This window comes from Simiduia agarivorans SA1 = DSM 21679 (assembly GCF_000305785.2).
Lineage (GTDB): Bacteria > Pseudomonadota > Gammaproteobacteria > Pseudomonadales > Cellvibrionaceae > Simiduia > Simiduia agarivorans.
Window position 1 is genome coordinate 3,225,915 of sequence record NC_018868.3, and the last position, 57,671, is coordinate 3,283,585.

The window sequence follows — 57,671 nt, forward strand, 5'->3', positions numbered from 1 at the left end:
AGGCCCAATAGCCGGGCCATACGGCACTTCGCATTTTGGGGTGCCACTAAGCAAGTACAAAGCTGGGTCAAGTACGGTATTCTTGCCCCATTGGTGGTCTTAAGCCGTTAAACGTACTCTGTAGGTTGGGTGGTGCAAAAGGCCAATAACAAGTAAAGGCAAACCGACGCGCAAACAGCGCGCGCGGTTGCTTTAGGCGTTATTGAGCCTTTATTAATTTAGGTTCAATCAAGAAAGGATTGGATTCAAATGCGTGCCATTGTTCGGCGCGCCAGCATTAGGAATCGTGCTGTCATAAGTATCGCAGTTTCGTTCTTTGTGCCAGTAGGTAAATCCAATAGCCGGGCCGTACAGCACCTTGGATTGTGGCGTGCCCTTAAGTAAGTACAATGCTGGGTCAAGTACGGTATTCTTGTCCCATTGGTGGCCTTAAGCCGTTAAACGAACGCTGTAGGTTGTGCAGTGTAAAAGGCCAATAACAAGTGCAAGCAGCCGACTCGCTACGCTCTCGGCTGTTACAGGCGTTACGTTGCAAGGTAAGGTATGAAGCAAGCATCACGGTTTATGCCCAAGTACGAACCCAAAAAGGCAAGCAAGCCCGTGGTATTTGCTTTTTTTGCGATAGCGGTTGCAATCGTTATTTATCAGCCTTGGTATCTGCTAGTGATTGCAGGAATAGCCTTGGTAGTAATTGTTTGGAGTGCAATTGACCAGCCTAATGTAGAGCGCCATTTCCAGAATTTGTGCAAGGAGCGTAGCGGTTCATCTATCTGTGAATTTGCCAGAGAATTTGATTCAAAGGTAGTAGATACTTGGATTATCCGAGCAGTCTATGAGCAGCTGCAAGCTGCGCTTCCAACAAAGCAAAGTGTTCCTATAAAGGCCTCTGATGGCCTCTTCGACACATTGATGCTTGACGAAGATGATCTCGACCTGGAATTAATTGAGGAAATAGCGCAGCGAACTGGCCGAAGTGTTGAGGGCTACGAAAGTAATCCCTATTACGGCAAGGTGACAACGGCAGGAAACTTGGTGTTATTTTTCAATCATCAGGCCCGTGCCAATGCAACGTAACAAGTCAAAGCAGCAAGGGCCTGCGGCCGGGACGCGCTAACGCGCGCCCCTGTTTGAGGCGTTAAGTTCTAGGGGAAGCATGAAGCTCAAAAAGCTACTGTCGCTGGATTTTATGCAAGGTTTTCAAACTCTATTGGAGACAGACTTTGAGAACCGATTGTTTGTGGCCAGTTTAAGAAATTATGCGTCACATGGTAATCCACTGAGATTTCACAACTTCGCGTTCTCGATGAGAGAGTTGGTGCTCCATGTAATACAAAGAAAAGCTCCGCCTAAGAAAGTAAAAAATGTTACTTGGTATGAGCGCGAGAGTGATGAGCATGAAGTTACAAGGAGGCAGCAGCTAAAATATTGCGCACAATCAAATATATCAGATGCTTATCTCGGTGAGGCTGTTCTAGAGCATCTGAATGAATGCATTTCAGAGTTCCTTGATGAATTTCGCTTCTTCAATAAGTACACACACATTACCGAGAAGTATTTTGATGTATCGCCAAAATCCTTTTTTCAGGATGCTAAGGCAGTTATTGAAATAGCGAAAGATTCTTTAAATCAACTAGAAGATATTGAAGGGATAGTTATAGATGCTCTTGAAGAAAAGGTAAGAGATGCTGTTATCTCAACGGCTGTAAGTGCAATACCCGATAGCTTGTCTATTCTCGCAAATCACGTATACATCGAGTACACAGAAGTGGAAGAGATCGAGTGCACTGGAATAGATGATCAGTTTATTTATGTGACAGCTCAAGGAAATGTATACGTCACGCAGGAATATGGTCCCAAGAATGACTTATGTGAAATTAGCGAATGCTACCCTTTTACTTTGAGCATGAAATCTCATGTAGAAAACCCAGAAGACTTTACCGTCGAGGCCGAAGAGCTGGATGTGGATACATCATCATGGTACGAATAGAACTTAACAAGAGCCTGCAACGGACAAAATACAAGTGGCGGCTTTTTCGCGCTGCGCGGCAAAAAAGCCGCCACTTGTATTTTGCGCGTTGAGGCTGGCGTTAGATTTATGGAGACATATTGAAACTACTATTGATTTTGCTTCTTGTATTTCCAAGTATCGCTATCGCTTGTGGTCTAAATGTACCAGTAGAGTCAATGTTTGAGTTTGGAAAAAAGCCAACGGATAGTAATGAAGGATATCTATTAATCCTTGCGCCTTTAAAGTATGAAGGGTGGAGTATTAATAGTCTTCAATATGCCAAAGGGAAGAATTCCATTTCAGTAATGCAATATATTGATGAGTCTAGGTTCCCTGGTAAGGCTGCATTTCAGATTACAGGCACCTCGGACTTCTTTGACGGGGCAAAACTTACGGTCTCATATACTCCTGATCCAGTAGTAAATGAAGATGGGACGGTATCTGGTCTGCAATGTATCCATACGCAGGAAGTAATCATTGAAATCTAACAAACGCAGGCACACTGGCCTATCGGCCTCGACTCGCTCCGCTCGCGTGTGCTGCGGACGTTAGATGAAACCAAGGGACACCATGTTACCAAGACATGCCGCAGGCTCTTTTGAGTTGAAAGAGGGAACTGGACCCATCACAGGAATGCAATCATGTGGTGAATTTCTTGAAATTTATAAGGTTGATAAAACTTTTCGAGTCAAATCCCCCGAAAGTATCGACCCAGAAGAAACCAATCCAAATGCTATGTGGGTAACATCACCAACTGATGACGTTGGGACAGGGAACCCTATTGTTGCAAGGGCATTTCTACAAAATTGCCAAATGCTGAATTCAGCTATATTCGACCAAGAAATTGACAAAGATGAAGTCATAATGACTTTGCATAGCTGCAAGGAAGCTCTAATCACATGCGACAAAATATGCAGGAAGGTGACTAAATCTGTCTTGGATATCTGCAAGGTTATAGAAGGCAGTGGAGTTGAAAGAGATAATCGTGGCAGAGGTCTCAATCCTTTTCCTCAAGTCGAGCAGCTCGATACTGATTGCGGCACCTTTTTGGTTCAAGCTAATCGAGTCATAAAGATGTTAAGCGGCTTGCCTAGCCTTCTTTTACCCCTTTCAAAGGAAGATAGTAACTTTGATTATTTAGCAAAAAGAATTGAAAGTGAGGCTGTCGATGCACCAAGACTTTTAGAATTCATAAAAGATAATGCAAAAGGCGTAAAGTATTTGGCTGAGCTTAGGAATTTCCATGAGCATCCAAAGAAAATTAGGACAATTATCAATAACTTTACCCTGACTCCAAATTCTTCGATTGAGATTCCAACCTGGCATCTCTCAGGAGAAGCAAAAAGTCCTATCCATGAAGAAATGAGGGCGGCTACAAATTTTCTACTGGAGCTAATAGAAATAACATTTATTCATACGCTCATGGCTTCGTTATCAAAAAGCTATCCTTTTATAATACAAAAGGAAAAGAAAATCGATGAAGCAAACCCAATACAGTATCGTCTTACTATCGATGTTGGTCAGTTTAATGTCGAGCAAATCATCTAACAAGGCCAGCCAGAGGGACACAAAAACCGCCGCTTCGCTCTGGTTTTCGTGCCCCTGCTGGCGGACTCGCTACGCTCGCCTTTGTCGCGGGCGTTATGCGTAAATCATGATTGAAGATGTAATCAGAGAAATATTGAATCGCCCTGATCTTAGAGCAAGTGATGGAGATGATTTGTTGGGCATGGACTACGATGTTTTCCATGCTTTTGAATCAAGCGAAACATTTGAGGTGCAAGAGATAGTTCAGACTTTGGACTAGTCCTGCATGTTCGATATCAAGTTGTTAGCTTCTCCATCAGTAAAAGAGCTGCTTGATATAAAGCGGGCCCTTAAAGAAGCCTGGTACTTTTTACAATACCCATATTTTGAGGCATCAAATTTTCAAGTGTCTCGCAAGTATTTGATTTTTAGGTTTGTAACTCTAATTGGCGAAAATCAGTTTTACGTTACAGGAAAGGTAACAGTTTCTGGTATTGTATATGAGCAGCTTGCAAAGAGCGCATAACAAACGCAACCAACCCGGCCTATCGGCCTTGACTCGCTACGCTCGCGTGTGCTGCGGGCGTTATGCATAAATCACTATGACCTATATCTATGTCATCTTGGGGATAATCGTATTTATAGTAGTACTTACAGCTATTAATCGTCGGCGTATGAAGGTCCTGGCATTGGAAAGGGGTGAACCGAATATATGCTCTTATGCACGTTCGTTCGATTTCCGCAATGTGGACACTAAGATAATGCGAGAAGTCTACAACCTTGTTCAAGAGTGGGCAGGTAAGTATGAAGACATTCCATTTCCAGTTCAGGCAGATGATACTTTTGATGGTATATATCGCATGGACCCCGATGATCTGGATGACATTTACTTTGAAGTCGCAGAAAAACTTGGCATTAGCAAAGAGAATTCAGAGGCTAACCCTTACTATGACAAAGTTGAAACAGTAAAGGATTTAGTGCTATTTCTAAATGATCAGCCAAGAGTCAACAATGAATAACAAAGTGGTCAAGTACACTCCGGCCGTAAAATTCGCGGCCTGCGCGGGACAGCCTACGCGTTGCTTCGGCTGCCCCAAACAACGGCGTTAAAACTCAGAAAAGCAATGAGGATAATTCATAAAGTTGGTGTCTATTTAGTGATGCTCGTGGTTGCAGTATTTGTTGCTGCTATTTATGGGGTGATTCAGGGCCAATTTAGCTATACGTTATCTACAGAGTATTTTAGTCAGTATAGATTTAAGCAGTTGAACATTCTCTGGGCGTATGACTATCCAAGGCTAGGAGTCGCCTTGGTTGGTGCGGTGACTAGCTGGTGGGTAGGAGCCGTGTTGTCAATTGTCGTTGGCTTGTTTGGTTTTATGTTTTCCTCGCCATCGTTAATGGCTAAATATCTCACTCGAACACTTTGTTTGGTAATCGGTGTGGTATTTTCTGCAAGCGTTCTTGGTCTGGGATATGGATACTACAGTATTGATCATGAGGCCGTAGTTCAGATAATGCCTTGGATGTATCCGGGCGTAAGCGACCCTATTCAATTTATGCGTGTGGGCTTTATGTACAACGGAAGTTTCATTGGTGGATTTTTAGGGCTTATTTTCGGCGTTTTATATATTATCTATAGTAAATTTCGGTATAACAATCCACTGCAGCCGATCGCAAAAAGCGCGGTGGCTGACTGAGGCGTTAGGGGTGCAAGAGATTAACCAGAATCATGGAGTCGATTTGGAAAAAAGACCAAATTGATGAAAAGTGCCAGTAACTATTTTAGTGTTTGACGGCCTATCCCTAGAAAGCACAGCCACTAAAGCCCCTTCGGGGCTGGGCCTCCGCTCCGGCGCTTCGCACCCTCCGCTCCGGCGCTTCGCACCCTCCGTACCGCTGGTGTTGTGGGTGCTATGCAAAGCCAGTTCGAATAACCGTTGTAGGAGGCGAAAATGGATCAGAGTGATATGGCACTAGAATTGTTTCGGCAAATTGCGCTTAGCGCAGCGTTGTAAGGGGGGTTCGCTATGACGTTCTTGAGTGTGCTTTTAACAGCGCTGGATGGCACGGAAAAGGTTGTTGTGAGAGCTGTGGGTATTATGGCTATCGCTGCAGTGTTACTGGTCGTTGCTACTCTTGGAGCAACACTTCTCGTAATTGGCGTGCAACAGCTGGGGCTGTCTTTTAATTTTAATGGTTGGCCTTCTAGCTTGCTGAGAACTAAATGGATAACAGAGTTTTCATTCTTTGTTGGCATTCTATCCCTTTTTGGTGGCATCGGAATTAGTGGGTTTTGTAAAAATCGTACACTTGGATTTGTTACATCTATACCAGCTTTATTCGGTTTATCTTTGCTATTGCTCATTTTTATTCCAACATTCAATTGAACAGTAGCATGTGGCCCTACCGGAAAAAGCCCGCAGCTGATTCCAATCGCCAGCTACGCCATCAATCGGTGTCGGCGTTCTGTATGAAATATGAAAATTTACAGTGTTCTATATAAAATATTCGCTGCAGTTATATCAATTCCAATATTGTGGCTTTCGTTTATTGGGGGCGTTGGGCATAACTACGGCCAATTAATGATTGCTTTCATTCTGCTTGTTGTCGTGTGGGTCGGTGCGATATTTGCGGGGAAAAGAAGCCAAAAATTCGTCATAACGTCTGTTTTTATTGCGGCAATCATTAGTCTTCCTCTGTTTTATCGCTTGGCAGAAAGGGTTCTGTTTGTGCTAGAGAACGATGGGTTGGAGGGTCCCGATGGTTATGGTTCTCCAATGGCATTTCTGATAAGCGGTTTTATTGAGCTACTTTTATTCTTTCCATTTTTCACTATATTCGTGTTTGGGTCTGTGCTTTGCGTTAGGTATAAAAAAGGCGCACACGAATAAACTGCAGTCAGTGATAAAACGTGCTTATGGGTGGTTTCTATCTTGCTTCAATAGGCCTGCACAAAGACGATATGCAATATGGGGTAAATTAGTAAGGAGGTGCTACTCAATGGCGGCAGGTTTCTACATGATGTTTGCTGTATCCATAATCCTATATCGTGTTGCTATCGCAGACAGGAAAAAGGGTTGGATATGGTTTGGCGTCAACCTTTGCGTTTCTATGCTTATGGCGAAATTATTTGGATCGAGTATTCCGATAGCCATATTGGCCGGCGTTGTCACTTATATCGGTATGTTTATTGTTAACATCGTTTCACCCATGAGGTTTAAGTAGTCCGCGTTTGCGCATCGTGGCCTTCGCTCTTTTTGTTATCAAAACCACGTCGCAACGTTGTAGTCATGCAGCAGAGGTGTCAGAGCGCTGAAGAATTGAAAACCAGGAAGTTTCGCATATGCAGGAAGTGTCCATTATTAACCATATTGTCGTGCCCGCGGGAATGCAGTCAGTCGCGGAATCTATCCGGGACCAATATATCGCTTATTTCAAAACACAGGATGGTTTCGTCAGTTCCACGTTTTATCGGTCGTTAGATACCGAAGCAGACGGATCGATAAAATACGTGAATACCGTAGTCTGGCAGTCATTCCAGCACTATCAGGCGGTCGTCAATAAAGGATTTTCCAACCCCGATGGGTTGAACAACGATGGCTATAAAGTGTTGGGGAAAGGTTTCCCCGAACCTATCCGGGTCTCACCGGGTCGATACATTATTGTGGCTGACAACCAAGCGTAGGTATTACGCAAGCGCAGCGTCCTGATTCAGTACGCTTGGTAAAATGTCGATCTGAATGGCATCCATTGAGCCAGATGCGGATAGCCGCTGGCGGATTCTGTCTGTGCCTTACAGATCAGCCAGAGCTTGCCCGTGTATCTCACTATTGCCGCTTCAGCCGGGCCGGATAACTTCCCGCCATGTTCCATTAATGCACAAATAGGCCGGATATCTAGTCTATTCAGGTCAATTGGTGCGAATTAGAAGTAAAAATGGCAATAATCTGCCTATATTTGCCTAAAAGCCGACGCATATCGGTGAAATTCACCCCATTTGCTGCTCTATACTGGTAGATTCCCGCGCTACCCGCGCTTAGTGTTGATTATAAGGAGTGACCGGATGGCAGATTTATTCGAAAACCCCATGGGCCTCGACGGCTTTGAGTTCATTGAATTCGCGTCTAAAGAGAAAGGTATTCTGGAGCCAGTCATTGAGATGCTGGGCTTTACCCATGTGGCCAACCACCGCTCCAAAGACGTGACCTTGTGGCGTCAAGGCGACATTAACTTCATCATTAACTACGAGAAGAAGCACCCGGCCGGTTTTTACACGGAAGAGCACGGACCAGGCGCTTGTGGCATGGCTTTCCGGGTGAAAAATGCCGCCAAAGCCTACAAGCTGGCGTTGGAAAAAGGTGCACAGCCTATCGAAGTGCCTACCGGCCCTATGGAGCTGAAGCTGCCTGCGATCAAAGGAATCGGTGGCGCGATTCTGTACCTGGTAGATCGTTACGATGACGAGCTATCCATTTACGACATCGACTTCGAGTTCCTCGAGGGTGTGGATCGTCATCCTGAAGGATGTGGTTTCAAGCTGATCGACCATCTGACACACAATGTTTACCGCGGTCGCATGGCTTACTGGGCCGCCTATTATGAGAAGCTGTTTAACTTCCGTGAAATCCGGTTCTTCGATATCAAGGGCGAATACACCGGTCTCACGTCCAAGGCGATGACCGCGCCGGACGGCAAGATCCGTATTCCGTTGAATGAAGAAGCGGGCGGCAATGGTCAGATTGAAGAGTACCTGATGGCCTACAATGGTGAAGGTATTCAGCACGTGGCCTTCTCCTGTGATGACCTGCCCAAGGCCTGGGACAAGCTCAAGGCACGCGGCATGCGCTTCATGACACCACCGCCAGACACCTACTACGAAATGCTTGAAGAGCGTCTGCCAGGTCACGGTGAGCCGGTAGACGAGCTCAAAAAGCGTGGTATTCTGCTCGACGGTTCTACCGAAGCGGGCGACCCCCGTTTGCTGCTGCAGATTTTCTCAGAGAACCTGGTAGGTCCTATTTTCTTTGAGTTTATCCAGCGCAAAAAGGACGAAGGTTTCGGTGAAGGTAACTTCAAGGCACTGTTTGAATCCATGGAGCGCGACCAGATCCGTCGCGGCGTGCTTAAAACAGAAGAAGCCTGATAGCGCCAATGCGTTGATTGAAAGCGGGGCCTGGCCCCGCTTTTTTATGATGAAGAGGAAAGCATGAAAACATTGATTATTGCAGGCAGCCAGCGCGCCGAGTCTCAGTCGGCCCGTTTGGCCGGTGAAATGAATCGCCGTTTTTTTGATGGCGAAGCCGAGTTATTGAACCTGGCGGATAAACCGTTGCCAGAATGGGATGGCACCGGGTTTGACCGCGACGATGTGAAATCGGTAAAAGCCAAAGTGGCCGCGGCCGATGCCTTGGTACTGTTGGTGCCGGAATGGAATGGTATGGCGCCTTCCAGCGTGAAAAATTTCTTTCTGTGGTGCGGTGCGGCCGAACTGGCCCATAAGCCAGCGCTATTGGTCGCGGTGTCGGCTGGAACCGGCGGTGCCTACATTATCAACGAAATGCGTACCAGCAGTTACAAAAACTGCCGTTTGCTCTACTTGCCCGAACATTTGATTTACCGCGATGCGGCCAATCTGTGGACTGCAGATGCGCCCACCAAGTCAGATGATTACCTGCAGAATCGCACGGCGTTTGTCGTGGGCTTGCTGCGTGCCTATGCGCACGCGTTAAAACCCGTGCAACAATTGGCGCGTGACACGCAGGGCGATTTTGCCAACGGCATGTCCTGATCAATGGGAGAGGGCGTGACTCTGCTTGCGGTACTGGCTCGGAGTCACGCCTTCTGTTCGTTTGAATACGCCATTAAATGTGGCTTTGGAATTGAAGCCGGCGGCGTACATAATATCCAGCACTGTAGTGCTGCGCTTTTCAATCAGTAGACGCTTCGCTTCTTTTAGCCGGTGTCGGTTAATATATTCTGCAAAACTACAGCCATAGTAGCCATTGATCACTGAAGATAGCGTGCGAGTGGAAATCTGCATTTGGCGGGCCAGTGATTCCAGCGACAAGCCTGGGTCGGTGAACTGTTTCTGCCGCTCCATAAGTTCTTCCAGTTTGGCAACATAAGCTGGATTAATGTTCTGGTTCACATCTTTCTGTTGGCTGAATTCAATCGCCACCAGCGGGCGCAGTAACAATGCGTCGCGCACGTAGTAAAACAGCGCACAGCTGAGCCCCAGCAATGCCAGATAATTTTGCGATAACCCTGTAGCGCCAACGGGCAACGCCAGTTGCCATTCTGTGTGGGCCAGTAACATGGCTGCGACCAGCATGCCGATAAACGAAAAACTCACCCAATAACATGCTATGGCAAGTGGCCAGCGTGCAGGCCGACTGGCACTGGTGCGTTGCCACCATTGCAATACCAGATACGCGGCCATCAGGGCGAGTGTCAGCCGGAATATTTCTCTGGCCAGTTGTACGAAAAACCATGAAGTTGATACATCGGCGAGGGCGGTACTTTGTTGCAGATGGATTTTCGTTTCCACCGGCAGGCTGTGATAAAGCACCAACTGATGGAGGCTGTGGAGCAAGAAGGGACAAAATAGCAGCCAATAGACCGGTTTAAACTTGAATTGAGCATCCAGCAGGCTGGCAATCATCAAGAAGCCAAAGGGCGCTTGTAACCAGGCACCAAATTCAAACAGGTAAATTAATCCGGGCGCTTGTGCAACTACGAAGGGGTGAAAGGCTGAGCCAAAGTTAATCAGTGTGTCTAGCGCTATGGCGCCGCTACTGAGAAAAAACCCTACAGCGGACAGGGTGAAAGCCTTTTGTCGGCACTTTCCCGGTACCACACACGCTGCACAGAAGGCCGCGACGAACATGGTGGTGAGGAGCACGAGATCGTGTCCATTGAATAACACTGTTGCCATGATAAAACCCCGAGTACTTCATTTATTATTTCTTGTTTCCTTTGGGAAACTTGTGCTTTTCAGCCTCGAAGCAGCACTCGCGTGCCATCAAAAGGTCAAAAAGACAATATGACAATTTTCCATGATTCGCAAGTTGCTTGCCGGTAATTGGTCTCATAGATTTGAGGGGACTGTTCACAAAAGTTACAGAGAATTGTGACTGGAAACGCGTTTTGCAACGTTCAGAAAAACGAAGAAAGGTTCAGCTTGGCGTGATTGTGTACGTGTTTGCGCAAATATAAACGTATGATTTTTTGCAGCGCAGGGAGTGAGACGCCAATGGCGTAAGTGCTTGTTACTTTGTGCGCAGGTAATTGGTGGAAACTGATCAGACCAATTATCTGTGAATAACACGAATAACAGGAGCATAAAAAGTGAAGAGAAAAATATTAGGTATGGCGATGGCTGGCCTGTTTGCCACTTTCGCTGAGGCCGCTCAGGTTTCAATGTCTGCGTCCGGCGACTGGGGCAGCGCGTTTCAGGGTGACACCAAAATCACCAATGATGAAGCGGGCGCCGTTAACGGTTGGACCATTACATTTGGTGCCAGTTTTACTATCGATCAGATTTGGAACGCGCGTATCATATCCAAGACCGGGAATACCTATGTGATCGGTAATCTCGATTACAACGGTGCAATCAATCCGGGCGAGAGTGTCAATTTCGGTTTTATCGGGTCGCCGGGCAATGCGATGATGCCAGTGGATATCGTTTTTAACGGAGGTGCTGCGCCAACCCCAACCCCGACACCAACCCCGACACCAACCCCGACACCAACACCTACGCCCACACCGACCCCAACGCCTACACCAACCCCAACCCCTGGAAATGGTTTGCCCGGTGACGACTGGTTGAGCGTGTCCGGAAATACCATTGTCAATAAATCTGGTCAGCCGGTCTGGCTTACCGGCGCCAATTGGTTTGGCTTTAATACCACCGAGCGTGTCTTCCATGGGCTGTGGAGCGTTAATCTCGACGCGACAGTTAAAGCTATGGCCGACAGAGGTATAAATCTGGTGCGCGTGCCATTCTCGACCGAATTGGTTAAGGAGTGGATGGCGGGTCAGTTCAAGGCGATTAACATCAACACCCATGCCAACCCTGAGCTGACAGGCATGAACAGCCTGCAGGTATTTGATGCGTTTCTGGCCGCGTGCAAAAAGTATGGCGTAAAGGTCCTGCTGGATGCGCATTCAGCCGAAGCCGATAACTCGGGTCACGTTCAGCCCCTGTGGACCAAGGGCAATATCACCGAGGCTGACTTTATAAACACTTGGGTATGGTTGGCCGAACGTTATAAAAACGACGACACCATTGTCGCGTTTGACCTGGAAAACGAGCCGCATGGCAAGGCGCATAGCGATACAGTATTTGCCAAGTGGGATGGTTCAACCGATGCCAATAACTGGAAGCATGTGTCGGAAAAAACGGCAAAGGCGGTGCTGGCAGCGAATCCCGAAATACTGATCATGATCGAGGGCATTGAGGTGTACCCGATAGACGGCCTGAGTTGGGATTCGAAAAATGAGAAGTCGTACCATTTCAACTGGTGGGGCGGTAATTTGCGCGGTGTTGCCGATCATCCAGTGTTAGTGCCCGGCCACCAGAATAAAATCATGTATTCGCCACATGACTATGGCCCGCTGGTATTTGCGCAGGATTGGTTTTATCCCGGTTTTTCGAAGGAAACGCTGATCAATGACGTATGGCAGGACAACTGGCTTTACATTCATACCCAGGGTATTTCTCCACTGCTGATGGGTGAGTGGGGCGGCTTCCTTGATGGTGGCGACAACGAAAAATGGATGCTGGCCCTCAGGGAGTTGATGAATGACTACAAAATCCATCACACCTTCTGGTGCCTTAACCCTAACTCGGGTGACACCGGCGGATTGCTCACTGGCGATTGGACCAACTGGGATGAGGCCAAATACAAGGTGCTTGAACCGGTACTCTGGCAAAACGCAGCCGGCGCTTATATCGGCCTTGATCACGAAGTGCCATTGGGCGCCAACGGCATAACGGTGAAACAACATTACCTGAACGGTGGGGCTCGGCCAATCGGTCTGTAATCCACTGCAACCTGACCTATTTAATCAATGAAATCCGATCCGCCGCATTCTGCGGCGGGTGCGGGGAGATTCTGTCTATGAAAAAGCAATATTTGAAAAAAGCCTTGTTCAGCGCAGTGGCATTTGCTGCCTCTGCCGGTGTGCAAGCAGCAACACCCAACTATGGTGAAGCGCTGCAAAAATCCATCTACTTTTACGAGGCGCAGCAAGCAGGCAAGCTGCCTGCCTGGAACCGCAACGAATGGCGTGGCGATTCTGTATTGCAGGATGGTAGCGATGTGGGTGTGGATCTGTCCGGCGGCTGGTTTGACGCGGGTGACCACGTGAAGTTCGGCTTTCCGATGGCGGCCTCTGCGACCCTCCTCGCATGGGGTGTCTTGGAGTATCCAGAGGCCTATACCCAAGCCGGCCAGATGGTTCATATTAAAAACAACCTCCGTTTTGTGGCTGACTATTTTGTCAGTGCGCATACCGCACCTAACGAACTTTACGGCCAGGTGGGCAGTGGCAGTGCCGATCATGCCTGGTGGGGTTCGCCAGAAGTAATTCACCTGACCGATCGCGCCGCGAGCACGCGCCCCTCCTATAAAATTGATGCAAGCTGCCCGGGTTCAGACCTGGCGGGTGAAACGGCCGCCGCGCTGGCAGCGATCAGTATGGTGTTTAAAGCGGACGACCCGGCTTACGCCGCTACGTTGCTCAGTCATGCACGCGAGCTCTATACCTTTGCGCATACCTACAAAGGTAAGTACAGCGATTGTATTACCGATGCCAAAAGCTTTTATAACTCCTGGAGCGGCTACAACGACGAGCTGGTGTGGTCTGCTATCTGGTTACACAAAGCCACCGGTGAAGCGGGCTATTTGAATTCGGCGAAAGTCGCATACGCCAATCTCAACACGGAGCAGCAATCCACCGTTAAATCCTACAAGTGGACCCATGCCTGGGATGACAAAGGCTATGGCTCCTATGTATTGATGGCAAAGCTCACGGGCGATGCGCAATACGAGGCGGATGCGGAGCGTTGGTTAGACTATTGGACTACAGGCTATAACGCCGCCCGCGTAAAATACACCGCCGGCGGTCTGGCCCAGCTGGATACCTGGGGCGCGACCCGGTACGCGGCAAACACGTCGTTTATTGCATTGATCTATTCCGATTACCTGAAGAGTAAAAACCCCGCCAACCCGCGCGTTTCCACCTACTACAATTTTGCCAAAGGCCAGCTGGAATACATTCTGGGCGACAACCCCATGGGTATTCCTTACCAGATAGGCATGGCCGCCAATGGCCCCAAAAATCCGCATCACCGCGGCGCACACGGCACCTGGGCTGACAGCCTGCAAAACCCGACAGATTCGCGACACTTGCTGGTGGGTGCGCTGGTGGGTGGACCGGGTACCGGTGATGCCTATGTGGACGACCGGGGTGACTACATTGCCAACGAAGTGGCGACCGATTACAACTCGGGTTTTACCGGCGCCCTGGCGCGTTTGTATTTGGATTTTGGCGGTAATCCGATTGCTGAAAGCCAGTTTCCTGCCAAAGAAGTACGCGACCTGGAATATTTTGTGGAGGCTAAAAGCAATGCCACCGGTCCACGTCACATTGAGATCGCGGCCAAGGTGTATAACCGTTCCGCGTGGCCGGCGGCCAATGGCGATAAGCTGAAGTTCCGATACTTTGTCGACCTTTCCGCGGAGATGGCAAAGGGCTATACGGCGGCCGATGTTACTGTCAGCACGGCCTATTCGCAGGCCACCAGCGTTTCCCAGTTGAAGGTCTGGGGAGATCCATCGAAAAATATTTACTACACCGAAGTGGACTTCACCGGCGTCAACATTTTTCCCGGTGGCCAGTCCGATCATAAAAAAGAAGTGCAGTTCCGCTTGAGTTTACCCACCACCGGCAATTCACCTGACTGGGTGAACGAAGGCGATCCGTCATGGGACAGCTACGGCGCGGCCGACAAAAAAGCCCCGAAAATTGCGCTTTACAGTGGCAATACGTTGATCTGGGGCGCTGAACCCACACCGGCCTGCGGCGCGGGTACCAGTATCAACTGCGCGCCGGTGGCGGACAATGTAACGGTGACTACTGCGGCGGACACGCCGGTTGCTGTCATCCTGAAAGGCTCAGACAGCGACGGCACTGTCGCAAGCTATCAGGTCGCTGCTCCTGCGCATGGTGTTCTGTCCGGCACCGGCGCCAATCGCACCTATACACCCAACAACGGTTTCTTTGGCGTAGACAGCTTTACTTACACAGTCACCGACAATCTGGGCGCAGTATCTGCTCCGGCCACAGTGAGCGTGAGTGTGAGCGAGCCGGTTGTGCCTTCGGTTGCCATCTCAAGCCCTGCCAATGGGACAACTGTTTACACCTCAGGCTCATTTACCCTGCACTACGCACTGGCCAACGCCGCCAGCGTGCGCATTCTGGTTAATGGTGGTCAAGTGGCTAGCGGTGTTACCGGTGGTACCGCACAACTGGTAGCGCCCGCGACGGTGGGTAATTTCCTGGTGGAGGTTATCGCGCAGGATTCTGCGGGTAATGACCTGAGTGCCACTTCATCGGTCACGCTCAGTGCGGTAACGCCACCGGCCAATACGCCGCCAGTGGCGAGCTTCACTCTGACCAGTGCGGGTCTCACCGCTACGGCTAACGCATCAGCGTCGTCCGATGCCGATGGTGATCCGTTGACCTACAGCTGGAGCTTCGATGGCGTGACGAAAACCGGCGTCAACGCCAACCACACCTTCGCAACGGCAGGTACCTACAGTGTGGCATTAACCGTCAGTGATGGTATCGATACCGATACCTTGATCCAATCGGTCACTGTCACGCCACCGGTTGCTGGCGTGCAGTGTGACTTTGTGGTGTCGAATGAGTGGAACACCGGCTTTGTTGCGGTGATCCGCTTGACCAACAACGGTTCCGCAGCGGTGAACGGGTGGAATGTAAGCTGGCTCTTTCCCGAAGGTGTGACACGCACCAGCGGTTGGAACGCCACAGTCACCGGCAACAATCCTTATTCGGCAACAGGGCTGAGTTGGAACAGCGTGATCCAGCCGGGCCAGACGGTGGAATTTGGAATGCAAGGCAGCAAACCCGACGGAACTGCTGCGCCTGTACCCACTGTCACCGGGGACGTGTGTATCTGATTCCCAGAGCATGGCCCGGCCTCCGGTCGGGCCTTTTTTTGCCAAACCTGTTTTGGCGCAATTACCGAGGAGAAGGACATCATGAAATGTTTAAGTAACACGCATTGCCCATCGAAGTGGCTCGCTGTATTGCCGCTGGCAATTGCAGCGGCTGGCGTGAGTGCACATGGGTTGATGGTAGATCCGCCCGCCCGCAATGCGGTGTGTGGATTGAATGAAAAGCCGGACCAGGCGAGTACCCAGGCGTGTGTGGATGCATTCGCAAACGACCCGCAGGGCGGTTATTCCTTTATGAGTGTACTGACCCACGATGTAGGGCGCGCTGGCGTAACGCCATTGCCCTCAAATGTCTGCGGATTTGACAGCGAGGTTTGGAATGGCGGTGCCACGCCGTGGGATGTGGCAACCCAATGGCCAACACAACCTGCGACCGCGGGCCCGGTCGACATCACCTGGAATATTTCCTGGGGCCCGCATTTTGATGACACTGAAGAATTCCGCTACTGGATTACCAAACCCGAGTTTGTGTTTGACCCAGCCAAACCGCTCACCTGGGCCGACTTTGAAGAGACGGCGTTTTGTGTACTGAATTACGATGACAAAAACCCGTCAGCTAACCCGGCGGTCATCGCCGATAAAGCGGCGCAAACGTTTACCACCCAATGCGATCTGCCGGCGCGCTCCGGACACCACGTGGTTTACGGTGAATGGGGACGAAATTACTTTACCTATGAGCGTTTTCACGGCTGCATTGACATGGCCTTCGGCAATGGCCCGACGCCGCCTGTTGCGAATGCGCAAGCACTGACCACCAACGCCAACCAAACGTTGGCGATCACGCTGAGCGGCCAGGATGCCGATGGTCAGGTAGTGGATTTCAATGTGGTGAGCGCGCCGGCCTCGGGCAGTCTATCGGGCGCCGGCGCGGATCGGGTATATTCCCCCGCGGTGGATTTTGCGGGCACAGACAGCTTTGCGTTTGTTGCCATCGATAACGACGGGCAATCTTCTGCGCCGGCCACCGTTGCCATTACGGTGAAAGGCAGTAATCAGGCACCCGTTGCCGTCATCGGTGCTGACATCAACGGTTTGAATGTGATGTTGCATGCCCACGACTCAACCGACCCAGACAATGATGCGCTAACGTTTGATTGGGATCTGGGTGATGGCAACCTGGCGAGCGGTCCGCACGTGAATCATACCTATGCCGTGGCCGGCAGTTACCCGGTGGTGTTAACAGCGTCCGATGGCACGGCCAGTTCAACGGCCACGCAAACCATCAGTGTCAGCTCGGCACCGCCTGCCAATGGAGTGACCTGTGAGCATGTGATCAATAATGAATGGAACACTGGATTTGTGGCATCGGTTCGCTTAACCAATCACGGTTCGGCGCCGGTCAGTGATTGGTCTGTGAACTGGGCCTACCCCGCCGGCATCAGCCGAACCAGCGGTTGGAACGCGACGGTGACCGGCACCAATCCTTATACGGCAACCAGTGTGGGATGGAACAATAGCGTACCGCCGGGACAAACCGTGGAGTTTGGCATTCAGGCCAGCAAACCCGCAGGCGCCAGCGTGCCCGCGGTAGTGGTGTCGGGGGCAGTGTGTGAATAAACTTGTTTGAAACTGCACCTATTTTCTCGTTAACGCTGTCTCAGCGTGTTGATGCCCGGCCGTGAGCCGGGCTTTTTAGCGTCCGGTCTCAAAAAGGTGCCAGCACCTAAGTCTGATTTTGCGTTTCTGTTCTAATAGCGCGGTTGCTGTGCTCTCCACGTTAACAGTTGATGCATTAGCGACAAATTGCCCACATTTTATAATGATTAATGGCGCCTTGTTGAACATAAAAAGTATGAGTGTCGGGCATCACAATCCTACCCGGTTCATACGCGCCATCGTCGGAATTTTTCTATAATTCAGTCCCCGATAAACCTATGGATGGGTTTGCTATGTCGCTGGCTGTGTATCCCATGGTTGTGCCGGGTGTGGCTGAAAGTCACCGGGCGCAATGTCTTGAAAGTTTGCAACAGGCGGGAGTGAGCGTTTGCACTCAGCCATTTCCCTTGAGTCCCTGTCTGGTGGTGGCTTCGGAGTCGTGCAGCGATGAGCCCGACGTCATTCCGCCGGGTGTTGGCTTAAATTGTCTATTGTGGTTTGGCGCGCCAACCGAAAAATTCTGGCGCCTTGCTTGCCGGTGTAGCTTGTGGCTATTGTGGGACGAGCGGCAGGCCTCGCCCGTGCACCCATTAAGAGAAAAGTTGCAAGCGTTGACATCAGCGCAAGCCAATATCGAGCGTGCGCTCGACGCCCAGGGGCTGGTGGCTCAATCGGCCAGTATGCGACAGGTGCTGTTCCACCTGTACACGGCTGCCCGGCGGGGGGTGGATGTGTTGCTGCAGGGCGAAAGCGGTACCGGCAAGGAGCAGTTGGCCCGGCTGTATCACCAATTCCGTCGATGCGACGGTGATCTTGCGACGCTGGATTGTACCACCCTGGATGAAGGGCTGGCCGGCAGCGAACTCTTTGGCCATGAACGCGGCGCATTCACCAGTGCCCACCGCAGCCGCGACGGCGTGATTGCCGATGCAGACAATGGCACCTTGTTCCTGGATGAAATTGGCGATCTGCCGCTGGCGATTCAACCCAAATTATTGCGCACAATCCAGGAGCGGCAATACCGTCGGGTGGGCGGCAATCAATGGATGACCTCAACCTTTGGTCTTGTGTGTGCGAGCCACGTGGCATTGGAAAGCGCGGTAGATGCCGGCAATTTCCGATTGGATCTGTATCACCGCATTGCGGCTTGTGTGATTATGGTGCCGCCGCTGCGCGAACGGGTGGAAGATATTGTGCCGTTGGCGGAGCATTATTTTGCCAGTCGATGCGGCGATGGCGTGTCGCTCAGTGGGCCCCTGCGGCAATGGTTGTGTCAATATCATTACCCCGGCAACGTGCGTGAACTCTATCAGCGCTTACGTTTGATTCAGCCTGAAGCCGGTGCCGCGCAGGCGTGTCTTTCCGATATGGTTATGCCCTGTAGCATTCCGGAGCGCAGCGCAACCGGCGATAACTGGATTCATCAGAGTGTCAGTGCCGGGCTTGGGCTGGACGCAATTAAAGAGCGTGCTACGCGCGAGGCCAAAGCCAGCGCCCTGCGATTGTGTGATGACAGCTGCAAGCAGGCGGCACAATTATTGGGTGTGAGTGAACGCACGCTGCAGTTGTATAAATCAGAATTATCTGGCTGAAAATCATGCATAAAAAGGCTGTATAAAACAGGTGGTAAGAAAAAGCCTGCGCACAGCGCAGGCTGGTAAAGATACGAACAGGCGATCAGGCCGCCTGATTCTGAATGCGCGATTTAAGCAGTTTGGCGGGCGCTGTACTGTTCACCTGACCACCCTCCGGCACCGAGGCCAGATTGACACCAGTGGCGGCCCGATAGGCGTGCAGGTAGCGTTGGATTTTTGTGCGCCAGTGGTTGGCCCAGTTGGCCGCGTTGGCATCCACCACGGTATCGGTATCGGACCAATTGCCAAAGCGGATGCTCAGCAACAGCTGCTCGCCGGTCACCGCCAGCTCGCGGAAGTGATTGGTAGACAGGTCGCCCCAACCCTGCAATTTACGCATCACATCCACGCGATCCATCCAGGGTTCGGGTTGCGGCACCATCGGGCGGGTATTCAGAAATTCGCGCATTTCCGGCCGCGCTAACAGCCATTGGCAAATCAGCATTTCCTTGCGCAAGGTCCGTGGCAGATCACCGTATTGGTTGTGCATGCCTTCTGCCAGCAACATGTGGACTTCGCGCAATGCATGCAGCACGGGGAAGGCATCCGCCACATAACGTTGGTCGTCTACCTGCAAGAAGTAGCGCGAGCAGGTCCACAGCAATTGATGGAAGGCCTGCAAAAAACGCGAACGACTGTCAGCCGAATGCAGGGGCGGCACGGCTTTGCCTTCGATACTGAAACCGTAGTGGTGATCGTATTCGTAGGCGCGGCGCGCAAGCCCCAGGCGTGAGCCTTCTTTCTGAATAAAGCCCCACATCAGATTGTTGAGTCGACGCAGCGGATCAAGATTCAGGTTGGCCAGTGGGTCTGCCGTTTTCAATGCGCGGTTCTGAAACCTGAGCGCAATGGCGTTGATGGATTGCATCAGGCCCGACTCTTCTACCCAGTAACTCCAGATCAGTTCGCAGGGCGTGATATAGCGCACCGCATCCAGTGCGATCGTCACTTCAGTGTCGGTCAGGCACGGGTTGGTTTCAATGGCGGTATCCTGCATGCGGCGCAATACCCGTTCCATGTAGGGCAACACTTTGTAATCCTGATGCTCCACCATGTACTGCCGGTACGCAGAGCCTTTGGCATCGTCGAATTGCGACCAGTCCACTTTGCCTTTGGCCAGGTTGGCAATATAGCACTCAATGGTTTTGTCGATGATTTCATAACTCTGGGTGCCGCGACCACACAAGTCATCTACCAGTGCCGGGCAACGTTCCACAATTTCGTCGTCGTGGCAGAGGGACTCCAGGTGTTTGGCCACCTTGTTGTATTGCAATTGATCACTCACGTGTTCGATGTATTTCCATAGCACCTGATCGGTGGTTTGGGGGATTTCCGGGGTGCCACCGTAAACCGGTCTGGGGCTGGTGATGGGCGCTTGCGTCATCGCGTCGGCGGCTGCCAGTGTCAGCTCCAGTGTGCTGCCGCCTTTCAGGCTGACACTTTCTCGTCGGGCCAGCTCGCGGAAATCCGAACCGCGGATCGATACGCTGAGCACGCCATCTCCCGATTTCGGGGCGTGTTGCTTAATCAGTTCATCGGCGTTGAATTCAAACTCTGCCCGGCCTTTTTTGGCGTCGCAGGTTTCAACCACCAGATCGTCGTCGTCGGTTATCAAGTGCAGATCGAGCGGGACTTTATCGGTAAAGAGTCCGCCATCCTGGCGCTTGAGGTGTACCGTTAGCTTGGTTGAGTTGGCTTTGCTCATCGTTCACCTCCTGTTGGTGATGGATGCATTGAGGGAAGAAAAATACCCGCAGGGGACTTGGCGCCCGCCAGGTAAGTGAGGGGGTGATTGGAAAAACCGGCAAACTGATCCGTGTGCTTGGGTGAGCTGGCCCAGTAGTTCAGTGCCTGGTCCAATAGCATGGCTTCGCGCTCGGCCGACACGGCATTTTCCAGCCGTGCTAAACCAAGCAATGCAAATACCCGGGTTGGCCGCCAGTGGCGGATGATGCGCGGATAGCGTAAAAACTGTTGCAAGGGCGCGCGTAACCGCACGGGGTTGACCTGCCCGGTATCAAACAAACTGAGCCACGGCTGGCCGTTTACCTGCAGCGTTTGCAGTTGTTCAATAAACCAGGGCATGGCGGCCAACAATTGCTCGGCGTTTTTGCGCGAAATCGCCGTGGCGTCGTCCAGCGGATAAACCCGCAGCCAGTGTTGCTCAAGGCGCTTGAAGTGATCGCTGCCAAACAATGCGTAGCCTAAACGACAACTGAGCATCACCCGCAACCAGGGCCAGGGGTGCGGATCGTCGAGACCGGTCATTTTAAGTACGAAGGGTTTGGGCAGGCTCATCACTGAAATCAGACCGGTGGTGGCAGCACAGCCGAGCTTTGCCAGGGCCCAGACATCGGCAATGATCTCCGAGCGCCAGCGCGTCCAGTGATCCTTGGTGGGATGCTGACCCCGGCTTAATTGTTCGCCGAACAACTGCACCAGGTTCAGCAAGGCCGCGCCCTGGTGGCCGACTTCGTGGTAAAGCGACGCCGCGATACCGGCACCCACCATCCGTTCGCGCGGAATGCGGATGATCGACACCGGATTCTCTTCACCACTGGGCAGGCGCGTGCGCACCCGTCGGATAGCCGCACCATGGCCGCGATCGAGATAGCAAATCATCGCTGGCAATGCCAGGGTTGCGTTGGCTAGTTGAAGAGCATCCTTGGCGGCTACATCGAGCCCACCCAGCCAGGCACCGTAAGTGGCTTCTGAGCGCTGGTTAAGGGCATCGGCAAAAATGTCCAGCTCCGACAGCACCAGGTTGTACTTCACTTTCAGCGTGCTGTATTCGCGCATCAGTTGATCCGGCGAAAACAGATCGCTATTGGCGCGCCGGATAAACAGCTCAAGCGCTTGCGCAACGCGTTTCAGGCCCTGGCCGATATGGTGATCCAGGCGTTGAACCACCCAGGCTCCCGGGCTGGCAGCGGTACTCATGGGCATGGCGTGGCCGAGTTTCACCACTTTCCGTGCCCGGTGCAGTAGCCCTTGAGCATCCTCGGCCAGCAGTTGATGGCTGCTCGTGCTCATGGTCAGACTCCGCTGATAATCAGGTGCCTGCCTGCGCGCCGGACCTGACCGCCGGTGGTTGGAGCCGCCGACAAAAACACCTTGCGGGCCAACGCCGGCGTAATGGTTTGTCCGCGCGCTTTGGCGTTGACCAGCGCACGTGTGCCCTTGTGCATGGCATTGGCCAGTCGGTTCGCGGTCTCATAATCCAACTCGAGTTCGCGGCTGCTGAAATAGCGGTGGCCGGCACGGGTTGCGGTGTTGACGGCGGCACCGATGGCGGGTGTCAGTAAATCCGAGGCGCCGAGTTTTTTGGCTAACAAGCTTGCGCCCAGTCCGAGTGCCGAACCCAGGTCGCTGCCCACCCGGCTGTCACGCCAGCCGCCTTTATAGCGCGACTTGAGTGCGTTTTTCGCCATGGAAAGTAACTTGAATTCGAGTTCCTCTTCGCTGGTGGCTTGCATGAGTGCCTGCGCCGGGTCGTCATGTTCGAATTCAGTATCCGTTTCGAATTCGAATTCATCGTCGAACTCGTCCATTTCAAACTCGGAGAATGGGTGGTTATCAACGCGAGTGCGGTTAATGGCGTGCATGGTAATCTCCTGGTCCTTGGGTTGTGTCTGGTGTGTATAACGCGCTTTGGTGTAGCAATTGTGCGAGTTGTGATAACAACGGCGTGGGCTTATCGGCACGCTTGCGCGCGAGGACGCGCGCAAGTTTTTTCGACCATTCCAGCGCAGTCGGTTCGATTGCCGGGCTTTCGCCCAGCAATCTGAGCCGGATCAGTTGCGCGGCTGTTACCAGTGCCGGTTCATCAAGCTGACTGCTGCCCTGGCGCACCTGTTGATGCAGTTCAATCAGGACCGGCGCAATCTCTGCTAAGGACTGATTGAACGACTGCCGGTTGAGCCAGTGGGCAAAGTCATCGGTAACGGGCTCGCTCGCTGGTGCGGAAACAGGTGCGGATTCCGGCACTCCCGCGTTAGTCAGGTCGACGTCGTGCATGGTGTTACCCGCCATAAACGTTCTGCAAAATGATGCGGTTGCCCTTGCGGTACCAACGACCGGACTGGCCGCCAGCGCCACCACCTCGGCGGTTGATTTGTGCCAGGGCCATCTTCACGCTTTGCTTGGCTGCCTGTGGTGCCGGTGCTGAACGCTGCAACTGCTCGGCATTTTTGGCGGCGACTTTCGCCAACTGCACAATTTTCTTGGCGGTTTCAAGTTCGGCATCTTCCGGGCTCAGACCTTCCAGTTCCATCTCAAACAGACTGGACGCAAAGCTGCCCAGTTTGCCGCCAATAGCGCCGCCTATGCCCGGTGCCACCATATTGCCGACGGCGGCGCCCACTGTGGGCAAGGCTTTTTTTGCAATGCCCTTGAGTGCGCCTGTGACCATGCGACCGGTTTTGGACTTCAGGAATTTGCCCGCACGTTTCACCAGCTTGCCAAAAAAGTAATCCAGCTCTTGTTCGGAGCCGGCGCTCAGGAGTTCGTAGGCAAGTTCCAGTTCGTCGGCAGATTCAAAATCCTGCTCGTCGTCCCAGCCGCCTTCGTAATCCATTTCAAAATCCAGTTCGTCATCGAGTTCCCACATTGCATTTATCTCCTTGGGTGTAATAGGGTGAAGGGGATAAATCACAATGTGTGCCAACTTGTATGTATTTGATTTTGTTGGATTTACTGATTTTATAGCGTGCGCGCGCGCGAAGATGGTTTCGGCGACGGGTAAAAAAACGAACCAGACTTCGCTTGGCGCTGCACGCTATAGATGGGCTTGGCGCTGCGCGCTATGGATGGGATGAACAGGAAGAGGCAGAATGGGCTTACCAAAAGGGTTGCAGTTTTTTTTGTTAGCGCTGCTGGCGATGCCAATGGTCGGGACTCAAGCACAGACTGCGGTAACGGCGGAGCACTGGGTAGATAGCTGCGCAGACTGGGACGCGTGGGATAAACCGGGTCCGCCGTTCCGGGTATTGGGTAACACTTACTACGTAGGTACCTGCGGCATTGCTGCCATATTGATTACCGGCGATGCCGGGCATGTGCTGATCGACAGCGGTACTGACCGGGGCGCCGTGATTGTGCGCGACAATATTGCCCGGCTCGGATTTTCGCTGTCGGATGTGAAAATCCTATTGCACAGCCATGAGCATATTGACCATGTAGGCGGTATGGCCAGCTTGCAATCGCTTTCGGGTGCAACGCTCTATGCGTCGCCTGCTGCCGCCGCAGTAATGCGCAATGGTACCGCAGGCGAGGACGACCCGCAGGCGGGCGCGCTGGCGTCTTTCCCGGTGGCGCGCGTTGGCGGTCTGGTGAACGACGGCGATCAGATTGCGCTGGGCAATCTGCGTTTAACGGCCTACGCCACACCGGGCCACACGCCCGGAGCCTTGAGTTGGCAATGGCGCGCGTGCGAAGAGGACCGGTGTACGACGCTGGTGTACGCCGACAGTCTTTCGCCGGTCAGCGCCGAGGGGTATCGCTTCAATGCACACCCTGAATACCTGCAAGCCTACCGGCTTGGGTTGGCAACACTTGCCGACCTCGAATGCGATTTGTTGTTAACGCCGCATCCCTCCGCCAGTCAAATGCGGCAGAGACTGAGTGAGCGGCAATCTTTGGCAGTGCCCGACGCTTGCCGGCAGTATGCCACTGGCATCAGCGCCCGGCTCGCGCAGCGGCTGGCTAGCGAAGCTGACTGATGGCACTTGTAACCGCGTGCCGGATTGGACGCCAGCTACCTTGCCAAGGCTGCAGCAGCCCGCGGGCTTGATCGACGATCTAACCGGCCTGCGTTGCAGGTTTGGCTGGCACAGGCGTGCCACTCGGGCGGCCGCCAGCCTTGTCATCTTTTTGCACATTGTTGCGTTTTAGTTCCACAAATTGAACTTTCTTAACCCATCTTGACTCTTACTGTGGCTATAGTCAGGCGCCCATGATGGGCCGGGTAAAATTTAAAAGTGGAACAACTATGTTGGCAGAAAAATCTATTAAGGGTGCGTTGAAGGCACTGACATTTATTTCGGTGTTGAGTTTGTTGGTCGGTTGTCTGAACGATGACGACGATGACAGTAGCGACTCGACCAGCTATGGCACGGTTCAGTTTTACAATGCCAGTAGCAATTCTTCCTCGACGCGTTTTTTAATCGATGCCAGTCTCAAGTCTGTAGTGAGTTTTGGTGATGCCTCATCCCGCATTTCTCTGGAGCCAGAAACCTATGAGATCTCCATTGAAAGAACCAATGTGGATAATGCCAGTGACTATGTGGAATTGTTGTCCCAGGAAGTGACCATTGCCAATGGCACAAACCGGTTGTTTGTTATGTCGGGTGAGTTTTCAGCACCCACATTAACAGAGTACTCATTTGACCCCGAAGATGATTTGGAATCGGATGAATTGGCCTTGATGGGATTTAATCTCACCAGTGAATACGCCCAGCTTGAAATTTATTATGGACCAACCGATGGCGATCAGACATCGGCGACTTTGTTGGCCACTCTGGGCAATCAGGCGCAGTCTGAATTTGTCGCGCTGGACGCTGATGATTACTTGTTTTATGTGGTGGACGCCGACAGTGGCGATACCCTTTTAACAACCAAGTCTGTGCCCTTTACCGGTGGTTACAACTATTTTGTCATCGTGCGCGATGATGTGGTTAACGGCGGTATCTCATTGGATCAGATGTCCAGCTCTACGTTCGTTTACAACTATCCCAATCCGGAGGCGAATGCCCAGGTCCGGGCTTACCAGTCCATCGACAATCTGAATGCGGTGGATTTGACGCTGGCGGGAGCAGGCGAGGATTTTGCTGAAAACGCGCTGGCGATCGACACCCTGTCTGAATTTATTACCCTGCCGTATGGGGATTATCTGATGCGCCTCTCGGCCGCGGGCAATCCCGATGAAACCCATTTGCAGAATAAACTGGTGTCACTCCAGCCGGGCGCCGCAAAAAACGTCCTGTTTTATCGCAACAGCAACGCTGCGGTCGCAGCCCTGGTGTATAGCCAGGACATGCGCGCAAGGGTGTATGAGCACGATATCAATCTGGTCAGCCTGTCGGACATACGGGATGCAGACGGCGATCGGTATCTGTTGCGAGCCTATTTTGTGAACGAAGAGAAGGGTGAAACCAAAGAAACGGCTTCTCAGGTGGTCACGGGCATCGAGTTTGCCAGCGTTGAAAACTTTACCCTGGTCACGGGTAATTATGCGGTTTATCTGATGTACACCGATGAGGATAACCAGGAACACCTGGCGGCCGAGAAAACCCAGTTAAACCTGGAAGCCAGCACCAACTACCAATTGATACTGGAGCCGGACGAGACTGTCTACACGGGTTATCGCCTGTCGGTCTTGCACTGATCCGGTGGCGCCTACCGGCGCCGGCTGCGCCCGGCGCCTGTTGGCAGGGTGTAGGTCAGGGCGGACCTTGCCCTTTTCCGACCGGCAGGTCATGGCCGTTTCGGCCTGAAAGCCCGGTTTGCCGCACCTGCGAGCCGATTAGGCTCGACTTGCCAGTTGAAGCCATTACAATGGCCCATTCCGCCGATTGGCGTGTCAGTAATGATTGGGATAGATGATGAGTTGGTTAAAAAACAGGCTGCTTGCCTTGGGAACGCTGGCTGTGGCGACGGCCATGGTGTTGTCGGGGTGTTTGGGTGATGACAACAATAACCGGAATTCCAGCTCGGGTGTTTTTGGCCGCGTGCAGTTCTATAACGCGGTGGCGGATAGCCCAAAGGTCATGTTTGAGTTGCCCGATGGCCGGTTAGTCGGCAATGGTCAGCGCGAGGACTGGAATGTGGTTGCCGGTTATGGCCGGGGCAGTCAGCGTTTGGCGATTACGCCGAATGAGTACAGTCTGAATGTATACCGGCTCGGAGCTGTTTCAGGCGAATACGATCAACTTTTGTTGAACCAGCCACTGACCGTAGTGGATGGCGTGCATCAGTTTATTGTAATGACTGGCGATTTCAGTGCACCTGCCCTGAAGACATTTACCTATTCGACCAACACTGACCGCGATGCGTTGAATTTTGATTTACGGGTGCTCAATTTTACCTCGGACTATGCCCAAATCGAGGTGTTATACGGGGCGGAAGGTGGCGCGCTGGAAGATGCGACCTTGCACGCCACTATCAGTCAAACGGAGGCCTCCGAGTTTGAAGAGCTGGGTGAAGGTCGCTACACCCTGTATGTGGTGGATGCAGACACCGGTAATCTGCTGCTGACCACGGAGCCCATGTCTTTTGTCCGCAATAATACCTATTTTGTCAGTGTGCGCGATGATCTTGCGACAGGTGGTGTGATTGTCGATCAGCTCAATGCCAGCGGGTTTGTGTACAGCTACGGCGTGCCCCAAACCCAGGGGCAGGTGCGGATCTATCACTCTCTGGAAGATATTGGCTCGGTTGATGTGGCGTTGGTGGGCGATCAGGATGAAGCCACAATCCCCAATGCAGCCGCAGATCAGTTTTCTCCTGCTGTTGCACTGGAGGCGGGGACTTATTCGTTGACCATCACTGCCAGCGGCGCCAGCGACAGCATCATCGAAGATGTAAACGTGGCGGTTCCAGCGGGTCAAGGGCGTGATCTGGCGACGCTTCGCTATGATGGCGAAGTGAAAGTGTTGAGCTATGTGCGTGAATTGCTGACCAATGCCTACGAGAGTCAGGTCAATATCATGAACCTGGCCGATGTGCGGGATGACGAGGATGAACCCGAGCTTCTGAAATTTTATCTGGTGCCTTCGGACAGCTATACCGGCGATCCTGCAGTGGATAAGCCATTGGGTATTGGCTTAACAAAAATGTCCACCGGCACCGTGGTGAATGCCACGCTGACACCGGATGACTACTACGTTTATGTGGCTTATGAAGTTACTGAAACCGTGGGTGATACTACCACCACCGTCGATGTCGATTTGATCGACGGGCAAATGATCAGCATTGTGTCGGGGGTTAATAATCAATTAATTTTTGAGCCCGATTCTACCCAGCCAAGCGGATATCGATTAACGCTTTACTGAGTAGAATAAAATGGGGCCAAAGGCCCCATTTTTTTGCCAGGTTATATGGGCGAGCCCGGTGGCATGGCCGCTTTTTTCAGTTTGTCATTGGTCGGCATTTGTGAGGCCGCTTTTTCTGCCCAGCGTTTAAGGTATTGATGCCTTGGCTCCTTGCGCCACTGGGTGTTATCCAGCGTGTGCTGTGCAAACCCTTTAAGCGCGGCAAATACCTCAGGTGCCAGGACATCATCGGTCATCATGTGACTGAGGTGCGTGAACAATGCGAGTTGATTGCGCCACTGCAGAGTGCTTGCTTCAGTATTGGTTGCGGGCTGATTCAATGTCAGCCAGATCTGATTCAGCAGCGCGCCGGTTGTCAGGGGATGTTGGTCATGGGTCGCCTGCCATTCCAGTCGGGCCAGTCGCTCGGGGGCCAATAATATAGCGTAAGTGTGTCGGACACTGGCTTCTGCCATGCTGACGGGGTCGAGTAATGCGCCGGTAAAGCCCTGAGTGCTTTCCCGGGTTTTTTCGTGGCCGTAGGCTTTGGGTGGGATATGTTTGATCACCTGGTCAGGCAGTTGCAGAAAGGCCGGGCTCAGGGTGGCCAGTAATTGATTCAGTGCGCGCGACTGGTCGGCCGCGGCGACCGGGGTAAACTGCAGCTCGCCGGCCTGGCCTTTTACCCCATAGTTGTAGTGGTAGCCGCCCAGCCATTTACCGGCCGCTTCGGCCTGGTAGCGATGGAAGTAATACACCGGCACCAGAATTTCTTCCAGATCGGAATAGGCCCGCCCGCTGGCCAGCGATTGTGCGCCAAAGTTTGCCAGCGCATGGGCGCGCAGTGCCATAACGTCGGACAGTGCGACGGCGGCGTCGGCGCCATTGTCCCAGAGACTCGCCGTGGCGTGGAAATCAGACGCCGCGCGGCTGTCGGGGTCGGAAATAAAATCAAAGCCCAGGGCACGCGATTGGTCGATAAAGGCCAACCGGGCCCGATCATCGGCAAAATCGCCATAGCCGTATTGGATGACGCGCTTGTCCCACTCGCCTATACCCTCGGCGTAGGCGTGAGTCAGTGATACCTGATTATTTTCCAGCGCGAGCAACGGGTGCGGGTAATCCATGACCGAAGCCCGGTCTTTTGGGCTGGCGGCAAAGTTATGGGCGATGCCCAGTGTGTGGCCGATTTCGTGCGCCGACAATTGCCGGATGCGTGCCAGCGCCATGGCAGAGAGTGGCGCGGTGTCGGCATTGTCATCGTTAAACGGCGAGGTCATGCCCTGTGCGATCAGATAGTCCTGGCGGACGCGCAAGGAACCCAGGGTTACGTGGCCCTTGATGATTTCACCGGTGCGGGGGTCGGTCAGCCCGTAGCCATAGGACCAGCCGCGGGTGGCGCGGTGCACCCACTGGATGACGTTGTAGCGCACATCCAGAGGATCGGCATCGGCCGGCAGTACCCGGATCTGAAACGCGTCTTTGTAACCGGCCGCTTCAAACGCCTGGTTCCACCAGCGCCCGCCTTCCAGCAGTGCGGTGCGCACGGGCTCGGGCGTGCCCGGATCAAGATAATAAATGATGGGCTCAACAGCTTCGCTGAGGGCGGCACCCGGGTCTTTTTTCTGCAACCGGTGCCGGGGAATGTAGCGTCGGGTCATGTCCTGTTCGATGGCGACGCCGTAATCCTTGAAATCAAACGCCCAAAAACCGCTCTGCGGATGAAACGCGCGTGGGCTGAAATCACTGTCGGGCAAGGCCACAAAACTGTGGTGCATGCGCAAGCTGATGGCGTGCGGATCGGCGGCGACCTGGCGCACAAACTCGCCCGGGTTGTCACCGGTAAAGGTGACCGTGGCTTCAATTTCTGTGTTGCGTGGGAAGGCTTTGGTGCGGGCCGGGTAGATGGCTGAACGGCTGGCGTCGAGGCTGTAATCGCCCTGTTTGGTTTGCTGCAGGCGCCGGCTCACGCCGTGGCTGTCGCGGGTGGCAAATCCGGTGGCATCCACGAGTACCCGGTCAGACTCGCGGGCCACCACGGGAAAGCCCCACAGCACCGCATCGGCGAAGGCTTCGGACACCGAGCGCTGTTCCAGCTGGTTTTCCGTTTCTGCGCGATAGTGGGTATTGCGCTGGCGCAGCAGGACCTTGTCGCCGGCGTCGTCAAACCGCACCAGCTTGGTGTTCAGCCCCATCAATTGGCCGCGATCCAGCCCGACATCGTTGGACCCCAGGCCTTGTGGCAAGCTGAAATAGTAAATGTATTCCTGCTGATCCAGCGGGATGGTGAGGTAGAGCTTGCCGGTATCCGGCGCATAATCTAATGGCAACAAACCTGCCTGATGCTGCATGCCTTGTGTGAAGCTGCGGATATCGGTGCCGGTGGCGCCTGGCTGGCAGGCGCCGAGTAACAGACCTGCCAGCAGGCAGGCGCAGAGTGCGATACGGCGAGACAACATGGTGCGAGGTCCTTTGTTGGGATTGTATACAGTTCTCTATATAGACCGCTGAGTCGACCCAGCCCTCAATGGCTTGATCTGGGTCATATGCCCGGGGCTGCGCCGGTTGCACAATGGCATGCTCAATGGGAGACCCGGAACATGATCAATAATTTCAGCGATTTGCTGGCCATTGCCGCCACACAGCCCGATGCACAGCGGCTGTTGCTATTGTTTGCCAATGCCGAAGTGGAAGACCACGATAACGCGGAAATCCGCGGCACGCTTTCGCCGGTGATGTGTGTGGATAAGCTGCCCGCGCAGCTGACGGATTTCAGTACCCTGGTTAAGGAAGCGGATGGCGTTTCCACCGGCTGGAATATGGTGTTTGTGGCGGGACTGGCCGGCAAGGGCAAGGTGCCGCCCACCGAAAAAGACGCCGAGCCCTACCTCAATCAGATGACCAGTGATTTGCGCACCGGTCAGGACCTGTCGCGTTATCTGGTGTTTGACCGGGACGAGCAGCTGGTGAGCTTTGGCTGATACGTAAAGTTTATCGACAAACCCGTCTGCGCACTGCATGGCAACGGCGCACGCGCTCGGGCGGAGCGGGTGATTCTGTCGGATATTCTTACACAGTCGTGCAAAGGCTTTACTTAACCTATTGATTCTCATGGCTTATTTATATTGGCGCGGAAATTGCCCTCAGTAGTTGCTGAATAGTGGCAAAGGCAGTGATTGCCGAAATCCGTTTAAAGGGAATCAATTGAATATGTTTACGCATTGTCTGCGGTTGTTAGTGGCCGGTTTCAGTTTGGTGCTGGCGGCTCAGGCTGGTGCTTATCAGATTACCACCGATCAGGGCGCTGTGGATGTGGGCGGTCTGGATATCCTGAAAGGGCAGATGCAAAAGTCAGGCAATGCCAACCCGGCGACCGAAGAAGCCTGGGCTGAGGGCGTTCTGGGGCTGGATCTGGATTTCGGCAATGTGAAAACCGAAACGGTCGACTATTACATGACCGATGCCAATAACATTATTGCCTTTGCACTGGCGAGCGACCCGGGTTTCTACATCATCAAAAACGCCAAATGGTTTGCCTTGTTCGAGAACACGGCGTCGCTGGGATGGGGTGTCGTTGATATTGGTGCCTTAAGCGCAGGCTTCAACCTGAAATACAACTGCGACAACTGCTCCTACACCATCAGTCATGTGACCGAATTCAACAGCTGGCAAACCAGTGTGTCGGAGCCGGGCAGCGCCTTGTTGATGCTCTTGGGTGTCATCGGGCTGTGGGCAGGCCGGCGGCAACAGCGCGCCTGAACGCCATAATCTGAGTTTTGAAAAGCCGGCCCAGTGCCGGCTTTTTTTGTTTGGGTGTCCGCTGATCCTGGCGTGATGTTCATGAGATTTTCGGCGAGCAAAAGCCTTGTATTTGGGGCCCTCGGCCTTGACCATGTGGGCTTTACCAAACTGTATTCAGGAAGCTCAGGTGCATGTAACTGGTTGGTTTGACTCCCACTGCCATCTCGATCTCGACCCGCTGGCGGCCGGTGCCAGCGGCTATTGGCAGCAGGCAAGGGCTGCGGGCGTGATGCGTGTGCTGATCCCGAGCGTGGCGCCGGATCATTGGCGTGCAACCCAAGCGCTCGCGCAGCAATTGCCCGGTGCGCGTTATGCGTTGGGCATTCATCCCTGGTGGTTGGATGGGCTGGAGGGCCCGCCGGAACGTTGGGCTGCGCCTTTGGCTGAGGCTTTGTCTGACGGGGCCGTCGCGTTGGGTGAATGCGGACTGGACGGCGCGCGGGCGATGCCGCTTTCGCAACAGCTGCCATGGCTGGAGATGCAATTGGCCGTAGCGGAGCAGCGTAAACTGCCCGTTGTCCTGCATGCGCACAAGGCCCATAACGAATTAATCCGCGCGCTCAATGGTTACCCTGGCGTGCGCGGGCTGGTGCATGGTTTCAGTGGCAGTCGCGCACAGGCCGACGACTTTTTATCGCGTGGTTTTTTATTGGGTATTGGCGGCGTGGTGACCTACGAGCGCGCGCGCAAAACCCGGGCAACGGTCAAAACCTTACCGGCAGGTAGTTTTTTATTGGAAACAGATGCGCCTTCCATGCCGCTGGCGGGTTTTCAGGGCGAGCCGAATAAACCGGCGCAGTTGGTGCGGGTCGCCGATTGTGTGGCTCAATTGCGGGGCGAGTCACTGGCCGCGCTTCACGCCGCGGTGATCGCGGCGGAAGTCAGCTTGTTCGGTAGCCATCAGGCCGGTGCACAGGTCCCGGCGTAAAGACTTACTTGCGGATACCTTCCACATTCAGCCACAGCTTAACGGTTTCGCTGGCCGGGCCGAGGTTGTAGGTGTAGCCCCATTCGCTCGGTTTGATGGTGATTTCGCCGGAAAAACCCACCCGGTAGCCACCCCATGGGTCTTTGCCTTCGCCCACTTTGGTCACCGCAATGGTGATGGGCTTGGTGGCGCCATTCATGGTCAGGTTACCGTTGAGATCGAAGCCACCGTCTTTTGTCACGTTGGTGATGCCGGTGCTTTCAAACACGGCCTGCTTGTTCTTGTCGGTATTCAGGAAGTCGCTCGAGCGGATGTGTTTGTCGCGTTCGGCGTGATTGGAATCAATGCTGGCCATGTCGATGGTGACGTTGATTTTGGATGCTTCGGGCTTGGCGGCATCGTAGGAAAAGTCGCCGGAAAACGTGTTGAAGCGGCCGGTGAGCCAACTGTATCCCAGGTGCTGGATCGCAAAGTTCACGCTGGCGTGGGCACCTTTGGTGTCGATGACATAGTCAGCCGCCTGCGCGGGCAGGGTAGCTAAGGCCAGAGCCGCAGTGCAGGAGAGTCCGAGGGCAATTTTTTTAACGGCGTTCATTGTGTTCTCCGGTTTGAGTGAAAGGTAACATGCGGGCCAAGGTTAAATCCCGCGCGATAAAATGGTGGTACAGGGCCGCCAGACCATGGCCTGCGGCCAGTAAGATCAAACCCCAGGCAGCCCATTCGTGCAGCTCGCCCAGTAAGTCCACGCTGTCGCTGCCAAGCGTCAACAAAGATGGCAGGGTGGCGAGCTCAAAAAAATCCGCGCCACTGCCATCGGCGCCGGTAATCAGGTAACCGCTGACTGCCATAAACAACAACAGCAGGTAGAGCATAATTTTGCTGGCGCTGGCACCGGCGCGTGTGACCCGGCTGCCTTCCAGCGGGGGTGATCCGTTTTGTACGGCGCGCCAGAGCATCCGGATGACAGTCAGCGCCGCCAATACCAGACCAAAGCTGATATGCAGGGCCGGCGCGTCATGGTACCAGTCGTCATAGTAGCCCAGTTCCACCATCCAGAGCCCCAAGCCGAATAAGCCGATCACCAGCACGGCGCTCAGCCAGTGCAGGGTCTGGGTCAGTGTGCCATAGCGTTGGGTTGAATCGGAAAGCTTCATCGTGGGTGCCTTACGTTACAATAGCGCGTTAACAGTAGCTGAAGGTTGAGTGGCATTGAAAGCCTGGAATTATCAAGAAGAGTTCAGCCCGGCCTCGTTTCAGGCTTTGCAAGCGGCGGGTCATTGGCAGGCAAAATACCGTTTATTGCTGCAGTGGGGCAAGGCGGTGGACGCCAAACTGTGGTTGCGACAGGATGAATTTCTGGTGCGGGGTTGTGAAACGTCGCTTTGGTTGCAGGCCGAGCAGCGCGACGGTCATTGGTTTTTTGCGTTGGATGGCGATTCGCGCATTGTCAAAGGCCTGGCAGTTTTGGTGTTGGGTGAGCTCAACGGGACGCAATGCAATCCGGCCTGTATGTCGCGCCTGTTGCCTGCGTTGACCGATGCCGGTGTCAGTCAGCACCTGTCGCCTTCGCGCAATAACGGGCTCAGGGCGTTGCTGGTGCGTCTGCAGGCGCTTTGCGCTGAATGAGTTTTTCCACGGCGCGGCTGGCCATCACCATGCCGAAACTGGCGGTCACCATGGTGATGGCGCCCAGACCGCCGCTGCAGTCGAGTTTCACACTCTCGCCCAGTGCCGATTTGTTTTCACACACGCCGCCTTCCGGTGTGGGAAATTTTAATTGCTCGGTGGAGTAGACGGCTTCCACGGAAAAGTTACGCTTGGGGTTGCGGCTGAAGTGATAGAGCCGCCGCAGATTATTGCGGGTTTTGGCCAGCAAAGGGTCATTGGTGGTCTTGGCCAGATCCAATGTGCTGATCTGGCGCGGATCGGTTTTGCCGCCCGAGGAACCGGCCGTGATCACCGGAATTTTTTGGCGCTTGCAATGGCCGATAATGGCCGCCTTCACAAACGCCGAGTCGATGCAATCCAGCACGCAGTGGTGGGCTTTGGTCAGTCGCAGTGCCACATTTTCCGGTTCGACAAAATCATCGATGACGTGCAGGGTGATCTCCGGATTGATACCCCGCAATCGCTCGGCCATGACCTCGCCTTTGCTGGCGCCAATGGTGGTGGTCAGCGTGTGCAGTTGGCGGTTGGTGTTGGTGACGCAGATCTCATCCATGTCAATCAGGGTGATTTCACCCACCCCCGAACGCGCCAGCGCTTCCGCCGCCCAGGATCCCACGCCGCCAATGCCGATGACCACGCAGTGGGCTGACGCCAGCGCTTCCAGTGCCCGCTGGCCGTAGAGGCGGCCAATGCCGGCAAAGCGCTGTTGGTAGCTTTCGGTGAGGTGGGGTAGGGACATAGCCGGTGCGTGCTGGTTTAACAGGGGCGCCATTATAGGTGCAGGATGCAGCCGGGCAAAGGTTTGCAGTCGCGGCTGGCGGCCCCCACAGTCCCTCGCTCTTGCCTCAGGACGCCAGCATGTCCTTTTCCTGTACTTCAATCAGCAGCGGCTTGTCTGCAGGGATCTGGCCGAGGGCGGCTTTGAGCGCATCCAGGGATGTCGCGCGCACCGCCTCGCAACCGTAGGCACGGGCCAGGGCGATAAAATCCGGTGAGTAGATATCGCAGGCTTGCGGCTCCATACCCGCGTCGCGGAAATTCATGGCAATCATTTCGTAACAGCTGTTGTGCCAGACGATAATGGCCACACCCAGCCTGGCTTCCACTGCGGTGGCCAATTCATTGATGGAAAACTGGATGCCACCATCGCCCAATAAGCCAATGACCGGCGCCTGGGGCTGGCCCAGTTTGGCGCCAAACGCCGCCGGCAAGGCCCAGCCCAGCGTGCCGTAGCCAGTGGCGGCGGAGCCGAACCGGCGGGGTGCGCGGGCGTCGAACTGGTTGGCCGCATAGTAGGCCGGCTGGGTCGAGTCGCCCAGAATAATCGCGTCCGGCTGTGCCGCCAGCAACGCATCCAGAAAGCGCTGATAGCCCGGGTGTTGTTCGTTCTGGTGCTTGGCCTTTGCCGCTTGCACGCGGGCCTGACTGTCAGCGGTGCGTGCCGCGGACGCTTTCAGCATGGGTTGCAGATCGGTGCAGAAGCTGGCGGCATCGGCTTGAATCGCGAGGCTGGGCCGGCAGTTGCGGCTCAATTGATCGTTGGCTATATCCACCCGGATCAGCTCGCCGCCAATGGCAAAGTCGCCCTCGAAAAAGAAGTCGTAGTCGGTTTCTGACAGTTCGGTGCCAATGGCAAGCACCCGATCTGCCGTTTCGAATTCGTGCCGGATGCTGGCAAAACTTGGGTTGGAACCGAGTAATAGCGGATGGTCCGGGGGCAGCAGTCCCTTGGCATTGTGGGTGAGGCTTACCGGTGCCTGCAGCGCCTCAACCAATGCCAGCACCTCGGCCTGTGCATCGGCACACCCGCCGCCCAGCGCCAGCAATGGGCGCCGGGCGCTGTTGAGCAGGCTGGCGGCGGTGGCGACTGAAGCGGCACTGGCGGCCGGCCGGGTTGGCAGCGGCCAGACCTCGACAGACAGGTGACCGGCGGGCGCGGTAATGACATCCAGTGGCAGTGTCAGGTGCACGGGGCCAGGGCGTTCGGATTGGAAGATGGCAAAAGTGCGCGCCATGACCTTGGCTAATTCTTCCGGCCTCGTCAGCGTATGCGCCCAGCGCGCGGACTCCGCCATGGCGGCCTGCAGATTGCGGGTTTCGTGCAATCGTCCCTCACCCATCCCGCGTTGCCAGGTGTTGTTGTCGGCGGATATGACCAGCATGGGTTGGGAGTCCTGCAGTGCCTGTCCCATGGCGCCGGCAATGTTCAATGCGCCGGGGCCGGATACCGTGATGCAGGCAGCGGGCTTGCCGGTTACTCTGGCATAGCCATCGGCCATAAATCCGGCGCCCTGTTCATGCCGGGGTGTGACGTGCCGGATGCGGGTCTGCGGCAGGCCCCGGTACAGCTCGATGGTATGGGTGCCGGGAATGCCAAAGGCCACTTCAATGCCATAGGCCTCAAGGTATTTTGCTAACAACTCGCCGCAGGTTTGCATGGGGGTGCTCCGCTATTTTCAGGACTCCCCAAGCTTAGCGGGCCGGCGGCGAAGGGAAAAATGAATTTCCCTTCTGGGATTATGCGGAAACGGGATGATTTGCCGTTATCTGCATGCGACCCATGAAGTCCTCAGTCAGGCTTTGCAGGAAGGCGTCGCGGGCTTCGGGGTCGGTGAAGTCTTCAAGGGGGAAACCCTCCGGAGCAAAGGAAAAACAGATATATGCATCGTTGCGAACAGGGAGGTAGTAGTGCCACGGTCGGATTTCATCAAATGGGCCTCCCATCCTGGCAACGTGAAACACAAAGTTGCCTGAAGTGCGCTCGGAGAAATGAGAAGAGGCTTTTGGGTACAGATACGTTGGTGTTGTATCCAGGGGTTCACCAGTCCAAGCAGCATTCTCGGCTTTTATGTTGCGGGCAAATTTCTCTCTGGCTTCGAATAGTGTGATCAGGTGCGCCTTCAGTAAGTCGGTGTCCAGCAAGTTCTTGCTCATGTTGTTCATTTGGACATACAAGTGGAGGTTCATGCTGCCGGCAATGGATTCTCGGGATTGGTATCTGTATGTCCAGTCCTGACGGAGTATGTCGCAATGCCTGTTGCCGGCCTCATCACACTGCAGAACGGTCTTTCTGCAATCTAAGTTTACTACTGGATTGTCGATTTTTAGTTGACAAAATCCATGGATGGGCAGCACTAAACAAAGCACTCTATCGCCAATGGTAATGTTGGTTGGGATTGCGTCTTTGAAAGGCAAATCGGAATCGATCACTATTTTGTCCATCTGCCCAATCGATTGGCTTGTTTTACTGCATTTAAAAAAACAGAGTTATTTGATATTGAACGTGAGGCATTCAATATCGCCGTGGTTGCCGCCGTTGATTCTTTTACACCTTTGGAGAGTTTTTTTTCATGGGTATCAGAAAGTGCTTGGCTGAGTTGAAAACGCACTTGCGATAACGAGATTAAACTCGCTTTATTGGTTGAAATTATAGGGCTCGAATTTTTTCCATTTTTGTTCTTTATCGAATTTATAGCCAGTGCAATATTCCCCACAGGCTCTATGAATTGGAAATCTAACGAATCAATGTGTCCTGAACTTCTATTGAGAGCTCCAGCTATGAATTTACATGCCTCACCGTGTATTTGTATACGGATAGGTTCTCCCTTTTTAAGCGACTGCTGTCTTTTTTGAGTCTGCTCTAAGGTGTGAGAAATTTTGTTTTCAATCTCAACAGGATTTGATTGTTTCTCCATTGGGCAAAGCCAGTTCCCTTTTTCGTTGGCAAGCTTTGAGGGTATGAAGAAAACTTCGCGAGTGGCTATGCCGCCCCATCCATCTGGGGCCGCATGCTTTGCGGTTTCGGAAACGGAGTCGCCAACGCTGGCTGCGCTGCTTAAAGCGGCATCATTTAAAGTAAAAAATGTATTGTTTGTGGCGGTGTAGCCTGACTTATCGACAAGGTAGATATCTGCTTTGACCGAAGCGCCTTTAGCGACCCGCTTTAAGCTTGTGATAAACAATCCGGCCGGCATGCCATTACCCTGTGCCTGCTCAATAAAATAATAGACTTCAATTTCTTCCAGCAGGCTCATATGTCGCGCCGCACGCGAGATGCTCTGGTAGCTACTGATGCCGCCGCCAATGGATCTGAGTCCCTCAATGCCGCGCACGATGCGTTGGCCTTTGGCGGTGTCCACATCAATCAGGCTCAGAAACTGGGGTAATAGCCGGGCATCGATAAAAACGGGTCTGCCCGAGCGGCCCTTGGTGTTTTCTGAAAATGTGACAAAGTGATTGCGTTCTGCAAGCGATAGAGCGGGTTGAAATCCCAGCGCGCGGGCGCCGCCGATGGCGGGAGAGCCGAATCCGTTCATTACATCATTCCTTGATACAAAGTGTGCCGATCATACTGGCAGTGCCAATGGGGCGGCAACGTTTTGGCCGCTTCCCTGCGCTAGTTTGTATGGGCGTTCCATAACCGGTGGTAAAGGGCTTACAGGTTTGGTACGAATGTGCAGTTTATGGGTCGGAGAGCAGGTGACCTATCTGTTCTAGTTATTTCGTATTAGAAAGAATTTCGCCGTTAGTAAAAACCGCTGAATTTAGGCCAATTGATACCAATCGGTGATGGGTTTTTATGTGGAATTTGGCGACTCTTTCGTTCTCAAGAGGTGCTTCGAATAACCACAATAATTATCACGTTTTTCAGGTTGTTCAGAGTCTCGCTGGTGGGGTGTGGATTGACCCAATCCGGGCTCCCCGCTGGAAGATTCCGGCCTACATGAAGTATTACCAGGTACGGTGCTTCCCCATCCACGATACCAACGCGCCACAAGCGCGGTGGTCTTGTTTAATTTGTCGAAGGAGTCGGCGTCATGCACAAAAAAAGATTTGGGGCCTTGGGGCAATCCCTGGCACTGTGCCTTTCCTGTTCTGTGGCTGCACTGGCAGGTGCGCAAGGTCTGGACCCCAGCAAGCTGTCATTAGAGAGAACCCCATTGGACGCGGCCAAGGCGCCCATCGCCAATGGTCAGAACCGCATTGAAATATTTGTCGAGCTGGAGTCACCTTCAGTGGCGGGCTTTGTGGTCAATGAGTTGGCCGCGACTGAAGCCGAGCCCACCGTTGAGCGCCAGCTGGCTCACGCAGAAAAAATCCGCGCCGAGCAGGCTGCAATCCGTAGCAAGCTGGAAAAGCTGGGCGCGGTTGAGGTCAAGAGCTTCAAGGCCGGCGTCAACGGCTCCAAATGGCAGGTCAATCGCCGCGACCTGGCAACTATCCAATCGCTGGTGGGCGTAAAACGTGTCATGCGCATCGCCGAGCACAAGTTGCTGAACGACGTTTCCGTGCCCTGGATTGGCGCAACCGATGCCTGGGCTGAAGGCTTCTCCGGTGCCGGCACCAAGATTGCCGTAATCGATACCGGTGTGGATTACGCGCACCTGAACTTTGGCGGCGATGGTAACTACGAGGGCAATGACCCCACCACAATCGAGCCCGGTACCTTCCCAACCGGCAAAGTGACCCGCGGTTACGACTTTGCAGGCACCAACTACCATGCCGGTGGCACTCCCGAACAGCGCATCCCTCAGCCTGATCCGGACCCCATGGATTACAACGGCCACGGCACCCACGTAGCGGGTTCTGCTGCCGGTAACGGTGTGGAAGGCAAGGTTGGCGCCGGTGTGGCAAAAGACGCGGAAATCTGGGCACTGAAAGTGTTCGGTGATGTGGCCGGTTCCACCAACCTGACGGTAGATGCGATTGAATATGCGCTCGACCCCAATGGCGATGGCTCGGTAGATGATCGCGCCGACGTAATCAACATGAGCCTGGGTTCAGACTTCGGACACCCCGATGATCCGTCCTCGGTGGCGGCTGACAATGCGTCCAAGATGGGCGTAGTGGTAGTCGTGGCTGCGGGCAATGCCGGCAATGGCGTGCCTTACGTGCTGGGTGCCCCGTCTGCAGGTGAGGATGTTATTTCTGTCGCGGCATCCGTTGCCGGTGGCGCAAAAGAATTTGCCGTCAAGATCAACAGTGATCAGGTTGGCGGCGACTATCGCGCGGCCTACGCGGCCATTTCCCCGCCGTTGGAAGAAGGCAATGTGCTGGAAGGTCCATTGGAGATCGCCAGCCCGCTCAACGCCTGTACGCCGCTGGCCAATGACATGACCGGCAAGGTAGCGTTCCTGCAGCGCGGCGCGTGTGCGTTCACCACCAAGTTGCAGAATGCCAAGGATGCCGGCGCGGTTGCGGCACTGGTTTTCAACAACGTGGAAGGGGCTCCCATCATCATGGGCGGAAGCCCGGTTGATCTGGCCGGTGCGATGATCTCCCTGACGGAAGGCGCAAACATTTATGGCGCTATCTCCGGCGGTGATATGCCAGAAGGTGTCTTCGATGCTGCTAACCTGGTGGAATTCCCCGAGGACGATGACACCCTGGCGGCATTCTCTTCGCGCGGTCCGAACGGTGGCAGCTCCAGCTTCAAGCCCGACGTCAGCGCGCCAGGTGTAGGTATCTCCTCCGCTGCAGCCCGTTCTGGCGATGGCGCGTCTTCACTGTCGGGTACCTCCATGGCAACGCCGCATGTGGCGGGTGCCGCGGCGGTACTGGTGCAGAAGTTCCCGCAACTGAAGCCCAATGCCATCAAGGCCATGCTGCAGAACTCGTCCCATCCGGCCAACATTGCCGGCCCGGGTTCGAATACGCCTTATCCATTGACGCTGCAGGGTACCGGTGTGATCAACGTGGGTGAGGCTGCCAAGCTCACCAGTTACATCCAGCCGGGTGCCATCAGCTTTGGCCGTATCAATGAAGACCGCGACAGCCGCGTGTTTGAATTGGTTATGCTGAAGAACATGTCAGGTTCCTCGCGCAGCTACAACGTCACCCACGTGCCAAATCGTGCGCTGCCCGGTGTGACGTTGGACTTCCCGAGCCGTGTACATGTCGGTCGGAACATGAAGCGCCCGGTCATGGTGTCGATGAAAATCGACGCGTCCGAGCTGCCGGCTGACGACGCCTTTGTCAGCCAGACAGAAGTGGACGGCTGGCTGATCTTTGACGACGGCGAAGACAAGTTGACCGTAGGCTATCTGGCTGTGGTTGACCCGGCATCGCGCGTGCGGGCCCGCAAAGACCCCCGCGGTAACTTTGTGTTACACAACCAGGGTCAGGGCATGGGTATCGCCGAAGGCTTTACGCTGGCCGGTGAAGGCGGGTTGTTGCTCGACGACGCACCAAACGCCATCAAGGCCCTTGGCTGGCGTACCGCGGACTTCGGTACTCCTGTGTTGCAATTCGGTTTAGCCACCGAGCAGCCCTGGAACAACCTGTCCTCGCTCTGGTCGGCCATGTACATCGATACCGATGAAGACGGCATCGATGACTACATCCTGTACACCTACGATCTGGGCTGGTTGCAGGGCGCCTCTGACCCAAGTGGTCAAATGGTGACCGCATTGCAAAACCTGAATACCGGCAGTTTCCTGCTGGAATACCTGGTGGCCAATGACTACAACGATGCGTCCGCTATTCACACGGTGGAACTGTACGGTGACTACGGCTTCCTGACCGAAGGCGATACCACTTTCAACTACTGGTTTGAATCCTACGATCAAACCAATGGGGATGCGGTTGACGTTCAATACGGTAGCATTGACCTGGCTAACGAAATCAAGCTCGAAGCCTCGTCCGTCGCTATCGATCCACGTTCACGCGTGAAGATCGAGCGCGTGTCCGGAAGCGGTGACTACATGTGGTTGCTGCCCAACAATCAGGCCAAGCGCCAGGTTGAGATCGACTAAGCGTCCGTGCGTTGTACCCTAAAAGCCCCGTCCCCGACGGGGCTTTTTTTATGGCGATTGGAAAGGGGCCGCCGGTTCGCCGTCACTGCGCACGCCCTTATCTTACCGGCTGGGCACCACTCTCGTTGAAAATGCGCAGTCTGTACAATGGTACGAACGGGTTTTTCGCTTATACTTCCCGTGTCTAACAATTGCTGGTCGCCAATGACAAAAAAATATCGCACCAGACAATGGATCTTATCTGTCGCTTTTGGGTCGGGATTGGCCTGTTCTATCGCCCTGTGTGTGGGCGCACCTGCCGTATTGGCCGAATCGGAATCGCTGAGTGCTGAGGAGCTGTTCCGCGGTCTTGAAAATGCGGAATTTATTGGTGGGCTGGAACTCTACAAGAGTAAATTGGCGCAGCTCAGGCAACAGATTGACATGAGCGATGCGCGCATGCGCGAGCGCTATGACCGGCTGGCCTGTTGGTACCAGCCCGACTCCAACAAGGATGAAGCGTTTGCCGCGATTGCGCAGGCGGAGCAATGGATCAAAGCCGCCAAAGCTGAAGAACATCTTGCAGCCCAAGCTGATTTCACCCTGTGCCGGGGCTGGTTCCGCGAACTCATCGGCGAATGGACTGACGCGCAATCGGACTACAATGCGGCGCTGGCACTGGCCGAACAGGCGGAGGACCGCCGTTTGGTGGCCGATGCGTTGGGCGCCAGAGCGGAGTTGATGGCTTTCAGGGGCGATCTGGGGCAGGCGCTGGAAGACTTTCAGGCCGCACATCACATTTTCCACAGCCTCGGCATACGGTATTGGTCCACCTACTACGTGTCGATGATTGCGAACACCTATCGGCGCATGGGCGACTATGTACAGGCGCGCGAACTGCTGGAAGATGTTATTCAGCAGTTCCGCCAGCGCGGTGATCAGGACAGCGTTCGCCAGTCGGAGACATTGCTGGCGCTGACGTTAGATGAGTTGGGTGAATTTGCTGCGGCCGAGGCGATTTACGCCGATCAACTCAAAAATTATCGCGAGAAAAACGAGCAGTACGGTGTATTGAGCACGCTGATCAGCCTGGCGGACAACCGGCAACGCGCCGGGCAACCGGACGCGGCGTGGACCTATCTGAAACAAGCCGAGCCCCTGCTGCACCTGTCCTACGATGGCGGTACCCTCGCGCTCTGGCATCTATTGACCGCGGCGGTGCTGGTTGACAAGGACCAGGCTGAATCGGCGCTGGTTCACATTGTCGAGGCCGAGGCGCCTCTGGCCCAGCATGAGAGTCTGCGCTATCTGTCGTGGGTCCAGAAGCTGAAAGCCGAAGCGCTGGCGCAAACGGGGCAGTGGGAAGCCGCGTTTAACGCGATGCAAATCTACCAGCAAACCCAGGAAACCCTGGCCAAAAAACAACGCGAACTCACCAGCACCCGGTTGCGCGTAGAGTTTGATTCGGCCCGGAAGGAAGCTGAGAATGAAATGCTGCGGGCGGAATCGCGCGCCCAGAACGCCCGCCTGGAAAGTCTGGAGGAGCGCCGCCGCTGGCAGGGTTTAGTGTTTGTCTTGTCGGCTGTGCTGTTAACCGTGCTGGGAGTGTGGGGCCACAAGCAGTGGCGCCATTCGCGCCGGATGCACCAGCTGGCACTGACCGATGAATTGACCGGTATGCCCAACCGGCGCGCGGTGTACGCCTACGGTGGGGACATCCTGTTGCGCTGTATCGGAGACGAGAGCGCATTCTCCATTCTGGTATTTGATGTGGATTATTTTAAACGCATCAATGACACCTGGGGTCACGATGTGGGTGACTCGGTGTTGCAAACGCTGGCGCGCATCTCCGGTGGCGTGGTGCGCAAAGGCGACTTGGTGGGCAGAACCGGAGGCGAAGAGTTTCTTGCGATTCTGCCCGGCGCTGATGTGGGGCAGGCGACGGAAGTTGCCGAGCGCTTGCGCAAACGGGTGGAGCAGGCGGATATGCGCGCTGTTGCCGATGACCTTACCGTCACCATCAGTATTGGCGTTGCGCAGTACCAACCGGCAGACCAGGATTTCCCCCGGTTGATTCAGCGCGCCGACAACGCCCTTTACGCGGCCAAAAATGCCGGCCGCAACCGGGTGGAGTTAGCCTGATCCAGCGCCGGATGGGCGTCGTACCTACCGGATCATTGATTAATCGGGGATTATTGCGTGAATAAAATTTTGTGTTCGTTAGTGGCGCTTGCCTTGGCAGGTCTGAGTGTGTCGGCATCGGCGGCCTGCCCGGATTTTCTCAATCAGGAATACCGTAAACTGCACAGCACCGCTGTGGAGAGCGTCTGCCGTGACGAGGCTAAAGCCTACTTGTTGGTCAATACCGCCAGTCATTGCGGGTTTACCCCGCAATTCAAGGGGCTCGAGCAGCTCTACCAGCGCTTCAAGGATCAGGGGCTGGTGGTGGTGGGATTTGCCAGTGACGACTTCAAGCAGGAAAACAAAGACGAAGCCAAAGCCGCGGACATTTGCTACATCAATTACGGTGTGACCTTTACCATGCTGGCACCCACCCATGTGCGCGGAGACCAGGCGAATCCTACGTTCAAGGTGTTGGGGGCGGCATCAAGCGAGCCCGCGTGGAACTTCAATAAATACCTGGTCAGTGCAGACGGTACCCGGATACAGCATTTTGGCAGTTTTGTTGAACCCGCTGATAAAAAATTAGTGGCGGCAATCAGCGACGAATTAAGTCAATAACCTTCCTCTCATGCCGTTTAACGGTAGCTCAGGACCCCGGGCTACCGTTTTACATTGAGCAGATTGCCCGGCTTTGCTAGTTTGATACCCTCCAATATTCTTTCGCGATCCTTACCGGGTAACCCTTCATGATTCGTTTGATCAAGCAACTGCTATTGCTGTCGGCGCTGTTTTGCAGTCACGTGTCAGCGGCGGAGTCCTTGCGTCAGCAAGTTGAGAGCTGGCATGCGGGTTTCGCTGCCGAGGCCGGCGGGGCAATGCTACACCTGCCTCAGGACACCGCGCGGTTTTATGAACTTTCGGGTTTCCAATACCGGTGGTCCGTCAACAGCGCGGGCGTGCTGGCATTGAGCGATGAAGCCAATGCGTTGTTCGATTTTCTGGGTAACATCCACCTCGAAGGGTTGTTGGCAGTGGATTATCACTATCCTGCGCTGCAGGCTGCGCTTGCGCGCCAGGATTGGTTGGCGTTTGACCTGTTGATGACCGATGCTCACCTCATGCTTGCGCATCATCTGCTCAAGGGTAAAGTGGATGTGGCAAGCCTCAATGCAGATTGGGTCGCTAATCCCCGGACGCGGGATCTGGTTCAGCATCTTCTGCCGAATGGCGGCGACCCGGTGGTGGAAAAACTCACGGCATTGCGGCCCAGCCAGGCGCGCTACGACCGGTTGCTAAGCCGCCTGGCCTGGCTGACCGAGCACCCGGCATCGGAGTGGCCCGCGCTGGCGGTCTCGCCAAAAATTGAGCCGGGCGCATCGGACGCCCGGCTGGCCTCGATCGCCCAACGTTTACGGTACTGGGGTGATCTGTCAGACGAAGACCGGTTGTTCAATCAATACGCGTCTGAATTGGTGGACGCGGTCAAACGTTTCCAGATGCGCCATGGCCTCAAGCAGGATGGCGTCATAGGCAAAGCCACCTTGACGCAGCTGAATGTGACGCCGGCAGAACGGGCCCGGCAGCTCGTGGCCAATCTCGAGCGCTGGCGCTGGTTGGGTGAGGATTTCGGGCACCGCTTTTTGTTGGTCAATATCGCAGACTTTTCGCTCACAGTGTACGAGGCTGGTCAGCCCGCCGTGCGCATGCCGGTGATCGTCGGGCGGCACTATCGCAAGACGCCGGTGTTCAGCGATCGCATGCGTTATCTGGTGTTTAATCCAACCTGGACTGTGCCAGTGAAGTTGGCAGTGCAGGACAAGTTGCCGGATATCCAGAAAGACCCGGATTATCTGAGCCGTATGGGCTTCAAAGTGTACCCGCACGGCAGTCAGGTTGAAGTAGATCCCGGCACGATAGACTGGGCAACTCTGACACCGCGGAATTTCCCTTACCGATTGGTACAGATGCCAGGCCCCTTGAATGCGCTGGGGCAGGTTAAGTTCATGTTCCCCAATCGTTACGATGTTTATTTGCACGACACGCCCGCGCGGGAATTGTTCCAGGAAGAAGACCGGGCGTTCAGCTCGGGCTGTATCCGGGTTGCCGACCCGATGGCACTGGCGGAGTACCTGCTGGCGGATCAGGGCATTGACCGGGCTACGATCGACCAGTGGTTGGCCGAGGGTGCCATTAAAACCGTCAACCTGAAAACGGCCATGCCCATTCACATCGAATACTGGACCGCCTGGGTGGATCGGGAGGGGACTTTGCACTTCCGCAAAGATGTATATAATCGCGACGCGCCCCTGATCGCGGCGCTCGCCCAACCCCTTACCGGACAGGTCCCTGTCCAGGATACCCCCGGATGAAAACTGTTTCCCTGCTACTGCTCTGGCTGGCGAGTGCTGCGTGCCTGGCCGCCGGCTATGATCCATCGCGCGCCGGTTTCGATGTGTGGCTGAACGATTACAAAGTGCAACACAATCACACGTTTCGGGCGTTAATGCCCGGCGAGCGACTGAAAATGCGGGCACAGGCCGACGTCACGGCCCGGTTGGATGGAGCGCCGGTGGCGCCGGTTGAACAAACCTGGCAAATCGCCGCACCGGCAGCCGGCAGTTTTCAGCAATGGGCTTTGCAGCACACAAAGTCCGGTGCCAGTGTAACCGTAGTGATTTTCGGCCTGGTGCCGGCGACAGAAATTAAAGACGGAAAACTCAACGGCTATCGCATTGGCAACTACCCACCACCGCACAAAGGGCTGGCCAGCTATCAGGCCCCCAAAGGTTACATTGCACTCACTCCGGAAACGGAAAAGTTACGCGTGTCGCCGCATTTTCTGTTAGGCGAGTTCAAATGCAAACAAGCGGGTGGTTACCCCAAGTACCTGGTATTGCGACCACGGTTGCTGGAAAAGCTGGAGCTGTTGCTGGAGGAACTCAATGGACGCGGCATTCATGCGCCGGGCTTCGTCATCATGAGTGGTTATCGCACACCGCACTACAACCGCTCCATAGGCAATGTCGGCGCCAGTCGTCATCTCTACGGTGGCGCTGCTGATATCTACGTGGATGCAGACCGCAATGGCAGCATGGATGATCTCAACAAAGACGGCAAAGCGAATATCGAAGATGCACGCTTGCTCTACAACATCGCCGATACCTACGTAAAAAGAACCGGTGCCACCGAGCTGACTGGCGGTGTGGGTCTGTACGATAAAAATGCCTTTCACGGCCCCTTTGTGCATATCGATGTGCGCGGATCAAAGGCGCGGTGGGGCGATTGATCAACGCATTGTTCACACGATTACGATACATTGACCTTGTGGCTGGCGTGAAAATGCCAAGCGTTTTGTTCAACAGCTAAGCAGGTATTTTTATTCCCTGGCGATAAGGTCTATTCCGGGCTGACCTCGCCAGTAGCCATCAGTGCCACCGGCAAGGCTGGCGGTGCTTGAGCCGCGCAAGGCGTTATAGAACGTCTCGATCACTATTTCCGTTTGTTCCCACTCCGGCGAAATACGGGCATGGCTGACGCCGGTATCGGTGAGGCTGGCATGGTGGTTCAACAGATTCACTGGCATGCCGGACAGTGTCGCAATCCCATTCAGTGTGAACAGGGATTGCGATTCTTGTGACTTCAGTTGCAGGCCCGCGGGGTATTGCTGGCAGACAAAGGCGCAGTCGTCTTTTTTGACGCCATGGTGTCGGGCAGTAAAACAACGTGCCGAATAAGCCAACGGTAATCGGCCCCAGGCCAGCACTTCGATTTCGGGTTTCACTTTCAGCGGTGTCAGTGCCGCACGCAACTGTTGTTGGCCGAGCTCCACCGGGACCACCCAGCGTTTCAGGCCCTGGCTCATCAGAAACTGCAGGCTTTGCGCGTTGTATATATTGATTGCCGGTCCTGCCACAAAGGGCAGTTTTTTTTCCGATAGGTAATGGATAGCGGCAATGTCATTGGCTTCCACCAATAAGCCTTCGTTATCGCACAGGCGCTTAACGCCTTTCAGATCGGCACCCGATTCGATTAATGTCATCGTAGAAAGAATGATTTCTTTGCCGCAGCTTGATGCCAGCTGGCGGGCCAGGTCTATCCATTGGATGGGCGACAGTTCGCGCCGTTTGCCGCACACCACTTCCCCGAGATACAGAGTGTTGACCGGCGTTTCGATCATGCGGGCATAAAATTCCAGCACATCCTTGTGTGACCAGAAATACTGTATTGGACCGAGACTGAGTTTCATTGTGCGCTGCTGTTGCCGGTTATTGCCAGGGCCGGTCGTAGGCGCCCAGTGTGGTCTGTACACCTTCGGCGTGCTTGCCCAGGCATTGGTTCCATTCGGGGGCCACGTGATAACCGGTGGGATCGCGCTGGAGTGCATCCAGTGCCTGGCGCCACACATTCACCACCTGACCAATATAAGCCGGCCCGCGTTGGCGTCCCTCCAGTTTCACCGCGCCAATACCGGCGGCTTGTAACGCTGGCAGTAAGCTCAAGGTATTGAGGCTGGTGGGCTCTTCCAGCGCGTGCGCGCGCTTGCCCTCAACATCGAACCGCCCTTTGCACAGCGTGGGGTAGCCGGCGCGCTCGGTGGCGTCGAAACGGTCAATTAATACGCCTTGCAGGCGGGTGTCCATTCCTTCTCCCTTGGGTTGCCACTGCACGGCGCTGGCCGGTGAACAAACGCCGTTCATGTTGGGTGACTGGCCTGTGATGTAAGAACTCAGGTGGCAGCGGCCCTCCGCCATGATGCACAAACTACCAAAGCCAAACACTTCGAGTGCGACCGGTGATTGCGCTGCCAGTTGCTGGACTTGTTTCAGTGACAATACACGCGGCAGTACGGCGCGTGTGATACCGAAATGCTGGTGATAAAACGTCAGCGCTGCGGCGTTGGTGGCGCTGCCCTGAACTGACAAATGCAGGTTCAGGTCGGGGTGGCGCGACCGGGCGTAATGCATTACACCCATATCCGCCAGAATCAATGCATCCACACCCAGATCTGCAGCTTGGTCAACGGCCCGCTGCCAGCGTTGAAACGCGCCGGCCTGAGCGTAGGTATTGATGGCGACAAATAATTTTTTGCCCGCTGCGTGTACTTTTGATGCCGCAATCGCGGCCTTTTGCGGCGTGAAATTCAGGCCCTGAAAATGGCGCGCGTTGGTGTCGTCGGCAAAGCCGATGTACACCGCGTCGGCGCCACTGGCCAGTGCGACATCCAGTGCCGGCAAGCTACCGGCCGGGCATACCAGCTCCACGGCTGCTCTCCTTGTGTTGGTTTTCTGCGAGTTCGATTAGCTGAGTCAGTTGGCTAAGACGCAGCAGTAACGATCTGGGCAGCTGATGCCTGTCTATCGCATCGAGCGTGTTTTTGGCAGTAAGTCCCAGTTCGGTATCGCCGCTGATGCGCAATCGACGCTGGAAAAACAGCGAATCGGGGTCTGCCTCGCCGATGATGATCTTCAACAAATCGGTCAGTTCGGCTGCGATGGTGGCATCCGCGCGTGCAGTACCTGGCACAAAGCGCCGTTGGTTGAGTGTGATGCAATAGGTAAGGCTGAAATCTTCGACGTCGATGGACAACGTTTTGCCTGCAAGGAAATCAAAGTCACCCGCATGTCGCTCTGCGCGCAGCAGGCGATTGAGGCACAGGCACAGCACCCATTGCTGGGGCCAACTCGGGAGGTGGCGGCCCATCTGCCGGCCTATTTTCAGGCCGGATTGCATGAAACTGACTGCGAGCACAACGGCGTCCGTTCAAAGATTCTGACGCTATTCTGGCGTGACCGGCAGGCGCCAACAATTGTGCATTGGGAGTAGTGAGCGACCCGATTGCCTACTCAGAACGGGATAGGGATGACCCTTGGTGTCCTTGTCATGCGATTGTTGTATTCCGGGGGCCGGATTAATGGCCGGTTGATTGGCGGGCATTGTGGGCGATATCTTCGGACTCCATCAGCAGCAGGCAATGCTGAAGGTTTTTGCCTGGATGGGTGGCAAAATGTTCGTCCGTGATATGAATAGCACTGATGCGATCCAGCCTGAAACAACGGTAGGCGTTGCGCAATTGGCAGAATGCCACCAGCGTCCAGGTGGCACCCCAGAACAATAAACCCAGTGGCTCAATGCGTCGCTGGCTAATGGCGCCAGCCACGTCCCGGTAGTCAATCAACACCACCTGATGGCTTTTAATCGCGCGCCGGAATTCTTCGCTGAATTGTGTAAACAGCGCATTGCTCTCAAACCGGGGCACCCTCAAGGCCAATTCCTGGTCGGTGGACTTCAGTGCCGCCGGCAGCGCGGCGAGAATTTTAGTGATGGCGCTTTCGGCATTGCGCGCCATGGCGGCATCGCTCCAGCCTTGCGCCATGCGCGCACCCAGAAGCAGTGCTTCGAGTTCGTCACGGCTGAATTGCAACGGGGGAATGTGGGCATCGCGGCGCAGGGCATAGCCTACGCCGGCTTCGCCCTCAATGGCGACCCCCGATAACTGCAGTGATTGAATGTCGCGGTACACCGTCCGTTCCGACACCTTGAAGTGCTCGGCCAATTGCGCTGCGCTGATAGCCGTATGCCGGCTGCGCAGAATATTGACGAGTTCAAAGAGGCGTTCACTTTTGTGCACACTAGCATCCTGATCTGTTCAGCGCGCAGGGGTAACCACAGGGTTAATCCATACTCGATTGTGCAATGCTACCTTCCAGTCGCACCACGCTGCTGGTGTCCAGCGCAGCCATGAATGCGGCCGCGTGGGGGCTTTGCTCAAACGCCTGCATGGCCTGGCTGGCGCATTCGGGATTCTCCCAGAATACACTGTCCAGCCAGCTACCGTCGGCACATTGTGCCACGGATCGGTAATGAAAGCCGGCTTGGGCTTTCATCAGCTCAGCAATGGGTTGGTTGGCGGCGAGAAAATCTGCTTTGGTGACTTTTGGTGCCAGTGAAAAGTGGTAGACCACATTGATTTGATTGCTCATGATTTCGTTCCTTGCTGGTGAATTGCCCCCGTTGCTGTTGCTCGGGTAGGATCAGATTAGCGCCGGGCACTGACAGCCATTGTCAGGAGTCTGTAAACGGATCAAAAAAGGAAAAGGCGTGCTGGAAAACCTGCTGCAATGGCTCAGTGTCGATCTGCTGTTAGGGTTGTCGCTGTTGGCCTTTTATCTTCTGGGCTGGGCATGTGCTGTTCACGCACTGTCGTCGGCGCGCACCGCGCAGGGCACAGTGGCCTGGTTGGTCAGTTTGGTGAGCTTTCCTTTTTTCGCGGTTCCCGCCTACCTGGTATTTGGCCGCAACCGGTTTGCGGGGCGGGTGCATGCGTTCGAAGCTCGGGCCGACGACATAGAGCAATTGCTGCGCACCTGTGACGATGCACTGGCGCCATTCAGCTTGACCGGTGCCGACTCCCCGGGCTGGTACCGCGCGGTGGCGCAGCTGTCCCGCTCTCATCTGGTGTCCGGCAATAGCGCCCAATTACTGATCAATGGTCAGGCTACCTTTGCCAGTATTCTGTCGGGTATCGCCCGTGCCGAGCAGTATGTACTGGTGCAGTTTTATATGATTCATGATGACCTGCTCGGTCGCGAGCTACGCGACTGCCTGATCGAGCGGGCCAATGCGGGTGTAAGCGTTAACTTGCTCTATGACGAAATCGGCAGCTGGGGCCTGAGTGATAGCTTTCTGACCCCCTTGCACGAGGCAGGTGTGAATGTCTCCGGTTTCAAACCGGAACAGGGCCGCCGCAATCGCTTCCAGATTAACTTCCGCAATCACCGCAAGATGGTGGTGGTGGATGGTCACACCGGCTGGCTGGGCGGACTCAATGTGGGTGACGAGTACATGGATCGGGTGCCGGCACTGAGCCCCTGGCGCGATACCCATATGCGGCTGGAGGGCCCGGTGGTGCTGCAGCTGCAGTCCGTGATGCTGCTGGACTGGTATTGGGCCACCCGCCAGTTGCCTGCGTTGAACTGGCAGCCAAGACCTGCGGGTGACCTGCCGGCAATGATTCTGGCCACGGGCCCGACGGGTCCGCTGGAGGCGGCCAGTTTGTATTTTGTCAGTGCATTCAGCGCAGCGCGGGAGCGGATCTGGTTGACCGCGCCTTATTTCGTGCCGGACGAAGCGGTCATGAAGGCCTTGCAACTGGCGGCGCTGAGAGGCGTTGACGTGCGCATACTCACTACGGGCAAGCCGGATTCCTGGCTGGTGCACCTGGCGGCTTACCATTATTTTTACGCGCTGAAAGACGTCAATGTGACCTTGATGGCCAGCCGCGAGGGCTTTATGCATCAGAAGGTGTGCCTGATTGATGACCGGGCTACTGTGGTGGGGTCACACAATATGGACAACCGTTCCTTCCGCCTGAATTTTGAAGTGGCGGTCATTGTGGATGATCCGGCGCTGGCGCGTGAAACCGAGGCAATGCTGGCCGAGGATTTTGCCAATGCCGAGCAGCTGCAGCCGCGTGACTGGGACGCCCGGCCGCTGTGGTGGTGGGCAGCTGTGCGTTTGGCGCGCTTGTTATCACCGGTATTGTGACCGGTGTTTCTCAGCCTTGAGTGCGTGCCCTATACTGAGTAAAAACAAGGAGATGCCCCATGGCTCTGAACCCCGCTTTTGTTCACGAACTGTCATTACTCATGCAATTTGATCTGAGCAGTACCCAACAGGGGCTAAAGGTACACAGCGATGCAGCACCGGAAACCGTGGCTGCCGCCGCGCGCCTGTTTGAGCTGGGGCTGACCGACCATGTGGACGGTGGCTACCTGACACCCCAAGGGCATGAGGCGGCAGAAGCATTGCATATGGTGCGACGGAAACTGGGCCGCTGAACGCAGCCAGCACAAACAAGACCAACAGAGCATACAGGAAACCATCATGACTGACGCGCTACAGATTTTTTCTGAGATCAAGCAGAAGGGTGAATTGAACGTGGTACTGAAACAGGTACCCGTACCAGAGCCGGGCCCGGGCGAGGTGGTGGTGCGTATGCAGGCGGCACCCATTAACCCGTCCGACATGTGGCCGCTGTTCGGCCCGGCCGATTTGCGCGAGGCCAAAATCAACGCCGATCGGACCCAGCTCACAGCACCGATCCTGCAGTCCTGGATCGGCGCGATGAAATCCCGTTGGGATCAGAGCCTGCCGGTGGGTAACGAGGGTGCGGGGGTGGTGGAAAAAGCCGGCGCCGGCGCCGAAGCGCTGCTGGGCAAAACCGTCTCGGTCATGAGTGGTGCCTGCTACGCCCAATACTGCTGCGTACCGGCGCACAGCTGTTTGCCGCATCAGGCGGGAATCACCGCGCGTGAAGCGGCTTCGGCTTTCGTGAATCCGTTAACAGCCCTGGGTATGGTTGAAACCATGCGTCTGGAAGGCCACACCGCGTTAGTGCACACAGCGGCCGCGTCAAATCTGGGCCAGATGCTCAACAAAATCTGTATCGCCGATGGCGTGCAATTGGTGAATATTGTACGCTCTGAGGCGCAGGTGGATATTCTGAAGCGCATTGGTGCCAGTATTATCGTGAACTCCAGCGCGCCCACCTTTAAACAGGATTTGTACCAGGCCATTCTCGATACCGGCGCCACCCTCGCGTTCGATGCCACCGGCGGTGGCGAACTGGCCAGCGACATTCTGACCATGATGGAAGCGGTGCTCAGCAAAGACATCAAAGGGCTGAATACATACGGTTCCGAACCGTTAAAGCAGGTGTATCTCTACGGCGCTTTGGATGTAAGTCCAACCATTCTGAAGCGCGCCTATGGCATGAGCTGGGCGGTGGGTGGCTGGTTGCTGCCGCGTTTCATGGCACGCATCGGCCGCGCGCGCGCGATGGAATTACAAACCCGCGTCGCCAAGGAAATCAAAACCACCTTTGCCAGCCACTTCTCTCACGAGATCGGGCTGAAAGATATGTTGAATCCAAGCACCATTGCGCGCTACACGGCAAAGAAAACCGGCGAAAAATATCTGGTTAACCCCGAACTGGTTTAACACCTTTGGTGGAATGACCGTAGGGTGGAATAAGCGAAGCGCATTCCACCTTAGCATTCCACCTTCGCATTCCACCCTCACATTTCTCCAACCAAGCGCCAATACTAGCCCCCACTCAACGCCTGAAAAATAAACACCCGGTCTTGCTCTGTGACCGGGTCACTGAGCTTCACACGGTCTGCGATCATCGATTGATTCACGCAGATATTCACATGCCTGCGCACATGCCCGCGCTCATCCAGCACATAATCGAGAAAGCCTGGCGCAACTAGATTGACCTGGTCCAACACCTGTCGAACGGTAGCGCCGGATGCCGTCAGCAGGTTATTTTCCAGTACGGGAAAATAACGGTACAGGTGTTGAGTAACTTCAACACTGGCCACGTGTGTTATCCGAAGCGTACCGAATAAATCGGTGGGAAGTTGTTGCCCAGACATTGCCAGTGTTCACCGCCGTCGTCCGATAAATACAGATTGCCGGTGCTGCTGCCAAAGGCCAGGGTGTTTCCGCTGATGTCGAGCGCGTGGCGCAAGACGATATCGTAGGCGTTGGTTTGCGGCAGCCCTTGGGTGAAACGGGTCCAGGTTTTACCGCCGTCAGTAGTGCGGGCCACGCACAAGCCCTCGGCAAGCGCCATGCGCAGATCATCGCTGCGGGCAGGTACCACCCAGGCGATATTGCCGTCAGTTTCGTGCACGGCAACGGGAAAACCGAAATGCACGCCGTTATCCGGTTGCGAGACTTTACGCCATTGCTCGCCACCATCACGGCTGAAGAAAACGCCGCAATGATTTTGCTGCCATAAATACTCCGGCGCGCCCGGGCAGGCGGTCATGAAGTGTGGGTCGTGGCCCCATTCGGCCTCTGGATCTGGCATGTATTCCATGCGCAGGCCGCGATTGCGGGAGCGCCAGCTGTTGCCGCCATCGGTGGACTCCATCACGCCGGCGGTAGATATGGCTACGTACAAATGATCGGGATTGGTGGGGTTGACCACAATGGAATGGATGCCGGGCTCGAAAATGCCGTAGTCAATACTCGCCGGTGTGCCCGCCCAGGTGTTTTCACTGGTGGCGTCGCCGACAAATAAATCGCCGCCCCGGCTGGGGTGATTCCACAGAGGCCGGTTTAACGTCCAGCTATCGCCATTGTCATCGGAGACAAACAAACCACCTGGAATGGTGCCGGCATAGATGCGGCCTGGCTGACTGGTGTGACCAAAGGCCAGGTGCCAGATTTTATAAACCGCAGCGTTTGAATAGTTGTTTGCTTTAGGCTGCTCGTCCTCATCACCGGTGGGTAAAAATTTGGTGATATAACGTGCGCCTTCCGGGTACTTCAGCGAGGTGATGTCCTGCCAGCTTTTACCGTCATCTTCAGAGCGGGAGAGTTTCGGCCCCCAGTGGCCATGATCGAGGCAGGACCAGAGTGTGCCCGTGCGCGGGTCGCGGATGGCATAACACACAGGAATGCCCGCATGCTCAATGGTGCGTGGCCGCCAGCCTGAGGAAGTGTGGTCAAGAATAACCGTTCCCTTGCGGGTGCCCAGTAGAAGTGTCCGTGTCATGGCTGTCTCCAGAGCGGAGTGGAGCCATCAATGTAGAAGACTTGGGTGGGGTTGGCAATGGCGGGGCGAGCTGTGGTTGCGGAAGGTGTGGTGGAATGCGCTGCGCTTAATCCACCCTACATTCTGACGTAGGGTGGAATAAGCGCAGCGCATTCCACCTTCAAATTCCACCTTCAAATAATAGCCGGCATCAACCGCACTTGGAATTGCCGCAACTCAAACAGGTTTTGCAGCCATCCAGAATGATTACCGCTTTGGTGGAGCATTTGTTACAGAGCTCGGCCGAGGCCGGGTAGCCGGTTTCGCCGGCGGCGGCCTGGGTGGTGTTGCGGGCTTCGTATTCGGCGCGCTTTTCCGCCAGAATGGCTTTCTGGTGGTCGCTCATTTCGTCTGATTGCAGCAGGCCGATGGACTTCATGTGGTTTTCGATGGCTTCGCCGATTTCGGCAACCAATGAAGGCATGAAGCGGCCGCCGGATTTGAAGTAGCCGCCCTGCGGATCGAACACGGCTTTCAGTTCTTCCGCCAGGAAGGTGCAGTCACCGCCCTTGCGGAACACCGCCGAAATTACCCGCGTGAGCGCCACTACCCACTGGAAGTGTTCCAGGTTTTTGGAATTGATGAAAATCTCGAACGGGCGACGTACTTCGTGGTCGGTGCCCTGGTTCAGGATCACATCGTTAATGGTGATGTAGAGCGCGTGATCCGACAGCGGCGTTTTGATTTTGTAGGTGGCGCCAATGAGAATTTCCGGACGCTCGATATTCTCGTGCATCTGCTGGATTTCCGGGCCATTGTCTTCCGGTTTTTCAGTGGCTTCCACCTGGGGCTTGACCACTTTGAAGCCGGTGATTTTTTTGTCGATAGTCAGTTGTGTCATGGTCAGAATTTCCCGTAGTAGCCTTCTTTCAATGCATCGTAGAGGTTGGCGGCGGTGTGCTCTTCGCCGTCGTAGGTCACTATGTCGTTGCCTTTAAAGCGCACAGTGCTGCCATCTTCCAGCGTGAATTCATAGGTGGTGTTGGCCAGATCCTCTTCTTTTACCAATACGCCCTGGAAGGCTTCCGGGTTAAAGCGGAAGGTGGTGCAACCTTTCAGGCCCTTGGAGTGCGCGTACAGGTAAACATCTTTAAAGGTTTCGTAGTTGATGTCGCTCGGCACATTAATGGTTTTGGAGATGCTGGAGTCCACCCAACGTTGCGCCGCGGCTTGCACGTCCACGTGCTGTTCCGGTGTGATGTCATCACTGGTCACAAAGTAGTCGGGCAGCTGCGTGGCCGGGTCCTGGCTATAGGGCATGGCGTCCGGGTTGAACAGCTCGCGGTAGGCCAGCAGCTCGTAGGAAAACACATCCACTTTTTCTTTGGACTTTTTACCTTCGCGGATCACGTTGCGCGAATAGTGGTGCGCAAAGCTGGGTTCAATGCCGTTGGAGGCGTTGTTGGCCAGACTCAGCGAAATGGTGCCGGTGGGCGCAATGGATGAGTGGTGGGTGAAGCGACAGCCGTGCTCCACAATGGCCTCGATCAGTGCCGGATCTTCTTCCCCAATCAGTTGCATATAGCGTGAGAACTTGGCGTGCAGTACGCGGCCTTTGACCTTCTCGCCCAATTTGAAATACTGCTTGAGCTCGGGTTGCTTGTGCAACAGCTCGTGGGTGATTTCAAAGTCCTCGTCGAAAATTGGTGCCGCACCTTTCTCTTTGGCCAGCTCCACACCTTCGCGCCAGCCCGCCAGCGCCAGCTCTTTGCTGACCTGTTCGGTGAAGGCGATGGACGCTGGCGTGCC

Annotated in this window: 54 protein-coding genes (1 of these 54 only partly in view); 32 read left to right on the forward strand and 22 right to left on the reverse strand. The window is 54.6% G+C overall.

All coding sequences use genetic code 11. The features are described from left to right. The first annotated feature begins 543 nt into the window (after positions 1-543). The 13 genes from M5M_RS14565 to M5M_RS14625 all read left to right on the forward strand — a co-directional run bounded on the left by M5M_RS14565 (position 544) and on the right by M5M_RS14625 (position 9,326). Positions 544-1,074 (forward strand): hypothetical protein, encoded by a 531-nt coding sequence (locus M5M_RS14565; protein WP_015048256.1) that lies wholly within the window; start codon positions 544-546, stop codon positions 1,072-1,074. A gap of 79 nt (positions 1,075-1,153) precedes the next feature. Beyond that, positions 1,154-1,987 carry a pPIWI-associating nuclease domain-containing protein gene (locus M5M_RS14570; protein ID WP_015048257.1) on the forward strand — a complete coding sequence of 278 codons (834 nt, stop codon included), beginning with the start codon at positions 1,154-1,156 and terminating at the stop codon, positions 1,985-1,987. Between the two features lie 119 nt (positions 1,988-2,106). Next, a complete protein-coding gene (locus M5M_RS14575) occupies positions 2,107-2,496 on the forward strand; it encodes a hypothetical protein (RefSeq protein WP_024330461.1) in 390 nt (129 codons plus the stop codon). Between the two features lie 64 nt (positions 2,497-2,560). Beyond that, positions 2,561-3,556: a hypothetical protein gene (locus M5M_RS14580; RefSeq protein ID WP_024330548.1), complete on the forward strand. Its 996-nt coding sequence runs from the start codon at positions 2,561-2,563 to the stop codon at positions 3,554-3,556. A 106-nt stretch (positions 3,557-3,662) separates the two neighbouring features. Next, positions 3,663-3,815, forward strand: coding sequence for a hypothetical protein (locus M5M_RS20410; protein ID WP_156025709.1), 153 nt, complete (start codon positions 3,663-3,665; stop codon positions 3,813-3,815). Between the two features lie 6 nt (positions 3,816-3,821). Next, positions 3,822-4,061: a hypothetical protein gene (locus M5M_RS14585; protein WP_015048260.1), complete on the forward strand. Its 240-nt coding sequence runs from the start codon at positions 3,822-3,824 to the stop codon at positions 4,059-4,061. A 235-nt stretch (positions 4,062-4,296) separates the two neighbouring features. Beyond that, complete coding sequence (locus M5M_RS20525) at positions 4,297-4,554, forward strand: hypothetical protein (protein WP_211216990.1); 258 nt, start codon at positions 4,297-4,299, stop codon at positions 4,552-4,554. Between the two features lie 105 nt (positions 4,555-4,659). Beyond that, positions 4,660-5,235 (forward strand): hypothetical protein, encoded by a 576-nt coding sequence (locus M5M_RS14595; RefSeq protein WP_015048262.1) that lies wholly within the window; start codon positions 4,660-4,662, stop codon positions 5,233-5,235. 330 nt (positions 5,236-5,565) lie between these two features. Next, positions 5,566-5,925 (forward strand): hypothetical protein, encoded by a 360-nt coding sequence (locus M5M_RS14600; protein WP_015048263.1) that lies wholly within the window; start codon positions 5,566-5,568, stop codon positions 5,923-5,925. A 90-nt stretch (positions 5,926-6,015) separates the two neighbouring features. Next, positions 6,016-6,429 (forward strand): hypothetical protein, encoded by a 414-nt coding sequence (locus M5M_RS14605; protein ID WP_015048264.1) that lies wholly within the window; start codon positions 6,016-6,018, stop codon positions 6,427-6,429. Between the two features lie 452 nt (positions 6,430-6,881). Beyond that, positions 6,882-7,223, forward strand: coding sequence for an antibiotic biosynthesis monooxygenase family protein (locus M5M_RS14615; RefSeq protein WP_015048266.1), 342 nt, complete (start codon positions 6,882-6,884; stop codon positions 7,221-7,223). 378 nt (positions 7,224-7,601) lie between these two features. Next, positions 7,602-8,681, forward strand: coding sequence for a 4-hydroxyphenylpyruvate dioxygenase (gene hppD, locus M5M_RS14620; protein WP_015048267.1), 1,080 nt, complete (start codon positions 7,602-7,604; stop codon positions 8,679-8,681). 63 nt (positions 8,682-8,744) lie between these two features. Beyond that, positions 8,745-9,326, forward strand: a complete 582-nt coding sequence (locus M5M_RS14625; protein ID WP_015048268.1) for an NADPH-dependent FMN reductase — start codon at positions 8,745-8,747, stop codon at positions 9,324-9,326. Here the strand turns inward: M5M_RS14625 and M5M_RS14630 are convergent, their stop codons facing one another. Next, complete coding sequence (locus M5M_RS14630; RefSeq protein WP_015048269.1) at positions 9,327-10,472, reverse strand: AraC family transcriptional regulator; 1,146 nt, start codon at positions 10,470-10,472, stop codon at positions 9,327-9,329. A gap of 413 nt (positions 10,473-10,885) precedes the next feature. Here M5M_RS14630 and M5M_RS14635 point away from each other — a divergent pair, with 413 nt between their 5' ends. The 4 genes from M5M_RS14635 to M5M_RS14650 all read left to right on the forward strand — a co-directional run bounded on the left by M5M_RS14635 (position 10,886) and on the right by M5M_RS14650 (position 18,992). Then, on the forward strand, positions 10,886-12,583 hold the full coding sequence (locus M5M_RS14635) for a cellulase family glycosylhydrolase (RefSeq protein ID WP_016389636.1): 1,698 nt from the start codon (positions 10,886-10,888) through the stop codon (positions 12,581-12,583). 77 nt (positions 12,584-12,660) lie between these two features. Then, complete coding sequence (locus M5M_RS14640; RefSeq protein ID WP_015048271.1) at positions 12,661-15,747, forward strand: glycoside hydrolase family 9 protein; 3,087 nt, start codon at positions 12,661-12,663, stop codon at positions 15,745-15,747. A gap of 81 nt (positions 15,748-15,828) precedes the next feature. Then, a complete protein-coding gene (locus tag M5M_RS14645; protein WP_015048272.1) occupies positions 15,829-17,361 on the forward strand; it encodes a lytic polysaccharide monooxygenase in 1,533 nt (510 codons plus the stop codon). A 641-nt stretch (positions 17,362-18,002) separates the two neighbouring features. Continuing rightward, complete coding sequence (locus M5M_RS14650) at positions 18,003-18,992, forward strand: sigma-54-dependent transcriptional regulator (RefSeq protein WP_162141172.1); 990 nt, start codon at positions 18,003-18,005, stop codon at positions 18,990-18,992. A gap of 85 nt (positions 18,993-19,077) precedes the next feature. On the opposite strand, the gene M5M_RS14655 is transcribed toward M5M_RS14650, so the two are convergent. From M5M_RS14655 to M5M_RS14675, 5 genes are read right to left on the reverse strand one after another with little or no spacing between them, the layout of a single operon-like run. Further along, complete coding sequence (locus tag M5M_RS14655; RefSeq protein ID WP_015048274.1) at positions 19,078-20,739, reverse strand: hypothetical protein; 1,662 nt, start codon at positions 20,737-20,739, stop codon at positions 19,078-19,080. Beyond that, positions 20,736-22,067 carry a hypothetical protein gene (locus M5M_RS14660; protein ID WP_015048275.1) on the reverse strand — a complete coding sequence of 444 codons (1,332 nt, stop codon included), beginning with the start codon at positions 22,065-22,067 and terminating at the stop codon, positions 20,736-20,738. Before M5M_RS14660 ends, M5M_RS14655 begins: the two co-directional genes overlap by 4 nt. 2 nt (positions 22,068-22,069) lie before the next feature. After that, the gene (locus tag M5M_RS14665) at positions 22,070-22,639 is read right to left on the reverse strand and encodes a hypothetical protein (RefSeq protein WP_015048276.1); all 570 of its coding nucleotides are present in this window, start codon (positions 22,637-22,639) and stop codon (positions 22,070-22,072) included. After that, positions 22,626-23,051 carry a hypothetical protein gene (locus tag M5M_RS14670; RefSeq protein WP_144062474.1) on the reverse strand — a complete coding sequence of 142 codons (426 nt, stop codon included), beginning with the start codon at positions 23,049-23,051 and terminating at the stop codon, positions 22,626-22,628. The genes M5M_RS14665 and M5M_RS14670 overlap by 14 nt, the downstream gene beginning before the upstream one ends. Before the next feature lie 4 nt (positions 23,052-23,055). Next, the gene (locus tag M5M_RS14675; protein ID WP_015048278.1) at positions 23,056-23,643 is read right to left on the reverse strand and encodes a hypothetical protein; all 588 of its coding nucleotides are present in this window, start codon (positions 23,641-23,643) and stop codon (positions 23,056-23,058) included. A 223-nt stretch (positions 23,644-23,866) separates the two neighbouring features. Between M5M_RS14675 and M5M_RS14680 the strand changes: the two genes are divergently transcribed. The 3 genes from M5M_RS14680 to M5M_RS14690 all read left to right on the forward strand — a co-directional run bounded on the left by M5M_RS14680 (position 23,867) and on the right by M5M_RS14690 (position 28,084). Further along, positions 23,867-24,754 (forward strand): subclass B3 metallo-beta-lactamase SAM-1, encoded by an 888-nt coding sequence (locus tag M5M_RS14680; protein WP_015048279.1) that lies wholly within the window; start codon positions 23,867-23,869, stop codon positions 24,752-24,754. Positions 24,755-25,023: 269 nt separating this feature from the next. Beyond that, a complete protein-coding gene (locus M5M_RS14685; RefSeq protein ID WP_016389641.1) occupies positions 25,024-26,418 on the forward strand; it encodes a DUF4397 domain-containing protein in 1,395 nt (464 codons plus the stop codon). 217 nt (positions 26,419-26,635) lie between these two features. Continuing rightward, positions 26,636-28,084, forward strand: a complete 1,449-nt coding sequence (locus M5M_RS14690) for a DUF4397 domain-containing protein (protein ID WP_144062476.1) — start codon at positions 26,636-26,638, stop codon at positions 28,082-28,084. A 41-nt stretch (positions 28,085-28,125) separates the two neighbouring features. Here the strand turns inward: M5M_RS14690 and M5M_RS14695 are convergent, their stop codons facing one another. Then, on the reverse strand, positions 28,126-30,522 hold the full coding sequence (locus M5M_RS14695) for a zinc-dependent metalloprotease (protein ID WP_015048282.1): 2,397 nt from the start codon (positions 30,520-30,522) through the stop codon (positions 28,126-28,128). Positions 30,523-30,663: 141 nt separating this feature from the next. Here M5M_RS14695 and M5M_RS14700 point away from each other — a divergent pair, with 141 nt between their 5' ends. The 3 genes from M5M_RS14700 (at position 30,664) to M5M_RS14710 (ending at position 32,792) form a co-directional block, all read left to right on the forward strand. Then, complete coding sequence (locus M5M_RS14700) at positions 30,664-31,044, forward strand: hypothetical protein (RefSeq protein WP_015048283.1); 381 nt, start codon at positions 30,664-30,666, stop codon at positions 31,042-31,044. A 229-nt stretch (positions 31,045-31,273) separates the two neighbouring features. After that, entirely contained in the window at positions 31,274-31,822 is a 549-nt protein-coding gene (locus M5M_RS14705; protein WP_015048284.1) for a PEP-CTERM sorting domain-containing protein, read from the forward strand. Between the two features lie 133 nt (positions 31,823-31,955). After that, positions 31,956-32,792, forward strand: a complete 837-nt coding sequence (locus M5M_RS14710; protein ID WP_042455134.1) for a TatD family hydrolase — start codon at positions 31,956-31,958, stop codon at positions 32,790-32,792. A 4-nt stretch (positions 32,793-32,796) separates the two neighbouring features. On the opposite strand, the gene M5M_RS14715 is transcribed toward M5M_RS14710, so the two are convergent. Together M5M_RS14715 and M5M_RS14720 are read right to left on the reverse strand one after the other, a co-directional pair. Next, positions 32,797-33,387: a YceI family protein gene (locus M5M_RS14715; RefSeq protein ID WP_015048286.1), complete on the reverse strand. Its 591-nt coding sequence runs from the start codon at positions 33,385-33,387 to the stop codon at positions 32,797-32,799. Then, positions 33,374-33,946 (reverse strand): cytochrome b, encoded by a 573-nt coding sequence (locus tag M5M_RS14720; RefSeq protein WP_015048287.1) that lies wholly within the window; start codon positions 33,944-33,946, stop codon positions 33,374-33,376. The genes M5M_RS14715 and M5M_RS14720 overlap by 14 nt, the downstream gene beginning before the upstream one ends. 49 nt (positions 33,947-33,995) lie before the next feature. Here M5M_RS14720 and M5M_RS14725 point away from each other — a divergent pair, with 49 nt between their 5' ends. Next, positions 33,996-34,418 carry a SufE family protein gene (locus M5M_RS14725; RefSeq protein ID WP_016389645.1) on the forward strand — a complete coding sequence of 141 codons (423 nt, stop codon included), beginning with the start codon at positions 33,996-33,998 and terminating at the stop codon, positions 34,416-34,418. On the opposite strand, the gene tcdA is transcribed toward M5M_RS14725, so the two are convergent. The 4 genes from tcdA to M5M_RS14745 all read right to left on the reverse strand — a co-directional run bounded on the left by tcdA (position 34,375) and on the right by M5M_RS14745 (position 38,776). After that, the gene (gene tcdA / locus M5M_RS14730; protein ID WP_029880119.1) at positions 34,375-35,199 is read right to left on the reverse strand and encodes a tRNA cyclic N6-threonylcarbamoyladenosine(37) synthase TcdA; all 825 of its coding nucleotides are present in this window, start codon (positions 35,197-35,199) and stop codon (positions 34,375-34,377) included. The two genes, M5M_RS14725 and tcdA, sit on opposite strands and share 44 nt — an antisense overlap. Before the next feature lie 106 nt (positions 35,200-35,305). Beyond that, positions 35,306-36,898 (reverse strand): 5-guanidino-2-oxopentanoate decarboxylase, encoded by a 1,593-nt coding sequence (locus M5M_RS14735; protein ID WP_015048290.1) that lies wholly within the window; start codon positions 36,896-36,898, stop codon positions 35,306-35,308. A 79-nt stretch (positions 36,899-36,977) separates the two neighbouring features. Continuing rightward, positions 36,978-37,670, reverse strand: a complete 693-nt coding sequence (locus M5M_RS14740) for a hypothetical protein (protein WP_042455138.1) — start codon at positions 37,668-37,670, stop codon at positions 36,978-36,980. Further along, on the reverse strand, positions 37,670-38,776 hold the full coding sequence (locus M5M_RS14745; protein ID WP_015048292.1) for a hypothetical protein: 1,107 nt from the start codon (positions 38,774-38,776) through the stop codon (positions 37,670-37,672). The genes M5M_RS14740 and M5M_RS14745 overlap by 1 nt, the downstream gene beginning before the upstream one ends. A gap of 501 nt (positions 38,777-39,277) precedes the next feature. Here M5M_RS14745 and M5M_RS14750 point away from each other — a divergent pair. From M5M_RS14750 to M5M_RS14770, 5 genes are all read left to right on the forward strand, one after another. Further along, positions 39,278-42,214: a S8 family serine peptidase gene (locus tag M5M_RS14750; protein ID WP_015048293.1), complete on the forward strand. Its 2,937-nt coding sequence runs from the start codon at positions 39,278-39,280 to the stop codon at positions 42,212-42,214. A gap of 261 nt (positions 42,215-42,475) precedes the next feature. After that, positions 42,476-44,335 carry a tetratricopeptide repeat-containing diguanylate cyclase gene (locus M5M_RS14755; protein WP_024330493.1) on the forward strand — a complete coding sequence of 620 codons (1,860 nt, stop codon included), beginning with the start codon at positions 42,476-42,478 and terminating at the stop codon, positions 44,333-44,335. 57 nt (positions 44,336-44,392) lie between these two features. Continuing rightward, the gene (locus M5M_RS14760; RefSeq protein WP_015048295.1) at positions 44,393-44,935 is read left to right on the forward strand and encodes a glutathione peroxidase; all 543 of its coding nucleotides are present in this window, start codon (positions 44,393-44,395) and stop codon (positions 44,933-44,935) included. A 128-nt stretch (positions 44,936-45,063) separates the two neighbouring features. After that, positions 45,064-46,686, forward strand: a complete 1,623-nt coding sequence (locus M5M_RS14765; protein ID WP_015048296.1) for a L,D-transpeptidase family protein — start codon at positions 45,064-45,066, stop codon at positions 46,684-46,686. Then, on the forward strand, positions 46,683-47,603 hold the full coding sequence (locus M5M_RS14770) for a D-Ala-D-Ala carboxypeptidase family metallohydrolase (RefSeq protein ID WP_015048297.1): 921 nt from the start codon (positions 46,683-46,685) through the stop codon (positions 47,601-47,603). The genes M5M_RS14765 and M5M_RS14770 overlap by 4 nt, the downstream gene beginning before the upstream one ends. 90 nt (positions 47,604-47,693) lie before the next feature. On the opposite strand, the gene M5M_RS14775 is transcribed toward M5M_RS14770, so the two are convergent. The 5 genes from M5M_RS14775 to M5M_RS14795 all read right to left on the reverse strand — a co-directional run bounded on the left by M5M_RS14775 (position 47,694) and on the right by M5M_RS14795 (position 51,297). After that, entirely contained in the window at positions 47,694-48,563 is an 870-nt protein-coding gene (locus M5M_RS14775) for a U32 family peptidase (RefSeq protein WP_015048298.1), read from the reverse strand. Positions 48,564-48,582: 19 nt separating this feature from the next. Continuing rightward, positions 48,583-49,578: a ubiquinone anaerobic biosynthesis protein UbiU gene (gene ubiU, locus M5M_RS14780; protein WP_015048299.1), complete on the reverse strand. Its 996-nt coding sequence runs from the start codon at positions 49,576-49,578 to the stop codon at positions 48,583-48,585. Continuing rightward, positions 49,553-50,065 (reverse strand): ubiquinone anaerobic biosynthesis accessory factor UbiT, encoded by a 513-nt coding sequence (ubiT, locus tag M5M_RS14785; RefSeq protein ID WP_016389650.1) that lies wholly within the window; start codon positions 50,063-50,065, stop codon positions 49,553-49,555. Before ubiT ends, ubiU begins: the two co-directional genes overlap by 26 nt. Positions 50,066-50,225: 160 nt before the next feature. After that, on the reverse strand, positions 50,226-50,945 hold the full coding sequence (locus M5M_RS14790) for a helix-turn-helix transcriptional regulator (RefSeq protein WP_015048301.1): 720 nt from the start codon (positions 50,943-50,945) through the stop codon (positions 50,226-50,228). Positions 50,946-50,988: 43 nt separating this feature from the next. Beyond that, entirely contained in the window at positions 50,989-51,297 is a 309-nt protein-coding gene (locus M5M_RS14795; protein ID WP_015048302.1) for an antibiotic biosynthesis monooxygenase family protein, read from the reverse strand. A gap of 118 nt (positions 51,298-51,415) precedes the next feature. On the opposite strand from M5M_RS14795, the gene cls reads away from it, so the two are divergent. The 3 genes from cls to M5M_RS14810 are packed head-to-tail and all read left to right on the forward strand — an operon-like array spanning position 51,416 to position 54,316. Continuing rightward, positions 51,416-52,861: a cardiolipin synthase gene (gene cls / locus M5M_RS14800; RefSeq protein WP_015048303.1), complete on the forward strand. Its 1,446-nt coding sequence runs from the start codon at positions 51,416-51,418 to the stop codon at positions 52,859-52,861. A gap of 59 nt (positions 52,862-52,920) precedes the next feature. Further along, positions 52,921-53,154 (forward strand): TIGR02647 family protein, encoded by a 234-nt coding sequence (locus M5M_RS14805; protein WP_015048304.1) that lies wholly within the window; start codon positions 52,921-52,923, stop codon positions 53,152-53,154. Positions 53,155-53,200: 46 nt separating this feature from the next. Continuing rightward, entirely contained in the window at positions 53,201-54,316 is a 1,116-nt protein-coding gene (locus M5M_RS14810; protein WP_015048305.1) for a zinc-binding dehydrogenase, read from the forward strand. Positions 54,317-54,420: 104 nt separating this feature from the next. Here the strand turns inward: M5M_RS14810 and M5M_RS14815 are convergent, their stop codons facing one another. The 4 genes from M5M_RS14815 to M5M_RS14830 form a co-directional block, all read right to left on the reverse strand. Then, on the reverse strand, positions 54,421-54,699 hold the full coding sequence (locus M5M_RS14815; RefSeq protein WP_015048306.1) for a MoaD/ThiS family protein: 279 nt from the start codon (positions 54,697-54,699) through the stop codon (positions 54,421-54,423). A 5-nt stretch (positions 54,700-54,704) separates the two neighbouring features. Continuing rightward, complete coding sequence (locus M5M_RS14820; RefSeq protein ID WP_015048307.1) at positions 54,705-55,883, reverse strand: WD40/YVTN/BNR-like repeat-containing protein; 1,179 nt, start codon at positions 55,881-55,883, stop codon at positions 54,705-54,707. A 190-nt stretch (positions 55,884-56,073) separates the two neighbouring features. Further along, positions 56,074-56,763, reverse strand: coding sequence for a TSCPD domain-containing protein (locus tag M5M_RS14825; RefSeq protein WP_015048308.1), 690 nt, complete (start codon positions 56,761-56,763; stop codon positions 56,074-56,076). 2 nt (positions 56,764-56,765) lie between these two features. After that, positions 56,766-57,671: the end of an adenosylcobalamin-dependent ribonucleoside-diphosphate reductase gene (locus M5M_RS14830; protein WP_016389655.1), read on the reverse strand. Its footprint extends 1,242 nt past the window's final position; 906 of the gene's 2,148 nt are visible here — the last part of the coding sequence; its start codon lies off the right edge, out of view; it ends in the stop codon at positions 56,766-56,768.

What these genes read in the sequence shown, in the direction of transcription:
- M5M_RS14820 (WP_015048307.1), bottom strand. Translation starts at nt 55,883, where the DNA reads ATGACACGGACACTTCTACTGGGCACCCGCAAGGGAACGGTTATTCTT.
- M5M_RS14775 (WP_015048298.1), bottom strand. Translation starts at nt 48,563, where the DNA reads ATGAAACTCAGTCTCGGTCCAATACAGTATTTCTGGTCACACAAGGAT.
- tcdA (WP_029880119.1), bottom strand. Translation starts at nt 35,199, where the DNA reads ATGTCCCTACCCCACCTCACCGAAAGCTACCAACAGCGCTTTGCCGGC.
- M5M_RS20410 (WP_156025709.1), top strand. Translation starts at nt 3,663, where the DNA reads ATGATTGAAGATGTAATCAGAGAAATATTGAATCGCCCTGATCTTAGA.
- M5M_RS14695 (WP_015048282.1), bottom strand. Translation starts at nt 30,522, where the DNA reads ATGTTGTCTCGCCGTATCGCACTCTGCGCCTGCCTGCTGGCAGGTCTG.
- M5M_RS14770 (WP_015048297.1), top strand. Translation starts at nt 46,683, where the DNA reads ATGAAAACTGTTTCCCTGCTACTGCTCTGGCTGGCGAGTGCTGCGTGC.
- M5M_RS14630 (WP_015048269.1), bottom strand. Translation starts at nt 10,472, where the DNA reads ATGGCAACAGTGTTATTCAATGGACACGATCTCGTGCTCCTCACCACC.
- M5M_RS14640 (WP_015048271.1), top strand. Translation starts at nt 12,661, where the DNA reads ATGAAAAAGCAATATTTGAAAAAAGCCTTGTTCAGCGCAGTGGCATTT.
- M5M_RS14795 (WP_015048302.1), bottom strand. Translation starts at nt 51,297, where the DNA reads ATGAGCAATCAAATCAATGTGGTCTACCACTTTTCACTGGCACCAAAA.
- M5M_RS14720 (WP_015048287.1), bottom strand. Translation starts at nt 33,946, where the DNA reads ATGAAGCTTTCCGATTCAACCCAACGCTATGGCACACTGACCCAGACC.
- M5M_RS14745 (WP_015048292.1), bottom strand. Translation starts at nt 38,776, where the DNA reads ATGAACGGATTCGGCTCTCCCGCCATCGGCGGCGCCCGCGCGCTGGGA.
- M5M_RS14825 (WP_015048308.1), bottom strand. Translation starts at nt 56,763, where the DNA reads ATGACACAACTGACTATCGACAAAAAAATCACCGGCTTCAAAGTGGTC.
- hppD (WP_015048267.1), top strand. Translation starts at nt 7,602, where the DNA reads ATGGCAGATTTATTCGAAAACCCCATGGGCCTCGACGGCTTTGAGTTC.
- M5M_RS14595 (WP_015048262.1), top strand. Translation starts at nt 4,660, where the DNA reads ATGAGGATAATTCATAAAGTTGGTGTCTATTTAGTGATGCTCGTGGTT.
- M5M_RS14680 (WP_015048279.1), top strand. Translation starts at nt 23,867, where the DNA reads ATGGGCTTACCAAAAGGGTTGCAGTTTTTTTTGTTAGCGCTGCTGGCG.
- M5M_RS14605 (WP_015048264.1), top strand. Translation starts at nt 6,016, where the DNA reads ATGAAAATTTACAGTGTTCTATATAAAATATTCGCTGCAGTTATATCA.
- M5M_RS14655 (WP_015048274.1), bottom strand. Translation starts at nt 20,739, where the DNA reads ATGAGCAAAGCCAACTCAACCAAGCTAACGGTACACCTCAAGCGCCAG.
- M5M_RS14735 (WP_015048290.1), bottom strand. Translation starts at nt 36,898, where the DNA reads ATGCAAACCTGCGGCGAGTTGTTAGCAAAATACCTTGAGGCCTATGGC.
- M5M_RS14585 (WP_015048260.1), top strand. Translation starts at nt 3,822, where the DNA reads ATGTTCGATATCAAGTTGTTAGCTTCTCCATCAGTAAAAGAGCTGCTT.
- M5M_RS14750 (WP_015048293.1), top strand. Translation starts at nt 39,278, where the DNA reads ATGCACAAAAAAAGATTTGGGGCCTTGGGGCAATCCCTGGCACTGTGC.
- M5M_RS14690 (WP_144062476.1), top strand. Translation starts at nt 26,636, where the DNA reads ATGAGTTGGTTAAAAAACAGGCTGCTTGCCTTGGGAACGCTGGCTGTG.
- M5M_RS14715 (WP_015048286.1), bottom strand. Translation starts at nt 33,387, where the DNA reads ATGAACGCCGTTAAAAAAATTGCCCTCGGACTCTCCTGCACTGCGGCT.
- M5M_RS14700 (WP_015048283.1), top strand. Translation starts at nt 30,664, where the DNA reads ATGATCAATAATTTCAGCGATTTGCTGGCCATTGCCGCCACACAGCCC.
- M5M_RS14625 (WP_015048268.1), top strand. Translation starts at nt 8,745, where the DNA reads ATGAAAACATTGATTATTGCAGGCAGCCAGCGCGCCGAGTCTCAGTCG.
- M5M_RS14660 (WP_015048275.1), bottom strand. Translation starts at nt 22,067, where the DNA reads ATGAGCACGAGCAGCCATCAACTGCTGGCCGAGGATGCTCAAGGGCTA.
- M5M_RS14600 (WP_015048263.1), top strand. Translation starts at nt 5,566, where the DNA reads ATGACGTTCTTGAGTGTGCTTTTAACAGCGCTGGATGGCACGGAAAAG.
- M5M_RS14645 (WP_015048272.1), top strand. Translation starts at nt 15,829, where the DNA reads ATGAAATGTTTAAGTAACACGCATTGCCCATCGAAGTGGCTCGCTGTA.
- M5M_RS14570 (WP_015048257.1), top strand. Translation starts at nt 1,154, where the DNA reads ATGAAGCTCAAAAAGCTACTGTCGCTGGATTTTATGCAAGGTTTTCAA.
- M5M_RS20525 (WP_211216990.1), top strand. Translation starts at nt 4,297, where the DNA reads ATGCGAGAAGTCTACAACCTTGTTCAAGAGTGGGCAGGTAAGTATGAA.
- M5M_RS14665 (WP_015048276.1), bottom strand. Translation starts at nt 22,639, where the DNA reads ATGCACGCCATTAACCGCACTCGCGTTGATAACCACCCATTCTCCGAG.
- M5M_RS14765 (WP_015048296.1), top strand. Translation starts at nt 45,064, where the DNA reads ATGATTCGTTTGATCAAGCAACTGCTATTGCTGTCGGCGCTGTTTTGC.
- M5M_RS14710 (WP_042455134.1), top strand. Translation starts at nt 31,956, where the DNA reads ATGTGGGCTTTACCAAACTGTATTCAGGAAGCTCAGGTGCATGTAACT.
- M5M_RS14580 (WP_024330548.1), top strand. Translation starts at nt 2,561, where the DNA reads ATGAAACCAAGGGACACCATGTTACCAAGACATGCCGCAGGCTCTTTT.
- M5M_RS14670 (WP_144062474.1), bottom strand. Translation starts at nt 23,051, where the DNA reads ATGCACGACGTCGACCTGACTAACGCGGGAGTGCCGGAATCCGCACCT.
- M5M_RS14705 (WP_015048284.1), top strand. Translation starts at nt 31,274, where the DNA reads ATGTTTACGCATTGTCTGCGGTTGTTAGTGGCCGGTTTCAGTTTGGTG.
- M5M_RS14675 (WP_015048278.1), bottom strand. Translation starts at nt 23,643, where the DNA reads ATGTGGGAACTCGATGACGAACTGGATTTTGAAATGGATTACGAAGGC.
- M5M_RS14805 (WP_015048304.1), top strand. Translation starts at nt 52,921, where the DNA reads ATGGCTCTGAACCCCGCTTTTGTTCACGAACTGTCATTACTCATGCAA.
- M5M_RS14810 (WP_015048305.1), top strand. Translation starts at nt 53,201, where the DNA reads ATGACTGACGCGCTACAGATTTTTTCTGAGATCAAGCAGAAGGGTGAA.
- M5M_RS14615 (WP_015048266.1), top strand. Translation starts at nt 6,882, where the DNA reads ATGCAGGAAGTGTCCATTATTAACCATATTGTCGTGCCCGCGGGAATG.
- M5M_RS14565 (WP_015048256.1), top strand. Translation starts at nt 544, where the DNA reads ATGAAGCAAGCATCACGGTTTATGCCCAAGTACGAACCCAAAAAGGCA.
- M5M_RS14685 (WP_016389641.1), top strand. Translation starts at nt 25,024, where the DNA reads ATGTTGGCAGAAAAATCTATTAAGGGTGCGTTGAAGGCACTGACATTT.